54 protein-coding genes and 4 riboswitches (2 of these 58 only partly in view) are annotated in these 56,582 nt (G+C 64.5%); of the genes, 20 read left to right on the forward strand and 34 right to left on the reverse strand.

Annotated features, from left to right (window positions below; all coding sequences use genetic code 11):
* The 10 genes from D6Z43_RS16525 to nrdR all read right to left on the reverse strand — a co-directional run.
* Positions 1-72, reverse strand: partial view of a TIGR02281 family clan AA aspartic protease gene (locus D6Z43_RS16525; protein ID WP_120653227.1) — the beginning only. 609 nt of this gene lie to the left of the window's left edge; only the first 72 of its 681 coding nucleotides appear in the window; its start codon is at positions 70-72; its stop codon lies beyond the left edge, outside the window.
* Positions 59-814 (reverse strand): ABC transporter substrate-binding protein, encoded by a 756-nt coding sequence (locus D6Z43_RS16530; RefSeq protein WP_120653228.1) that lies wholly within the window; start codon positions 812-814, stop codon positions 59-61. The genes D6Z43_RS16525 and D6Z43_RS16530 overlap by 14 nt, the downstream gene beginning before the upstream one ends.
* 46 nt (positions 815-860) lie before the next feature.
* Positions 861-1,361: a phosphatidylglycerophosphatase A gene (locus D6Z43_RS16535; protein ID WP_120653229.1), complete on the reverse strand. Its 501-nt coding sequence runs from the start codon at positions 1,359-1,361 to the stop codon at positions 861-863.
* Positions 1,354-2,322, reverse strand: a complete 969-nt coding sequence (gene thiL, locus D6Z43_RS16540; RefSeq protein WP_120653230.1) for a thiamine-phosphate kinase — start codon at positions 2,320-2,322, stop codon at positions 1,354-1,356. The genes D6Z43_RS16535 and thiL overlap by 8 nt, the downstream gene beginning before the upstream one ends.
* A 13-nt stretch (positions 2,323-2,335) precedes the next feature.
* A complete protein-coding gene (gene nusB, locus D6Z43_RS16545; protein ID WP_120653231.1) occupies positions 2,336-2,809 on the reverse strand; it encodes a transcription antitermination factor NusB in 474 nt (157 codons plus the stop codon).
* Positions 2,806-3,282, reverse strand: coding sequence for a 6,7-dimethyl-8-ribityllumazine synthase (gene ribE, locus D6Z43_RS16550; RefSeq protein WP_120653232.1), 477 nt, complete (start codon positions 3,280-3,282; stop codon positions 2,806-2,808). The genes nusB and ribE overlap by 4 nt, the downstream gene beginning before the upstream one ends.
* Before the next feature lie 61 nt (positions 3,283-3,343).
* A complete protein-coding gene (ribBA, locus tag D6Z43_RS16555; protein WP_120653233.1) occupies positions 3,344-4,438 on the reverse strand; it encodes a bifunctional 3,4-dihydroxy-2-butanone-4-phosphate synthase/GTP cyclohydrolase II in 1,095 nt (364 codons plus the stop codon).
* Positions 4,439-4,455: 17 nt separating this feature from the next.
* Positions 4,456-5,118 carry a riboflavin synthase gene (locus D6Z43_RS16560; RefSeq protein WP_120653234.1) on the reverse strand — a complete coding sequence of 221 codons (663 nt, stop codon included), beginning with the start codon at positions 5,116-5,118 and terminating at the stop codon, positions 4,456-4,458.
* Between the two features lie 219 nt (positions 5,119-5,337).
* A riboswitch (FMN riboswitch) is annotated at positions 5,338-5,484 on the reverse strand.
* 88 nt (positions 5,485-5,572) lie between these two features.
* A complete protein-coding gene (gene ribD, locus D6Z43_RS16565) occupies positions 5,573-6,682 on the reverse strand; it encodes a bifunctional diaminohydroxyphosphoribosylaminopyrimidine deaminase/5-amino-6-(5-phosphoribosylamino)uracil reductase RibD (protein ID WP_120653235.1) in 1,110 nt (369 codons plus the stop codon).
* A complete protein-coding gene (gene nrdR, locus D6Z43_RS16570) occupies positions 6,682-7,146 on the reverse strand; it encodes a transcriptional regulator NrdR (protein WP_120653236.1) in 465 nt (154 codons plus the stop codon). The genes ribD and nrdR overlap by 1 nt, the downstream gene beginning before the upstream one ends.
* Positions 7,147-7,258: 112 nt before the next feature.
* Between nrdR and D6Z43_RS16575 the strand changes: the two genes are divergently transcribed.
* From D6Z43_RS16575 to trxA, 3 genes are all read left to right on the forward strand, one after another.
* Complete coding sequence (locus D6Z43_RS16575; protein ID WP_120653237.1) at positions 7,259-7,684, forward strand: YbaY family lipoprotein; 426 nt, start codon at positions 7,259-7,261, stop codon at positions 7,682-7,684.
* Positions 7,681-8,334, forward strand: coding sequence for a methyltransferase (locus tag D6Z43_RS16580; RefSeq protein WP_120653238.1), 654 nt, complete (start codon positions 7,681-7,683; stop codon positions 8,332-8,334). Before D6Z43_RS16575 ends, D6Z43_RS16580 begins: the two co-directional genes overlap by 4 nt.
* A gap of 251 nt (positions 8,335-8,585) precedes the next feature.
* Positions 8,586-9,455, forward strand: coding sequence for a thioredoxin (gene trxA, locus D6Z43_RS16585; RefSeq protein ID WP_120653239.1), 870 nt, complete (start codon positions 8,586-8,588; stop codon positions 9,453-9,455).
* A 69-nt stretch (positions 9,456-9,524) separates the two neighbouring features.
* Here the strand turns inward: trxA and D6Z43_RS16590 are convergent, their stop codons facing one another.
* Positions 9,525-9,872: a hypothetical protein gene (locus D6Z43_RS16590; RefSeq protein ID WP_120653240.1), complete on the reverse strand. Its 348-nt coding sequence runs from the start codon at positions 9,870-9,872 to the stop codon at positions 9,525-9,527.
* 106 nt (positions 9,873-9,978) lie between these two features.
* Between D6Z43_RS16590 and D6Z43_RS16595 the strand changes: the two genes are divergently transcribed.
* The 5 genes from D6Z43_RS16595 to D6Z43_RS16615 all read left to right on the forward strand — a co-directional run bounded on the left by D6Z43_RS16595 (position 9,979) and on the right by D6Z43_RS16615 (position 13,897).
* Complete coding sequence (locus D6Z43_RS16595) at positions 9,979-10,545, forward strand: DUF2796 domain-containing protein (protein WP_120653241.1); 567 nt, start codon at positions 9,979-9,981, stop codon at positions 10,543-10,545.
* Positions 10,546-10,585: 40 nt separating this feature from the next.
* Positions 10,586-11,293 carry an ABC transporter ATP-binding protein gene (locus D6Z43_RS16600; protein WP_120653242.1) on the forward strand — a complete coding sequence of 236 codons (708 nt, stop codon included), beginning with the start codon at positions 10,586-10,588 and terminating at the stop codon, positions 11,291-11,293.
* Between the two features lies 1 nt (position 11,294).
* Positions 11,295-12,557, forward strand: a complete 1,263-nt coding sequence (locus tag D6Z43_RS16605) for an ABC transporter permease (RefSeq protein WP_120653243.1) — start codon at positions 11,295-11,297, stop codon at positions 12,555-12,557.
* 7 nt (positions 12,558-12,564) lie between these two features.
* Complete coding sequence (locus D6Z43_RS16610) at positions 12,565-13,083, forward strand: DUF3299 domain-containing protein (protein ID WP_120653244.1); 519 nt, start codon at positions 12,565-12,567, stop codon at positions 13,081-13,083.
* Positions 13,084-13,222: 139 nt separating this feature from the next.
* Complete coding sequence (locus D6Z43_RS16615) at positions 13,223-13,897, forward strand: OmpW family protein (protein ID WP_120653245.1); 675 nt, start codon at positions 13,223-13,225, stop codon at positions 13,895-13,897.
* Between the two features lie 118 nt (positions 13,898-14,015).
* On the opposite strand, the gene D6Z43_RS16620 is transcribed toward D6Z43_RS16615, so the two are convergent.
* From D6Z43_RS16620 to D6Z43_RS16645, 6 genes are all read right to left on the reverse strand, one after another.
* Entirely contained in the window at positions 14,016-14,945 is a 930-nt protein-coding gene (locus D6Z43_RS16620) for an NAD-dependent epimerase/dehydratase family protein (RefSeq protein WP_120653246.1), read from the reverse strand.
* Positions 14,938-15,822, reverse strand: a complete 885-nt coding sequence (locus tag D6Z43_RS16625; protein WP_120653247.1) for a sugar nucleotide-binding protein — start codon at positions 15,820-15,822, stop codon at positions 14,938-14,940. The genes D6Z43_RS16620 and D6Z43_RS16625 overlap by 8 nt, the downstream gene beginning before the upstream one ends.
* A 97-nt stretch (positions 15,823-15,919) precedes the next feature.
* Positions 15,920-16,690, reverse strand: a complete 771-nt coding sequence (cobM, locus tag D6Z43_RS16630; RefSeq protein ID WP_120653248.1) for a precorrin-4 C(11)-methyltransferase — start codon at positions 16,688-16,690, stop codon at positions 15,920-15,922.
* The gene (locus D6Z43_RS16635; RefSeq protein WP_120653249.1) at positions 16,687-17,097 is read right to left on the reverse strand and encodes a cobalamin biosynthesis protein; all 411 of its coding nucleotides are present in this window, start codon (positions 17,095-17,097) and stop codon (positions 16,687-16,689) included. The genes cobM and D6Z43_RS16635 overlap by 4 nt, the downstream gene beginning before the upstream one ends.
* Positions 17,094-17,810, reverse strand: a complete 717-nt coding sequence (locus D6Z43_RS16640) for a CbtA family protein (RefSeq protein WP_120653250.1) — start codon at positions 17,808-17,810, stop codon at positions 17,094-17,096. The genes D6Z43_RS16635 and D6Z43_RS16640 overlap by 4 nt, the downstream gene beginning before the upstream one ends.
* A gap of 11 nt (positions 17,811-17,821) precedes the next feature.
* On the reverse strand, positions 17,822-18,007 hold the full coding sequence (locus tag D6Z43_RS16645) for a CbtB-domain containing protein (RefSeq protein ID WP_120653251.1): 186 nt from the start codon (positions 18,005-18,007) through the stop codon (positions 17,822-17,824).
* A 102-nt stretch (positions 18,008-18,109) separates the two neighbouring features.
* Positions 18,110-18,327: riboswitch (cobalamin riboswitch) on the reverse strand.
* A gap of 58 nt (positions 18,328-18,385) precedes the next feature.
* Positions 18,386-18,599, forward strand: a riboswitch (cobalamin riboswitch).
* Positions 18,600-18,690: 91 nt separating this feature from the next.
* On the opposite strand from D6Z43_RS16645, the gene cobW reads away from it, so the two are divergent.
* Positions 18,691-19,743 (forward strand): cobalamin biosynthesis protein CobW, encoded by a 1,053-nt coding sequence (cobW, locus tag D6Z43_RS16650; protein ID WP_120653252.1) that lies wholly within the window; start codon positions 18,691-18,693, stop codon positions 19,741-19,743.
* A gap of 110 nt (positions 19,744-19,853) precedes the next feature.
* Positions 19,854-23,588 (forward strand): cobaltochelatase subunit CobN, encoded by a 3,735-nt coding sequence (gene cobN / locus D6Z43_RS16655; RefSeq protein WP_120653253.1) that lies wholly within the window; start codon positions 19,854-19,856, stop codon positions 23,586-23,588.
* A gap of 70 nt (positions 23,589-23,658) precedes the next feature.
* On the opposite strand, the gene D6Z43_RS16660 is transcribed toward cobN, so the two are convergent.
* Entirely contained in the window at positions 23,659-24,750 is a 1,092-nt protein-coding gene (locus D6Z43_RS16660) for a 3-deoxy-7-phosphoheptulonate synthase (RefSeq protein ID WP_174235586.1), read from the reverse strand.
* 514 nt (positions 24,751-25,264) lie between these two features.
* Here D6Z43_RS16660 and D6Z43_RS16670 point away from each other — a divergent pair.
* Both D6Z43_RS16670 and D6Z43_RS16675 read left to right on the forward strand, forming a co-directional pair.
* On the forward strand, positions 25,265-26,266 hold the full coding sequence (locus tag D6Z43_RS16670) for an ATP-binding protein (protein WP_120653254.1): 1,002 nt from the start codon (positions 25,265-25,267) through the stop codon (positions 26,264-26,266).
* Positions 26,191-26,922 carry a VWA domain-containing protein gene (locus D6Z43_RS16675; protein WP_120653255.1) on the forward strand — a complete coding sequence of 244 codons (732 nt, stop codon included), beginning with the start codon at positions 26,191-26,193 and terminating at the stop codon, positions 26,920-26,922. The genes D6Z43_RS16670 and D6Z43_RS16675 overlap by 76 nt, the downstream gene beginning before the upstream one ends.
* Before the next feature lie 68 nt (positions 26,923-26,990).
* Here D6Z43_RS16675 and D6Z43_RS16680 read toward each other — a convergent pair whose 3' ends face one another.
* Genes D6Z43_RS16680 through cbiE form a run of 3 tightly spaced genes read right to left on the reverse strand, consistent with a single transcriptional unit; the run spans position 26,991 to position 29,651 of the window.
* Positions 26,991-27,698: a ferredoxin gene (locus D6Z43_RS16680; protein ID WP_120653256.1), complete on the reverse strand. Its 708-nt coding sequence runs from the start codon at positions 27,696-27,698 to the stop codon at positions 26,991-26,993.
* The gene (locus D6Z43_RS16685; protein ID WP_120653257.1) at positions 27,695-28,426 is read right to left on the reverse strand and encodes a cobalt-precorrin-6A reductase; all 732 of its coding nucleotides are present in this window, start codon (positions 28,424-28,426) and stop codon (positions 27,695-27,697) included. Before D6Z43_RS16685 ends, D6Z43_RS16680 begins: the two co-directional genes overlap by 4 nt.
* A 22-nt stretch (positions 28,427-28,448) precedes the next feature.
* Positions 28,449-29,651, reverse strand: a complete 1,203-nt coding sequence (gene cbiE, locus D6Z43_RS16690; protein WP_120653258.1) for a precorrin-6y C5,15-methyltransferase (decarboxylating) subunit CbiE — start codon at positions 29,649-29,651, stop codon at positions 28,449-28,451.
* 79 nt (positions 29,652-29,730) lie between these two features.
* Positions 29,731-29,924, forward strand: a riboswitch (cobalamin riboswitch).
* Positions 29,925-30,010: 86 nt separating this feature from the next.
* Between cbiE and cobG the strand changes: the two genes are divergently transcribed.
* The 7 genes from cobG (at position 30,011) to D6Z43_RS16725 (ending at position 38,660) form a co-directional block, all read left to right on the forward strand.
* Complete coding sequence (cobG, locus tag D6Z43_RS16695) at positions 30,011-31,327, forward strand: precorrin-3B synthase (RefSeq protein ID WP_120653259.1); 1,317 nt, start codon at positions 30,011-30,013, stop codon at positions 31,325-31,327.
* Positions 31,324-31,950 (forward strand): precorrin-8X methylmutase, encoded by a 627-nt coding sequence (locus D6Z43_RS16700; protein ID WP_120653260.1) that lies wholly within the window; start codon positions 31,324-31,326, stop codon positions 31,948-31,950. The genes cobG and D6Z43_RS16700 overlap by 4 nt, the downstream gene beginning before the upstream one ends.
* Positions 31,947-32,696: a precorrin-2 C(20)-methyltransferase gene (locus D6Z43_RS16705; RefSeq protein ID WP_120653261.1), complete on the forward strand. Its 750-nt coding sequence runs from the start codon at positions 31,947-31,949 to the stop codon at positions 32,694-32,696. Before D6Z43_RS16700 ends, D6Z43_RS16705 begins: the two co-directional genes overlap by 4 nt.
* An 89-nt stretch (positions 32,697-32,785) precedes the next feature.
* A complete protein-coding gene (gene cobJ / locus D6Z43_RS16710) occupies positions 32,786-34,435 on the forward strand; it encodes a precorrin-3B C(17)-methyltransferase (protein ID WP_120653262.1) in 1,650 nt (549 codons plus the stop codon).
* Between the two features lie 106 nt (positions 34,436-34,541).
* Positions 34,542-35,039 (forward strand): sigma-70 family RNA polymerase sigma factor, encoded by a 498-nt coding sequence (locus D6Z43_RS16715; protein ID WP_120653263.1) that lies wholly within the window; start codon positions 34,542-34,544, stop codon positions 35,037-35,039.
* Positions 35,039-35,995, forward strand: coding sequence for a FecR domain-containing protein (locus D6Z43_RS16720; RefSeq protein WP_120653264.1), 957 nt, complete (start codon positions 35,039-35,041; stop codon positions 35,993-35,995). Before D6Z43_RS16715 ends, D6Z43_RS16720 begins: the two co-directional genes overlap by 1 nt.
* 232 nt (positions 35,996-36,227) lie before the next feature.
* The gene (locus tag D6Z43_RS16725) at positions 36,228-38,660 is read left to right on the forward strand and encodes a TonB-dependent siderophore receptor (protein WP_120653265.1); all 2,433 of its coding nucleotides are present in this window, start codon (positions 36,228-36,230) and stop codon (positions 38,658-38,660) included.
* 248 nt (positions 38,661-38,908) lie between these two features.
* Here D6Z43_RS16725 and D6Z43_RS16730 read toward each other — a convergent pair whose 3' ends face one another.
* From D6Z43_RS16730 to D6Z43_RS16775, 10 genes are all read right to left on the reverse strand, one after another.
* Positions 38,909-39,847 carry a 2-hydroxyacid dehydrogenase gene (locus D6Z43_RS16730; protein WP_120653266.1) on the reverse strand — a complete coding sequence of 313 codons (939 nt, stop codon included), beginning with the start codon at positions 39,845-39,847 and terminating at the stop codon, positions 38,909-38,911.
* Positions 39,848-39,935: 88 nt separating this feature from the next.
* Entirely contained in the window at positions 39,936-41,492 is a 1,557-nt protein-coding gene (gene garD / locus D6Z43_RS16735; protein WP_120653267.1) for a galactarate dehydratase, read from the reverse strand.
* 107 nt (positions 41,493-41,599) lie between these two features.
* A complete protein-coding gene (gudD, locus tag D6Z43_RS16740; protein ID WP_120653268.1) occupies positions 41,600-42,946 on the reverse strand; it encodes a glucarate dehydratase in 1,347 nt (448 codons plus the stop codon).
* 19 nt (positions 42,947-42,965) lie between these two features.
* Positions 42,966-44,342 carry an MFS transporter gene (locus D6Z43_RS16745; protein ID WP_120653269.1) on the reverse strand — a complete coding sequence of 459 codons (1,377 nt, stop codon included), beginning with the start codon at positions 44,340-44,342 and terminating at the stop codon, positions 42,966-42,968.
* A gap of 88 nt (positions 44,343-44,430) precedes the next feature.
* Positions 44,431-45,702 (reverse strand): glucarate dehydratase family protein, encoded by a 1,272-nt coding sequence (locus D6Z43_RS16750; RefSeq protein ID WP_120655292.1) that lies wholly within the window; start codon positions 45,700-45,702, stop codon positions 44,431-44,433.
* A gap of 91 nt (positions 45,703-45,793) precedes the next feature.
* A complete protein-coding gene (locus tag D6Z43_RS16755) occupies positions 45,794-47,236 on the reverse strand; it encodes an aldehyde dehydrogenase family protein (RefSeq protein WP_120653270.1) in 1,443 nt (480 codons plus the stop codon).
* Positions 47,237-47,257: 21 nt separating this feature from the next.
* The gene (gene kdgD / locus D6Z43_RS16760; protein WP_120653271.1) at positions 47,258-48,169 is read right to left on the reverse strand and encodes a 5-dehydro-4-deoxyglucarate dehydratase; all 912 of its coding nucleotides are present in this window, start codon (positions 48,167-48,169) and stop codon (positions 47,258-47,260) included.
* 405 nt (positions 48,170-48,574) lie between these two features.
* On the reverse strand, positions 48,575-49,324 hold the full coding sequence (locus D6Z43_RS16765) for a FadR/GntR family transcriptional regulator (protein ID WP_120653272.1): 750 nt from the start codon (positions 49,322-49,324) through the stop codon (positions 48,575-48,577).
* Between the two features lie 150 nt (positions 49,325-49,474).
* The gene (locus D6Z43_RS16770) at positions 49,475-49,960 is read right to left on the reverse strand and encodes a single-stranded DNA-binding protein (protein ID WP_044872677.1); all 486 of its coding nucleotides are present in this window, start codon (positions 49,958-49,960) and stop codon (positions 49,475-49,477) included.
* A 9-nt stretch (positions 49,961-49,969) separates the two neighbouring features.
* On the reverse strand, positions 49,970-51,364 hold the full coding sequence (locus D6Z43_RS16775; protein WP_120653273.1) for an MFS transporter: 1,395 nt from the start codon (positions 51,362-51,364) through the stop codon (positions 49,970-49,972).
* Between the two features lie 208 nt (positions 51,365-51,572).
* Between D6Z43_RS16775 and uvrA the strand changes: the two genes are divergently transcribed.
* Positions 51,573-54,407, forward strand: a complete 2,835-nt coding sequence (gene uvrA, locus D6Z43_RS16780) for an excinuclease ABC subunit UvrA (RefSeq protein ID WP_120653274.1) — start codon at positions 51,573-51,575, stop codon at positions 54,405-54,407.
* Positions 54,408-54,832: 425 nt separating this feature from the next.
* On the opposite strand, the gene rplQ is transcribed toward uvrA, so the two are convergent.
* The 3 genes in view from rplQ to rpsD are tightly spaced (at most 44 nt apart) and all read right to left on the reverse strand, a layout consistent with a single transcriptional unit that may run on beyond the window.
* The gene (rplQ, locus tag D6Z43_RS16785) at positions 54,833-55,222 is read right to left on the reverse strand and encodes a 50S ribosomal protein L17 (RefSeq protein WP_077525974.1); all 390 of its coding nucleotides are present in this window, start codon (positions 55,220-55,222) and stop codon (positions 54,833-54,835) included.
* Between the two features lie 44 nt (positions 55,223-55,266).
* Entirely contained in the window at positions 55,267-56,268 is a 1,002-nt protein-coding gene (gene rpoA / locus D6Z43_RS16790; protein WP_028629274.1) for a DNA-directed RNA polymerase subunit alpha, read from the reverse strand.
* A gap of 22 nt (positions 56,269-56,290) precedes the next feature.
* Positions 56,291-56,582 carry the 3' end of a 30S ribosomal protein S4 gene (gene rpsD, locus D6Z43_RS16795; RefSeq protein WP_069081980.1) on the reverse strand. Its footprint extends 329 nt past the window's final position, so 292 of the gene's 621 nt are visible here — the last part of the coding sequence; its start codon lies beyond the right edge, outside the window; its stop codon occupies positions 56,291-56,293.

Consider the following 56,582-nt stretch of genomic DNA (forward strand, 5'->3'; position numbering starts at 1 on the left):
CTGGGTGGCGTCGGCAAGCAGCGGAACGAGCGCCAGCAGGAAGGCGGCGATACGCAGATCAGGGCGCGACATGGGGTTTCTCCAGCTCCTTGTCGAAGGCATAGGGTTGTTTCCAGCGGACGAACAGCGGACGAAGCTCGCCACTGGCGACCAATGCGTCCATGCGACGGTCGAACATGTCCGCCAGGCGACGGCCACGCGGCGTGTCGGCGAAGCCCAGGTACAACGGCAGGCGCGCCAGTGGGGTTACACGGTACTTGCCGGGCTCGGCCGCGCTCTCCAGCACGTCGTCGACTTCGGTTCGGGCGTCGATGTAGAAGTCCACGTGCCCCAGTTCGAGCATCGAGAGTATGCCGCTGCGCCGCTGGATTTCCTTGAAGTGCTTCAGATTCGGCAGGTAGTCCTGGTAGTCGTAACCACGAATCCAGGCCAGGCGGTACTGGCCGAGGGTGGCCAGGGTGGGAACCGGGGTTGAACGCAGCGAGAGTGCGCTGACCTGGTCGGCGTCGTAGTGCCAGCGCGGGTAGTACGCGCTCTGGACCTCATTGCGATAGGAGCCGACCCAGGCATCTGCCTCGCCGCGCTGCACCAGGCCAATGGAGCGGGTATAGGGTACGGAGTGAATCTTGAGCTGGATGCCTTCGGGTTCGTAGACCTTGCGCAGGATGTCCCAGCCGAGCCCTTTGCCGTTTGCCTCGGTGTGCTCGGGCCAGACCTCGCTGGCGAGGTGGATTTCATTGGACGGGAACTCGTCGGCCCACGCTGCGGGGAGCAGCAGGCAACCGATCAGAACCGCCAGAATCCAGCTCCGCATTGCGCCTCCGTCTACCAGCTCATCGTGGCCGCTGGTCCTGACAAGACTAGGCTACGCCCCAGACGATGAGTTGCATTGCCAGCCAGGCGAAGACACCGGCCAGCACATCGTCGAGCATGATGCCCACGCCGCCGTGGACGTGGCGGTCGATCCAGCGGATCGGCCAAGGCTTGAGGATGTCCATTACGCGGAAGACCAGGAAGCCCAGCAAAAGCCAGTGCCAACCTTCCGGCACCAACCAGAGGGTGATCCACATGCCGACCATCTCATCCCACACGATGCCTTCATGGTCGTGGACACGCAGGTCATCGGCGACCCTGCCGCACAGCCAGAAGCCAAACAGCATGGTGAGGCCCAGCATCAGCCAGTAGCCCCAGTCCGGCAGCATCTGCCAGAGCGGGATGAATGGCAGCGCCACCAGCGACCCCCAGGTACCCGGGGCCTTGGGCAAGGTTCCCGAGCCAAAGCCGAAGGCGATGAAGTGCCAGGGGTTGCTCCACACCGAATGGGGGATGGGTTGCGGCGTGGCCGATTCGCGATCAGTCACCTTGACTCCCGAAATGTTGATAGCCCAGTGCCGGCGGCTGAAGTATTGCGCCGGCATCGTCCAGCAGATGAACACCCTGCCCGGCTGCGACGCGGCCGATCACTGCCACTTCCGGCCAGTCCGCCCGGATGGCGGCCAGCTCACTGGCGGGCAGGGTAAAGGCCAGGCGGTAGTCGTCGCCACCGGACAGCGCACAATTGAGCGCGAATTCCCTGGAAAAGAGGCTTTCGAGTGCCGAAGACAGCGGCAGCTTGGTGGCTTCCACCAGCAGTGCCACGCCGGAGGTTGCGGCGATATGACCGCAATCGGCAAGTAGTCCGTCGGAAATGTCCAGGGCTGCTGTGGCCCGTCCACGCAGCGCCTGGCCGAGGGCCAGCTGAGGCTGTGGCGCCCAGTAACGTTGCAGCAGGTAATCCACCTCTGGCCCGCGTTCCTGGCGCTCGCCAAGCACCAGTGGCAATGCCCCACCGCCATCGCCCAGGCTACCGCCCACGCAGAGCAGGTCACCCGGACGCGCCCCGGCACGGGTCAGCGCCTGGCCGGCCGGGACGCGGCCGAACACGGTGAGGGTCAGGCTTAGCGGTCCACGCGTGGTATCACCACCGACCAGTCCGATTCCGCAATCGCTCGCCATTGCACAGAGTCCGCGGGCGAAGCCTTCGAGCCAGTCGGCGCGGGCGTCGGGCAGGGTCAGGGCAAGGGTGAAGGCGATGGGCTTGGCGCCCATGGCTGCCAGATCACTGGCGGAAACCGCCAGAGCACGCTGGCCAAGGAGGAAGGGGTCGGCGTCATCGGGGAAATGCACGCCAGCCACCAGTGTGTCGGTGGAGATCGCCAGCTGCTCGCCAGCCGGTAGCTGAAGCAGGGCGCAGTCGTCGCCAATGCCAAGGGCAATGCCTTCGCCCCCGGCCGCGCATGCGGCGGAGGCGAAGAAACGGCGGATCAGCTCGAACTCACCCACGCGCGAGCTGCAATCAGCGCTTGCCGCCGCGGACTTCGGCGGCCCGCAAGCGCGGTGCCAGCTTGTCCAGCACGCCGTTGACGAACTTGTGCCCGTCGGTGGCGCCAAACACCTTGGCCAGTTCGATGCCTTCGTTGATAACCACGCGATACGGCACGTCCTGGCGGTTCATCAGCTCAAAGGTCGACAGGCGCAGGATCGCCAACTCTACCGGGTCCACTTCTTCAAGGGCACGATCCAGGCAAGGCAGGAAGGCCGCATCGATCTCAGTCTTCTGGCGCGGCACGCCGTGCAGGATCTCGTGGAAGTAGGCACCGTCTACCGTGCTGAAATCGTTGTCGACGCGGAACTGCGCCTCGATTTCGTTGAGCGGCTGACCAGCAATGTGCCAGGAGTAGAGTGCCTGCATCGCCAGGCTGCGGGCCTGGCGACGGGCTGCAATCTTGCCTTTCGGTGCCTTGGGCGCCGAACCGTCTGCGTTGCTCACTTGGCCTCCAGGGCAGCCAGCAGGCTAACCATCTCCAGGGCGGACAGGGCAGCTTCTGCGCCCTTGTTGCCGGCTTTGGTGCCGGAACGCTCGATGGCTTGCTCAATGGAGTCGACGGTCAGCACGCCGAAGGCGACCGGAACGCCGAACTCCATGGAAACCTGGGCCAGGCCCTTGGTGCACTCACCGGCAACGTATTCGAAATGCGGGGTGCCGCCACGAATGACCGCGCCGAGGGCGATGATGGCGGAGTACTCGCCTTGCTGGGCGACCTTCTGGGCTACCAGCGGGATCTCAAACGCGCCGGGAGCGCGGATGATGGTGATGTCGTTTTCGCTGACACCGTGGCGAACCAGAGCGTCTACGGCGCCGCTTACCAGGCTTTCCACGACGAAACTGTTGAAACGGCCGACCACCAGGGCATAGCGGCCTTTGGGGGCGATGAAGGTACCTTCGATGGTCTTCAGGGACATGGGCGAGTTCTCGTCAATTAAAGAGCGAGGGCCCCGGCCTTGACGGTCGGAGCCCTGCGGGTCATTCAGCGGGCAGGTATTCTACAACTTCCAGGTCGAAACCGGATATCGCGTTGAACTTCATCGGCGAACTCATCAGGCGCATCTTGCGCACCCCGAGGTCGCGGAGAATCTGCGATCCGGCACCGACGGTGCTGTAGGTGGTCGGATTGGTGACCTTGGTTTCCGCTCCCAGCTGACGCTCCAGGTGCGCCAGCAGCTGCGGGCCGGTCAGCGGGTTGCCCAGCAGCAGCACTACGCCGCTACCGGCCTTGGCCACCGCGCTCATGGCAGCCCGCAGGCTCCAGCGGCCTTCCTGGTTGACCATGAACAGGTCGCGCAGCGGGTCCATGTTGTGGACCCGCACCAGGGTCGGTTCTTCCGGGCAGATCTTGCCCAGGGTCAGCGCCATGTGCACATCGCCTTCCACGGAATCACGATAGGTCACCAGGTTGAAGTGGCCCAGTTCGCTATCCAGCGGCTGCTCGGCGATGCGCTCGACGGTGCGTTCATGGATCAGGCGATAGTGGATGAGGTCGGCGATGGTGCCGATCTTGATCCCGTGCTCGGCGGCGAAGGCCTCTAGCTCGGGGCGACGGGACATGGTGCCGTCGTCGTTCATGATCTCGCAGATCACGCCGCTGGCCTCGAAGCCAGCCATGCGCGACAGGTCGCAAGCCGCCTCGGTGTGACCGGCGCGGGCCAGCACACCGCCTGGCTGAGCCATCAACGGGAAGATGTGACCGGGGCTGACGATGTCTTCGGCCTTGGCACCTTTGGCCGCGGCCACCTGTACGGTGCGTGCGCGGTCGGCGGCGGAGATACCGGTGGTCACACCTTCGGCCGCCTCGATGGAGACGGTGAACTTGGTGCCGAAGCCGGAACCGTTGCGCGGCGCCATCAGCGGCAGCTTCAGGAGTTCGCAACGCTCGCGGGTCATCGGCATGCAGATCAGGCCACGGGCGAAGCGGGCCATGAAGTTGATGTGCTCGGCCTGCACGCACTCGGAGGCCATGATCAGGTCGCCTTCGTTCTCGCGATCCTCGTCATCCATGAGGATGACCATCTTGCCCTGGCGGATGTCTTCGATCAGTTCGTCGATGCTGTTGAGAGCCATGGGCCCTCCTTCTGAATTCAGTGTTTGAGGTAGCCGTGTTCGGCGAGGAAGCTTTCGGTCAGGCCGGAGGACTGGGGCTCAGCCGCCTTGTCGCCCAGCAGCAGGCGTTCCAGGTAGCGGGCCAGCAGGTCGACCTCCAGGTTGACGCGGCGCCCCGGTCGGTAGTCGACCATGATGGTCTCGGCCAGGGTGTGCGGGACGATGGTCAGCTCGAACTCCGCGCCGTTTACCGAATTCACCGTCAGGCTGGTGCCGTCGACGGTGATCGAACCCTTCAGGGCAATGTACTTGGCCAGCTCGCGCGGTGCGCGGATGCGGAATTGCACGGCGCGGGCGTTGTCTTCCCGCGCCACGACTTCGCCGATACCGTCGACATGGCCGCTGACCAGGTGGCCGCCAAGACGGCTGGTGGGAGTCAGGGCCTTTTCCAGGTTGACCGGACTACCGGCCTTGAGGTCGTCAAAGGCAGTGCGAGCCAGGGTTTCGCGGCTGACGTCGGCCCAGAAGCCGTTACCGGGCAGTTCCACTGCGGTGAGGCAGACGCCATTGACCGCGATGCTGTCGCCGAGCTTGACGTCACCGAGGTCCAGCTTGCCGGTTTCCACCAGGACACGAACGTCGCCCCCCTTGGGGGTGATCGCACGGATGGTGCCGATGGCTTCGATTATGCCGGTGAACATGGGACCTCCAGAGCTTGCAGCGAACCGACAGAAGCCGGTGAAAGACGCATTATAGGCGCCCACCCCTCGCCCGCGCGCAGGCAAGCCGCCGGCGCCGGAAGGATCTGGGTTGTTGCATATGACATCGATGTAACTCCTGTTTCGTGAAAAACAGGGCGTATCGGATCGAAAGGGATCTGACGGGCACTGGCACGGACGTACGCTGGCCCAGGCAGGCAATCCCGTTCTCTCTTCATCCGGACTATTACCGTCGGCCCCGGAATCTAACCGGGTCTGCTGACCTCGCCATGGACGAGCGCTCGCGGGCTATGCGCTTGGCACGCAATTACCGCCGGTGGGGACTTGCACCCCGCCCTGAGAACGTTTCAGCCAGCATCGAACTGGCTGGCAGGCGTTTTATCACAGTCGTAACGAACTTGCATCGGCCTGTTCGGCCATATTGGCGGCGGGGAAATCAGGCAGTAGAGCGAGGCACCGCGATGACTCGCCAGTCGTCGCCTACGGCGCGCATTTCCACGATCTTCAATTCCTGGGCCTCGGCCATACGTGCCAGCGGCCAGTCAAGCAGCGGGCGGGCGCTGGAACCCAGGAACTTGGCGGCGATGAAAATCTGGTACTCATCCACCAGTCCGGCACGGGCAAAGGCCCCTGCAAGGCTAGGGCCGGCTTCCACCAGGACCTCGTTGACACCCCGGTTGGCCAGCTCCTGCAACAGTCGGCGCAGATCGACATGGCCATCGCCACCCGGCAACACCAGCAGCTCGTGGCCCGGGTAACCATCCTGGGCGCCCGCGCGGGCGGTCGCCACCAGTGTCGGGCCGGCCTGGAAGAAAGATACTGACAGCGGCACCCGCAGGCGCCCGTCCACCAGCACCCGCAGCGGCGGGCGACTGACGGCCAGCGCAGTGAGCTCAGCGTCCAGACCCAATTCGTCGGCACGTACGGTCAGGCGTGCAGCATCGGTAAGCACGGTGTCAGCGCCGGTCAACACGACGCTGGCGCGGGCACGCAAGCGCTGCACCGCCGAGCGGGCCGCCGGACCGGTAATCCACTGGCTTTCGCCACTGGCCATGGCGGTGCGGCCATCAAGGCTCATGGCGAGCTTGACCCTGACGAAGGGCAACCCCTGTTCCATCCGCTTGATGAAGCCGGCATTCAGTGCACGCGCTTCAGCCTCCAGCACGCCGCTCTCCACGGCGATGCCCGCATCTGCCAGACGTTGCAGGCCGCGGCCGGCGACCTGGGGATTTGGGTCCTGCATGGCGGCAACCACGCGCCCGACTCCGGCTGCCACCAGCGCATCGGCGCACGGCGGCGTGCGGCCGTGATGGCTGCAAGGTTCGAGAGTGACGTAGGCAGTGGCGCCACGGGCCAGATCGCCGGCCTGGCGCAGGGCATGGACTTCGGCATGGGGCTCACCGGCGCGGACGTGCCAGCCTTCACCGACGACCTCGCCATCACGAACGATGACGCAACCGACGCGCGGATTGGGATGGGTTGAGTAGATGCCCTTGCGCGCCAGCTCCAGGGCGCGGGCCATGTAGGCCTGATCGCTGGTGGCCATCAGTCTTTCGAGGGCTCGCGGGCCAGGCGCTCGATTTCTTCGCGGAACTCGTTGAGATCCTGGAAGCGGCGATAGACCGAAGCGAAACGGATGTAGGCGACTTCATCGAGCTTCTGCAACTCGACCATCACCAGTTCGCCCAGTACCCGAGATTTCACCTCGCGCTCGCCGGTGGCGCGCAACTTGTGCTTGATATGGGCGATGGCCGCCTCGAGACGTTCGATGCTCACCGGACGCTTCTCCAGTGCCCGCTGCATGCCGGCGCGCAGCTTCTCTTCGTCGAAGGGCTGGCGACTGCCGTCCTGCTTGATCAGGCGGGGCATGACCAGCTCGGCGGTCTCGAAGGTAGTGAAGCGTTCTTCGCAAGCCAGGCACTCGCGACGACGACGCACCTGATCGCCTTCTGCGACCAGCCGCGAATCGATGACCTTGGTGTCGTGGGCGCCGCAGAAAGGACAATGCATGGCGTTCGAGGAGCATCTGCAGAAAAGGGGGACCATGGTAGCGCATCCCCGGGGCAAGACAAGCCGACGGCTTTGCGCTATAAGGCCCGCGCATACAGATCAGGAATTCCAGATGCGCCCACTCCTTCCCCTGCTCCTGGCCGCGCTGCTAGCGGCGTGTGCCAGCGAAGAGCCCGCCCCGGAATTACCCACTCCGGCACAGCAACCCAAGGTTGAGGCCACGCCTGCACACATGCGTGAACTCAGCGGCGTGCTGCAGGCGCCGCCCGCGGGCAGCGAGGTGGAGCTGGCGCTGATATCGATCGATTCGCGCGACCGCCCGCAACGCCTGCTCGGCAACCTGGTGCTGAACGGCAATGGCGGCCCGCTGCCCTTCCGCCTGCTGTTCAACCCGGAATACTTTCCCCGAGGTGAGCGCGTGGAGCTGCGTGGGCGCGCGAGCCTGTCGGGACAACTGATCCTGAAACTGCAACCTCGCCTGATCCTGCAGCCTGAAAGCCAGTCCCTCGGACCGTTGCAGATGGTTCCAGCACCATGAGCGCCCCGGCAGCACTGCAACAGGCACTGGTCCAACTGCTGGGCGACGCCAGCCTCAGCGCGGAAACCCTGCCGGGAACCGATATCAGGCTCTGGCTGATCGATGCCAACAACATGGACCGCGCCTTCAGCCCCGAAGAAACCCGACGCATCCTCGAAGAGCCACCCTACTGGTGCTTCTGCTGGGCCAGCGGCCTCGCTCTGGCGCGCTGGCTGGCCGAGAAGCCGGAATGGGTCGCCGGCAAACGCGTGCTGGACTTCGGCGCTGGCTCGGGCGTGGCCGCCATTGCCGCGGCCAAGGCCGGCGCTGCTGAAGTGGTGGCCTGTGATCTCGACCCACTGGCGTTGGAAGCCTGTCGCGCCAATGCCGAGCTCAACGGTGTGCAGCTGAGCTATTCGGCGGACTTTTTCCAGGAACAAGACCGCTTCGACCTGATCATCGTCGCCGACGTGCTCTACGACCGCGCCAACCTGCCACTACTCGACCACTTCCTTACCCGCGGTCGCCAAGCCCTGGTGGCCGACTCGCGGGTACGCGATTTCCAGCACCCGCTCTATACCCGCCTTGCCGTGCTGGACGCCTGCACTTGGCCGGACCTGGCCGAGCCGGCGGAATTTCGCAATGTGAGCCTGTATCACGCGATTCGCTGAGACAGGGCACCTTGGCGAGGGAGACATGTTGTGGGGGGGCGCTAGGGGTCCCTCATGATGCTGCGGCCGGGCAAGGAATCGTCCCGGTACAGCTCGGAGTTGGGGCGCCCCTGCGGGGCGCTTGGCGAATGAATTCGCCCCTACAGGCAGCAGACCGACCGGCGGGAGAACACCTCGCTCGTACGGGGCATATTCATCCCCCGTCGGCGGCCTTATGATTCGCCCATTCCTTCGTGCCTTCGAGTGCCCAGATGAGCGACATTCCCTACATCTTCGATACCACCGGTGCCGATTTCGACCAGGCGGTGATCCAGAACTCCTTCCACAAGCCCGTGCTGGTGGATTTCTGGGCTGACTGGTGCGCGCCCTGCAAGGCGCTGATGCCACTACTGGCACAGATCGCCGAGTCCTACCAGGGTGAACTGCTGCTGGCCAAAGTGAACTGCGATATCGAGCAGGACATCGTGATGCGCTTCGGCATCCGCAGCCTGCCCACCGTGGTGCTGTTCAAGGACGGCCAGCCGGTGGACGGCTTTGCCGGCGCCCAGCCGGAATCGGCTATCCGCGCCATGCTCGAACCCCACGTACAGATCCCGGCCACGCCGCAGGGCAACCTGCTGGACGCTGCCCAGGCCTCGTTCAGCGAAGGCCGCATCAGCGAAGCCGAGAATCTGCTCAAGCAACTGCTCACCGAAGACAACACCAATGCCGCCGGCCTGATCCTCTATGCCCGCTGCCTGGCCGAACGCGGTGAACTGGGTGAAGCGGAAACCGTGCTCAATGCCGTGAAGAGCGACGAGCACAAGCAATCACTCGCGGGCGCCCGCGCCCAACTGACATTCCTGCGCCAGGCAGCCGACCTGCCTGAAGTGGCCGACCTGAAGTCGCGCCTCGCGCAGGATGCCGGTGATGACGAAGCGGTGTACCAGCTGGCGGTCCAGCAACTCTCCCGCCAGCAATACGAGCCGGCGCTGGACAGCCTGCTCAAGCTGTTCGTGCGTAACCGTGGCTTCGAGAACGGCCTGCCCCACAAGACCCTGCTGCAAGTGTTCGACCTGCTGGGTAACGACCATCCGCTGGTCACCACCTATCGCCGCAAGCTGTACAACGCGATCTACTGACAGGGTTCCGGGCCAGCCCTTTTCTGTGGGAGCGAATTCATTCGCGGTTGAAATCGCTCCCACAGTTCCTCAGCCCCTCCAGATATAAAGGGGCGCGTCCTCTCCCGCTTCCATATGCACCTGCTCGCAATGGCGCAGGCGCACCAGCAGGCGCTTGCCCGCGGCAGTACCGCCGGCCAGGGCTTCCAGTTCCGCCAACAGGCGAGGACCTTCCATTTGCCCGGCATCGCGCAGCAATTGCTGGGCGGTATCCCAAAGTGCATCACTGCGCGGTGTGTTCGGAGCCTTGGGCGCAGCCGGAGCCTGGACCGCGACCTCGGGCGTCAGGCGACTGGCCAGTTGGTCCCAGTCCTCAGCGTCCATTTCAATCGTCAGATCTACCGGCCAATCACCGATCTGTCCGCGAATTCGCAGCATGTCCAACTCCTCCAGAAACGAATGCGCAATGCTCCCATGGTGTTGGCGGGCTGCCTACATTTGTTATAACGTAACGCAAATTTTCGTCCCGCCCCGGAGATCCTTCATGCGCAGCCTGCTGCTTGCCCTGCCCTTCGCCCTGTTGCCTTTGGCCGTCGTCCAGGGCCACGAGCACGACCATGATCACGAACACGGCAGCCTCGGCGCCCACGAACACGGTGTGGCGCAGCTGAATGCTGTGCTGGACGGCAAGACCCTGGAACTGGAACTGGAAAGCCCGGCCATGAACCTGGTGGGCTTCGAGCATGAAGCGAAGAGCGATGCCGACAAGGCCAAGGTGGCTGCCGCCCGTGCAGAACTGGAAAAACCCCTGACACTCTTCGCCCTCCCCGCAACGGCAGGCTGCAAGGTCAAATCCCAGGAACTGGAAAGTCCACTCTTCGGCGCTGACGAGCACCATGACGAACATGCCGAAGGCCATGACCACGAACACAGTGAAGTTCACGCCCATTACCAGTTCGAATGCGCAAAGCCCGACGAATTGAAGGCCCTGGATCTGGCCGGGCTGTTCAAGCGCTTTCCCGCCACCCTGAAAATTCAGGTACAACTGATCGGCCCCAACGGCCAGCAAGGCGCGGAACTCAGCGCCAGCAACGCCAGCCTGAGCTTCTAACCCTTCGCAGAAACAGCCGGGGCAACCCGGCTGGATTCCCATGAGCCAGACACTGATCGAACTCCATGGGCTGGGCTTTGCCTGGCCCGGCCACCCGGAATTGCTGGACATCCCCGAATTCCATCTGAAACGCGGTGAGAGTCTCTTCCTCAAAGGTCCCAGCGGCAGCGGCAAGACCACCTTACTGGGTCTGCTCGGCGGCGTGCAGAAGCCCGGCCGTGGCAGCATTCGCCTGCTCGGTCAGGATCTGGCCTCGCTCTCCGCCAGCGCTCGCGATCACTTCCGCGTGGATCACACCGGTTACATCTTTCAGCAATTCAACCTGCTGCCCTTCCTGTCAGTGCGGGAAAACGTCGAATTGCCCTGCCGCTTCTCACGCTTGCGTTCCGAACGAGCCCGCCAGCGACACGGAAGCGTCGATGCGGCGGCAGCAACCCTGCTGCGCCATCTCGGCCTGAAGGAAGAACTGCTGCAACGCCGTGCCGACGCGCTGTCAATCGGCCAGCAACAACGGGTAGCGGCCGCTCGCGCGCTGATCGGCCAGCCGGAATTGGTGATCGCCGACGAGCCGACCTCGGCCCTGGACGCCGACGCCCGCGAGGCCTTCCTGCAGCTGCTGTTCGCCGAATGCCGTGAAGCCGGCTCCAGCCTGCTGTTCGTCAGTCACGACCAGAGCCTGGCTGCACTGTTCGACCGTAGCCTGTCGCTGGCGGATCTGAACCATGCCGCGCGCATCGAGGAGGATTGAGATGTATCTGCTGCGCCTGGCCCTGGCCAGCCTCGCCAACCGCCGATTCACCGCGCTGCTGACGGTCTTCGCCATCGCCCTCTCGGTCTGTCTGTTGCTGGCGGTCGAGCGCGTGCGCACGGAGGCACGCGCCAGTTTCGCCAGCACCATCAGCGGCACCGACCTGATCGTCGGTGCCCGATCCGGTTCGGTGAACCTGCTGCTCTATTCCGTCTTCCGTATCGGCAATGCTACCAACAACATCCGCTGGGAAAGCTTCGAAGCCATCAGCCAGGACAAACGGGTGAAGTGGGCCATCCCCATTTCCCTCGGTGATTCGCATCGCGGATTCCGCGTGATGGGCACCAGCGCTGCCTACTTCGATCACTATCGCTACGGCCGCGGACAGCCCTTGCAACTGGCCGAGGGCAAGCCCTTCGCCGACATGTTCGAGGTGGTATTGGGCGCCGAAGTGGCCGAAGCCCTGCACTACAAGCTAGGTGACAAACTGGTGCTGGCCCACGGCGTCAGCACCGTCAGCCTGGTGCAGCATGATGACAAGCCCTTTACCGTGATTGGTATCCTCGCTCGCACCGGCACTCCTGTTGACCGCACGTTGCACATTTCCCTGGCCGGCATGGAGGCACTGCACGTCGACTGGCAGAACGGTGTACCCGCACGCGGCGCGGGCAAGGTCAGCGCTGATCAGGCGCGCGCCATGGACCTGCAACCGAAGGCCATAACCGCCTTCCTCCTTGGTCTCAACAGCAAGATTGCCACCTTCGCGTTGCAACGGCAGATCAATGAGTACCGGGGCGAACCGTTGCTGGCGATTCTTCCGGGCGTCGCCCTGCAGGAGCTCTGGAGCCTGATGGGGACGGCGGAGAAGGCGCTTTTCGTAGTCTCGCTGTTCGTCGTGCTGACCGGGCTGATCGGCATGCTCACGGCCATCCTCACCAGCCTCAACGAGCGTCGCCGGGAAATGGCCATTCTCCGTTCGGTAGGCGCGCGGCCCTGGCACATCGCTAGCCTGCTGGTGCTGGAAGCCTTCGCCCTGGCCATGGCGGGTGCGGTGCTGGGGGTGGGCCTGCTCTATCTGGGCATAGCGCTCAGCCAAGGCTACGTCCAGGCCACCTACGGCCTCTTCCTGCCTCTCGCCTTGCCCAGCCCCTATGAGTGGACGCTGCTCGGCGCTATTCTGGCCGCTGCCCTACTGATGGGTGTAGTGCCAGCCTGGCGTGCCTATCGGCAGTCGCTGGCCGACGGTCTATCCATTCGCCTGTGAGACTTTCATGACGCGCATCCTGCTGGCCCTGTTGTTGACGCTTTCTTCCCCGCTCTGGGCCAGCGAGGCACGCGAACTCACCTGGGCCGAAATGATTCCGGAAGGCGCGCCGCCACCTGCACCTCCGGCGCCCATCCACGATCTTTCGCAGCTCTCGGATGCACTCCAGGCGGAGGCCGGTCCGGCAGCCTCGCAACAGTCACCGGCAGCTCCGGTGGTCCAGGCGCTGGACGGCCAGGAAGTGAAATTGCCGGGTTACATCGTGCCGCTGGATGTCACGGAAGAAGGCCGCGTTACGGAGTTCCTCCTGGTGCCCTACTTCGGTGCCTGCATCCATGTTCCTCCGCCGCCGTCGAACCAGATCGTCCATGTGAAGAGCGAGCTCGGCGTATTGATGGATGCCCTCTACCAACCCTTCTGGATCGAGGGTCCGCTGCAGGTGAAAGCCAGCAGCAGCGACCTGGCCGAGGCGGGTTACCAGATGGACGCGAGCAAGATCTATCCCTACGAGTCCCCCAGCAACTGACGTTCCAAACACGAAGGCTTGGCGTGACCGGGCCTTTGACGTCCAACCTGAGAGACATTGCTCTGGATCAAGATACGAAGCGTCCTAATTAAAGAAACTGGCTCCAGCCCAACACTTGTAGAATTCATTGGAGCCTTTAATGCGCAAGCTGCTACTCACCGCCTCCCTGCTCGCCCTTGCCGTCGCATCGCCCCTGGCCCTGGCCCACAAGGCCGGCGATGTGATCATCCGTGCCGGCGCCGCCACCGTCGACCCGAACGAAGACAGCTCCAATCTGTCGCTCGCCGGCACCAAGGTAGGCGGTACAAAAGCCACCCTGGACAGCGATACCCAGTTGGGCCTGACCGGCACTTACATGCTCACCGACCACGTAGGCCTCGAACTGTTGGCCGCCACTCCTTTTCAGCATGAAGTCGGCGTGAAAGGTCTTGGCGGTGCTCTGGACGGCAAACTGGCTGATATCAAGCACCTGCCGCCGACCCTGAGCCTCCAGTACTACCCGCTGGATCCCAACTCGGCGTTCCAACCCTATGTCGGGGCTGGCCTCAACTACACCTTGTTCTTCGACGAAAGCCTGACTAGCCAGCGCAAGAGCCAGGGCTTCAGCAACCTGGACCTGGACAACTCCTGGGGTCTGGCTGCGCAGGTGGGCATGGACTACATGCTGACCGACAACATCCTGCTCAACGCTGCAGTCTGGTACATCGATATCGACACTCAAGCCAGCACCGATCTGGCCGGTGTGGGCAAGGTCAAGGTCGATGTGGACGTGGACCCGTGGGTCTACATGGTTGGTGTCGGCTACAAGTTCTGAGCGGGAAAATCCTGGGGGACGGACACTACCGCTATAGGCGCCTTCGGGCGCCTTTTTTATACCCGTGGTTTAGTTCGGTCACACGAACCTCCCCACGGGCACCGCATAGAGCAGTCGCTCAGCGCCCCAGCAGGCGCGCAACGCCCTCGCGCAACGGAGTCGAGACCGGAAAGTCATAGCGCAGCAGCAGGCGGGCATTGTTCGCCCGCGAGTGACGGATATCCCCGGCGCGCGCATCGGCATGAGTCACTGGCGGCAGATCACCCAGCACTTCGCCGATAGCGGCGAGCAACTCGTTGAGGCTGGTCGCCCGATTCAGGCCCACGTTCACCGGTCCGACCTCCAGCCACTCTGCTTCCAGCGCCTGCACCAGCACTTGCACCAGGTCGCCGACATAGACGAAGTCGCGAGTCTGCTCGCCATCTCCGAACACGGTGATCGGCAATCCAGCCAGAGCGCGCTCGGTGAAGATACTGATCACACCCGAATAAGGCGACGATGGGTCCTGGCGCGGGCCGAAGATATTGAAGAAGCGAAACACCCCAGGCTCCAGCCCATGCTGCCGGCGGTAGAAGTCCAGGTAATGCTCGCTCGCCAGCTTGTCAGCCGCATAAGGTGTCAGCGGCGACTTCGGCGTGTCTTCGTCGATGGCCGTGCCTTCGCCGTTCTGGCCGTAGACAGCCGCGCTGGAGGCGAAGATCACCCGTTTCACGCCACTCGCACGCATGGCTTCGCAGACGTTCAGGGTGCCGATCAGATTGCTCTGGTGCGTTGCCACCGGATCATCCACCGAGGCCTGGACCGAAGCGACCGCCGCCAGATGCGCGACCGCCTTGCAGCCCGACATTGCCTTCGCCACCAGCGCGGCGTCGGCAACGTCGCCTTCGATCAGTTCCAGTCGCGGGTTGTCCAGCGCCAGATTGGCCCGTTTGCCGGTGGACAGATTGTCCAGCACGCGCACGGCGTGCCCCCTGGCGAGCAGCGCATCTGCCAGGTGCGAGCCGATGAAGCCAGCGCCGCCGGTAATGAGGATGGGGGATTCAGACATGGCGATAGTAGCGGTCCAGCAGGTTTGGCAGGGCAGCACGCCAGGCGCGCGGCTTGATGCCGAAGGTATGGAGGATTTTCTTGCAGGCCAGCACTGCGTTCTGCGGCTCGTCCCCTGCATCGGGGCGAGCGGCGTGGGCCTGCGGCGTGATGTCCTGCACCTTCAGCGGATGCAGGCTGCGAGCCTCACTGAGCAGCGCCTGGCCCAGCGCCAGCGGAGTGGTGGCCTCGTGCCCCCCATAGTGATAGGTCCCCCAGAGCGGCGCCTGGCAGTCCAGTTGCTTGATCACTGCAAGCAGCACACGGGCTGCATCATCCACAGGGGTCGGATTGCCGCGACGGTCGTCGGCCAGGCAAATTTCGTCGGCCTGCTCCGCACGACTGAGGAAACGGCCCAATGAACCATCGCGGCTGTCGTCCAGCAACCAGCCAAAACGCAGCAGCACGTGCTTGGGGCAGGCGGCACGGACACTCTGCTCCATCCGCCAGATGGCCTTACCGCGTTCACTGAGCGGCACGGTCTCGTCCTTTTCGCTGTAAGCGGTCGCGCGCGAACCGTCGAACACCCGATAGCTGGAAGGCTGCAGCAGAATGATTCCGTGATGCTGGGAGAGTTCGGCAAGGCGCTCCACGCCGCGCTCCTGGGCGGCCAGGCGCACGTCGCTGACTTCGTCGGCCTGGAACCAATCGAAGTAGTAGGCGAGGTTGATCACGGCGTCGGGCCGGGTGTCATCGAGCAGCTGGGTCAGGCTGGCGGCATCCCAACCCTGTTCGGGCGGACGCGGAGCGAGAAAACCTATGTCTTCCTCGGCTCCCAGGCGAATCAGCGCCTGTCCGAGTGAATTGCCGCCACCCAACAGCATCAAGCGCATTCGCATAGAGAAAGAGGTCGCTTAAAGCCGGTTATAGGGAGTGGGCGGGCATATTCCCCGCCGCATAAGAGCCGCATTCTGCGGGTTTCACTGGCGTACGTCACTAGCCGCGTGGCGGTTGCGCCTTGCCTGGGCGGTAGAGATGAGCGTGGTCGGCCCGATACAGGGAAGAGTCGGCGAAGCCTTCGGCGGCCAACACCTCGCCCACCAGGATCAATGCGGTGCGACGGAAATCCCGTGCCGCCACCTTGGGCACTATGTCACCCAGGGTACCGGTGACCTGCTCCTGATCCGGCCAGCTGGCGCGATGGATCACCGCGATCGGGCAGGCGACGCCGTAGTGCGGCAGCAATTCTTCGACAATCTTCGCCAACTGGCTCACCCCGAGGTGAATGGCCATGGTGGCGCGATGCCGGGCCAGGTCTGCCAGCGCTTCACCCTCCGGCATCCGCGTCTTGCTGGCGTAGCGGGTGAGAATCAGCGTCTGGGACACCTCCGGCAAGGTCAGCTCGCACCCCAGCAGCGCTGCGCAAGCAGCGGTGGCTGTCACGCCCGGCACCACCTCAAAGGGAATGCCACGCTCGCGCAGATGACGAATCTGCTCGCCAATGGCCCCATACAACGATGGATCACCGGAATGCACCCGCGCCACATCCCGGCCCTGGGCATGGGCTTGCGCCAGCAGGGCGACAATTTCATCCAGATGCAGTTCGGCGGTGTTCACCACCAGATCCGCGCTGTGGCCTGCCAGCACCGCTTCGGGCACCAGCGACCCTGCGTAGAGAATTACCGGACAGGAGCGGATCAGCCGCTGTCCCTTGACCGTGATGAGCTCCGGATCGCCGGGGCCGGCGCCGATGAAGTAGACCGTCATGGCCGTCCGGCCTCCTGATGGATACAGGCCAACGCACAGGTAGCGCTGGCGCTGCGGCGTTTGTCGATGAGCAGGGTGACGCGGCGGCCAAAGAGGATTTCAGCCTGGGCCAGCGCCGCGGCTTCGGCCACTCCGGGGCTGCCGACGGCGTCTCGAACCCGCTCTGATGGCTGGTTCAGCCGACCTTCAAAGGCGGCAAGAACATCCATCGGCAGGCCATGCAGCGGCAGCCCCAGTCGCTCGGCCAGGGCGACCAGCCCCGGCTCTGCGGATTTTGCCTCGCTGGTAGCCAGGGCGACCACCTGATCGAGAGAGACACTGGCCTCGGCAAGGCACTGCATCAGCAGGCCCTGCAACTCACCCGGCGGACAGCCGCGCCGGCAGCCCAGTCCGGCGACCAGTTTCAAGCGGAGGGCGATGCGTGACGCTGGTACAGCCACGCGGCAGCCCAGCCGAGCACCGCCCAGAATGCGGCATTGGTGATCAGCGACGCAGCGATGAACTCCTGCTCCAGCGCTTCAGGTGCCAGGCTGGCATGCACTTCGGGCTGCGGCGCACCGACAACATGCGGGATCACGAGAAACACGATACCTGCCACGCGCAACGCCCAGTGACGGCCAAAGGCGATCAGGGCGAGGCCAGCGGCAGTGGAGGCAGCGGTACCAATCCACCAGGCCTGACGGTGGGCCAGATCGGCAGCGGCGGTACCCGGCAATTCCGGCGGCAGGCCGAGGGACGGTGCGAGCGCAAAGGTGGCGAACCCGCCAAGCCCCCAGAGCAGGCCATGCCAGGCACGACTCGGCCCGCGCAGACTGAACAATCCGGCAAGGATCAGGGCGAAGCCCACAGCCACCACCAGGTTGCTGCCACCGGTCGACAGGGTCCGTTGCCAGCCATCTTCCGGGGCCCAGGCCTCGTCGCTGTGCTCGTGGGTGTGAGCGACAGCCGCGCCGCCGTGCTCATGGTCGTGCGCCTGCTCCACCTGGGTGGCGGGTTCGGCGTTTTCATAGGTTTCCGCCTGGAGAATCAGCGGAGTGACCCACAGGCTCTGTAGCAGGGTCAGCACCAGGGCGGCGATCAGGCCGGCGAAACCGGCCGTCTGGGCAATGCGCTTGATCATCCGTGAATCACTCAATGGCAGGGGAAGGCGGCACTGTGGCGGGTGTCGTGAGCGGCGTTGTGCACAGCTTCGATATGCGAGAAGCCGGCGAAATACACCAGGGACAGGCCGACCAGACTGGCGCCGATGGCCAGTACAAGACGTTGGGTCAGGGTCGAGGAGGAAGCGGCGGAATGAGACAGGGTACGGCTGGACATGGAGGTTCCCTCTGCGTTGCTAACGATACCGGCAGAGGAACGCGCGCGAGGGAAGCGGGCGCAGGCGCACCCAGGTTTCCGGCTTGCGCCCGCCCACCGCGGGTTGCCAAAACGTGATCAGGCCGGTCTCCGGGCTCACGACGCCTGCCAGGGGCAGGATGGGCATGCCTTCCCATGCCTTGTCGGCACAGTGGCGTACTTAACCCTACGGTCGCTTACCGTTGCGGGGGCAGCGTCGGACTAGTCCGAAAATGGACGCACCGACTTCCCGTTTCACCTCGCGTACGGCGACGCAAGGCACCTGAAAAAACCGTGCTAGGACATCACGAGTCCGACCAAGCGTCAACTGCCGCAATTGACCGCTGCTCGGGCGCTGCGTAGCCTTCGCCCTTTCGAGGTTCTCCGGCCGAGGCGCCGGAGCTAAGAGGGAACGTGGTCAAGGCCACGGCTGCCCCCGCAACTGTGAACGTCCCAAGGCCCTTCGAAACGCCACTGCGCAAGCGGGAAGGCGAAGGTGCCGCCCAGCAGCTTTCAACAGCCCGCTGGCGCAGGGTCGTAAGCCAGGAGACCTGCCTCGACGAAATTTCAGACAACCGGGCGGGGTGATCCGGTGGCGAATCCGTTGCGCGGGACGAGTCCCGCTGCGTTCGTCATGCCCGCCGACCGACCACGTAGAGGCGCGCATGAAAACCCTGGCCAAGCTCCCCGTCACCATCGTTACCGGCTTCCTCGGCGCTGGTAAGACCACCCTCCTGCGCCACATGCTGGACAACGCGGAAGGTCGCCGAATCGCGGTGATCGTCAATGAGTTCGGCGAGCTGGGCATCGACGGCGAAATCCTCAAGCAGTGCTCCATCGGCTGCACCGAGGAAGAGGCCGCAGGCCGCGTCTTCGAACTGGCCAACGGCTGCCTCTGCTGCACCGTGCAGGAAGAGTTCTTCCCGGTGATGCGCGAACTGGTGGCACGCCGTGGCGACCTCGACCAGATCCTCATCGAAACCTCCGGCCTGGCGCTGCCCAAGCCGTTGGTCCAGGCCTTCCAGTGGCCGGAAATCCGCAACGCCTGCACCGTCGACGCAGTAATCACCGTGGTCGACAGCCCGGCCGTGGCCGCCGGCACTTTCGCCGCGCACCCCGAGCAGGTAGACGAACAACGCAAGCAGGACCCCAACCTCGACCACGAATCTCCCTTGCATGAGCTGTTCGAAGACCAGCTCGCCAGCGCCGACCTGGTGGTGCTGAACAAGGCCGACCTGCTCGACGCTGAGGCCTTGGCCGCCGTGCGTGCTGAAGTGGCCGAGGAGCTGCCGCCGGCGGTGAAGATCGTCGAAGCCAACTCCGGCAAGCTGCCCCTCGATGTTCTGCTGGGGCTGAACGCCGAGGCTGAGTTGCACATCGACAGCCGCCCCACCCACCACGACCACGAAGGTCATGAAGACCACGACCATGACGAGTTCGACTCCTTCCACGTCGACCTCCCGGAAGTCGAGGAAACGGCTCTGATCGCCGCCCTCGGCCAACTGGTGGAGCGCCATTCCGTCCTGCGTATCAAGGGCTTCGCCGCCATCCCCGGCAAACCGATGCGCCTGCTGGTCCAGGGCGTTGGCAAACGCTTCGACAAGCACTTCGACCGCAAATGGCTGACCGACGAAACCCGTGGCACGCGCCTGGTGGTGATCGGACAGGAGCTGGATCAGGCGGTGATCGCCAACGAGCTACGCACGGCGCTCGCGTGAAGCACGTCCTGCCCCCTCTCCCACTGGGAGAGGGCTGGGGTGAGGGAAGCCCCCAGCGCTCGGAGACAGCCCTCACCCCCGCCCCCTCTCCCAGAGAGAGAGGGGAGTAAATGCACCTCCTGCGCACCCAACCCGGCGGCTTCGTCCCTGACGATGGCATCGCCCACCTGGCCCAGACGCCCGCCGAACTGGTGATCCTCTGCAGCGGCGACTCGCACCTGGCGCTTTTGGCCGAAGCCACCCGCGAATTGCCCGACGACTACCCGAGCCTGCGCCTGGCCAACCCCATGCAGCTGCAGAACCACGCCTCGGTGGACCTCTATGTCGACGAGGTGCTGCAGCACGCCAAGGTCATCCTCATCTCGGTGCATGGCGGCGTGGGTTACTGGCGCTACGGCATCGAGCAACTCGTGGCGCTGGCCGAACGCGGTGCCAAGCTGATACTGGTGCCCGGCGATGACCGTCCCGATCCGGAGCTGGCCAGCCTGTGCACGGTCCCGTCGAAAGATGCCGAACGCCTCTGGCAGTACCTGCGCCAGGGCGGCCTGGACAACGCCCGGCAGTTGTTCAATTGCCTGGCCGACAATTGGCTGGGGCGCGACTACCCCTGGACCGAGCCACAGGTTCTTCCACGCGTCGCCCTCTACCACCCGCGCGTTCGCCCGGCGCAACTGGCGGATTGGCAGGCCGAATGGCAACCAGACCAGCCCGTGGCCGCCCTGCTTTTCTATCGCACCCACTTGCAGGCCGCGAATACCGCCTTCATCGACGCCTTCTGTGAGCGCCTGGCTGCCCGTGGCCTGAATCCCCTTCCCATCGCTGTCGCCAGCCTCAAGGAAACCGAGTGCCTGGAGGCTGTGGAAAACTGGCTGGACGCCGCAGCTGCCGGGCTGATCATCAACACCACGGGGTTCGCCCAATCCAACCCGGACGCCCCCAGCCTGCGTCCCTTCCGCCGAGACATCCCGGTGCTGCAGGCCATCTGCTCGCTGGACAACGAACCCCTCTGGCGGGAAAACCCGCAAGGCCTCGGCCCGCGCGACCTGGCCATGCACATCGCCCTGCCGGAGCTGGACGGCCGCATCATCACCCGGCCCATCAGTTTCAAGGGCATGGCCTGGCGCAGCGAGCGCAGCCAGAGCGACGTGGTCTGCTACCTGCCGCACACCGAGCGCATGGACTTCGTAGCCGAGCTGGGAAGACGCTGGTGCGCGCTTTCGCGCAAGGTCAATGCCGACAAGCGTGTGGCGCTGATCCTCGCCAACTACCCCACCCGCGATGGCCGTATTGGCAACGGTGTGGGTCTGGATACGCCCGCTGCCGCGCTTAACATCCTTCGTGCGCTGGAGTCCGAAGGCTATCCGCTGGCTGGGCTGCCGGAGAGCGGTACTGCGCTTATCCACAGCCTGCTCGGCGGCGTCAGCAACGACCTGGACAGCCTCGATGCGCGCCCCTGCGCCCAGAGCCTGGCCCTCTCCGACTACCTCGACTGCTTCGCACGGCTACCCGAAGCCAATCAACGCGCAGTCATTGAACGCTGGGGCGAGCCGCAGCAGGACCCGATGTTCCGCAGCGGCCGCATGATGATCGCCGGCCTGCGCTTCGGCCTCGCCTTCGTCGGTATCCAGCCGGCGCGCGGTTACCAACTCGACCCCGCGGCCATTTACCACGACGCCGACCTGGTACCGCCTCACGGTTATCTCGCCTTCTACTTCTGGTTGCGCGAAGTATTCACCGCCGATGCGCTGATCCACGTCGGCAAGCATGGAAACCTGGAATGGCTGCCGGGCAAGGGAGTCGGCCTGTCCGCCGAGTGCTGGCCTGACGCGGTGATGGGGCCGCTGCCGAACATCTACCCGTTCATCGTCAACGATCCGGGCGAAGGTGCCCAGGCCAAGCGCCGCGCCCAGGCGGTGATCATCGATCACCTGGTGCCGCCCCTGACCCGCGCCGAAAACTACGGTCCCCTGCGCGACCTGGAACGTCTGGCCGACGAGTACTACGACGCCTCGCTGCTGGACCCGCGCCGGGCCGTGCAGCTGCGTGGGGAGATTCTCGAACTGGTGAAGGCCACCGCCCTGGACCGCGAGCTGAACCTGATCATCAACGACGACCCGGAAAGCTGGTTGCCGCAACTGGACGCCTACCTCTGCGACCTCAAGGAATCGCAGATTCGCGACGGCCTCCACGTCTTCGGCGAATCCCCGACCGGGCGCCTGCGCAACGACACGCTGCTGTCCCTGGTGCGCATTCCGCGCGGTGACGGCAGGGGCACCAACGCCAGCCTGCTTCGCGCCCTCGCCAACGACCTGCAACTGGGCCACGACCCGCTCGACCTCAACTGGGCGGAACCCTGGGAAGGCCCGCGCCCAGCGGTGCTGGACGCCGTCAGCGATGAGCCCTGGCGCAGCAATGGCGATACGCGCGAACGCTTGGAACTGCTGGCGCTGCGGTTGATCGAGACCACGGACTTCGGCTCCATCGGCGCCACCAGCGATGCGGTTATCTACAACCTGCACGCTGAGATCGCCCCCACCCTGGATGCCTGCGGGAGTGCCGAGATCGGCGGTGTGCTTTCCGCCCTGGCAGGTCGTTTTGTCCCGCCCGGCCCAAGTGGCGCGCCCAGTCGCGGACGCCTCGACGTGCTGCCCACGGGACGCAATTTCTTCACGGTGGACGTGCGCAATCTGCCCACGCCCACTGCCTGGCGCCTGGGCTTCCAGTCCGCCAACCTGCTGCTGGAACGCCACCTGCAGGACCACGGCGATCACCTACGCCAGCTTGGCATTTCCGTCTGGGGAACCGCGACCATGCGCACCGGGGGGGATGACATCGCCCAGGCGCTGGCGTTGATGGGTGTGCGTCCGGTATGGCAGTCCGGCAGCCAGCGGGTGGAAGACTTCGAAATCCTGCCGCTGTCCCTGCTCGACCGCCCACGGGTGGATGTGACGCTGCGGGTGTCGGGCTTCTTCCGTGATGCCTTCGCCAACCTCATCCGCCTGTTCGACGCTGCCGTGCAGGCGGTGGCCGGACTCGACGAACCCGAAGAGATGAACCCCCTCGCCGCCCGAGTCAAACAGGAAAGCGAGCGCCTCGCTTCCGAAGGCATCAGCGCCGAGAGCGCACGCCTGCAGGCCGGCTGGCGTGTATTCGGCGCCCAGCCCGGCGCCTACGGTGCCGGCGTGCAGGGCGCCATAGAAGAACGCCAGTGGCAGGACCGCGCCGAACTGGCCGAGGTCTACCTCAATTGGGGTGGTTACGCCTACGGCGCCCAGGATGCCGGCACTCCGGCGCGGGAACGCTTCGCCCAGCGGCTGCAAGGGTTGCAGGCCGTGCTGCAGAACCAGGACAACCGCGAGCACGACATCCTCGACTCCAACGACTACTACCAGTTCCAGGGCGGCATGCTTGCCGCCGCCGAAACCCTGCGTGGCGACAAGGTCGCCAGCTACCACGGCGACCACAGCCAGCCAGATCTGCCGCGCATCCGCTCGCTCAAGGAAGAACTGGCGCGCGTGGTCCGCTCCCGCGCGGCCAATCCAAAGTGGATCGCAGGCATGAAACGCCACGGCTACAAGGGCGCCTTCGAACTGGCGGCGACCGTGGATTACCTCTTCGCCTTCGACGCCACCAGCGAACTGGTGGACGACCATCAGTACCAACTGCTGGCCGACGCCTACCTGCTGGACGAGGAGACCCGCGAGTTCATTCGCCAGCACAACCCTGAAGCCCTGCGCGACATCGCCGAACGCCTGGTGGAAGCGCAGCAGCGAGGATTGTGGGAACAGCCTGGGGAGTACCGCGAGGTAATCGAGAATCTGCTGCTGGATATCGAGGAGCAGTGATTAGCGCAGGGCCGAGGTCCTGTGGGAGCGGATTCAATCGCGAATGAATTCGCTCCCACAGCGAATGCCATCACCCGCGCAACCGCGCCGCCGCCTCTCGCAGGATCGCTTCCGTCCCCGCCCAGCCCAGGCAGCCATCGGTGATCGAAACCCCATAGCGCAAATCGCAGGACAGCGACTGCGCGCCATCGAACAGGTGGCTCTCGATCATCACCCCACGCAGGGCGTCCTGGCCGGCCAGGCGTTGGCTGATCACATCTTCCAGAACCGCCGGCTGACGCAGTGGGTCCTTGCCACTGTTGGCATGGCTGCAGTCGACCAGGATACGCGGGGCGATACCGAGTTTCTCAAGCCCGTCGCGCGCCGCTTGCACACTGGCCGCATCATGATTCGGTCCACGGTTGCCGCCACGCAGCACCAGGTGGGTATCCGCGTTGCCGGCGGTCTGCACCAGCGCCGGACGGCCCTGGACGTCAATACCGAAATGCTGGTGAGCATGGGCGGCCGAGCGCATGGCGTCGGTGGCGACGCCGAGGCTGCCATCGGTTCCGTTCTTGAAGCCCACGGGCAGGTCCAGGCCGCTGACCATCTCGCGGTGGATCTGCGACTCACTGGTGCGCGCGCCAATGGCGGCCCAGCTCAGCAGGTCGTCCAGATAGCCAGCGACCAGCGGCTGCAGCAGCTCAGTCGCGATCGGCAGGCCCAGCTCGGCTACATCCAGCATCAGCCGGCGACTCAACGCCAGGCCCTCGGCCATGTCGCCACTGCCGTCCAGATGCGGGTCATAGACCAGGCCCTTCCAGCCCACGGTGGTGCGCGGTTTCTCGACATAGGCACGCATCACCAGCAGCAACTGGTCACTCACCTCCGGCGCCAGTGCAGCGAGACGCCGAGCATAGTCGAGGGCGGAATCCGCGTCGTGGATGGAGCAAGGGCCGACCACCACCAGCAGGCGCGAATCCTCGCCATCCAGCACGGCGCGAACAGCTTCGCGCTGGGCATCGATCTGACGGGCAATGGCATGACTCAGCGGTAAGCGCTGGCGCAATTCGGCGGGAGTGGGCAGCGGGTGGGTGCTGCGCGATGGGGAAAGGGCAGCTTCCAGTGCAATAGCATGGAGCGGCTGTACAGCGGCGGGCAGAACGGATTGGTGCGAATTCATGACTGGCATCCTCAGCCGGCGCGGCTCGATCCGCGCACGGCGCTATCTGGGTGTTCGATTCAACGGTGTCTGTGCGGAGCCTGCGCGGCTAAATCGCCAGTCGGAGTTGCGGTAATAGGTCTGGTAGGTGCGATAGCTGATCATGGTGCGATCCTGTATGTCGGTTGTTGGCCTTGTGGGCCGGAAAACAAAAACCCCCGGTCGGGTTGCCGACCGGGGGTTTCGTGGAGCTTTGGCGGCGACCCTGCTGGAGTGGGCCGCCTGATTGGGTATCAGGTCAGCCCGTGGCTAAACCAATACCCATAGAAATAGCTGGCCGCAGCAGCCACACGCACACACGCCTGGGCCTTGGCCGGGCGAGCGATGAGCGAAGTGGAAGCGAAGTGCGGCATGACAATCTCCAAAGCGAATGCTGGCTAACCTACTGCATCGCCGTGCCGCGTTCAATCACTGATTTCTATCGGCCGCCCCAGGCTTTCGCTACCATGCCCGCCAGGCACCGCAGGACACAGCCATGACCGATATTCCCCACTTTCCCCTGAGCGCAGTGGTCGGTTCCGACCAACTGAAACTGGCGCTCTACCTGGCCGCCATCGACCCCGCCATCGGCGGCGTGTTGATCGAAGGCCCGCGCGGCATGGCCAAGTCCACCCTGGCGCGGGGCATTGCCGACCTGCTGCCGGAAGCTCTCTTCGTCACCCTGCCCCTGGGCGCCAGCGAAGAACGCATCGTCGGCACCCTGGACCTGGACGCCGCCCTCGGAGAAGGCTGTGCGCGCTTCTCCCCCGGCGTACTGGCCAAGGCCCACGGCGGCGTGCTCTATGTGGATGAAGTCAACCTGCTGCCCGACCACCTGGTGGACCTGCTCCTGGATGTGGCCGCCAGCGGCGTGAACCAGGTGGAACGCGACGGTATCTCCCACCGCCATCCCGCACGCTTCGTGCTGATCGGCACCATGAACCCCGAAGAAGGCGAACTGCGCCCGCAACTGCTGGACCGCTTCGGCCTCAAGGTCCTGCAGAACGGTCAGCCGCAGCCCGCCGAGCGCGCCGAGATCGTCCGCCGCCGACTCGCCTTCGATGCCGATCCTCAAGCCTTCACCGTCCACTGGAGTGGCGAGCAACAGACCCTGGCCCAGCGCTGCCAGGACGCCCGCGTGCGTCTGCCCGGCATTCCGCTGGACGATGCTGCCCTGGATGAGATCGCCCGGCGCTGCTTCGCCGCCGGCGTCGACGGCATGCGCGCAGACCTGGTCTGGTTGCGCGCCGCACGGGCCCATGCCGCCTGGCGCGGTGCCGACCGGATCGACGCCGAGGACATCGACGCCGTCGAACACTTTGCCCTCGCCCACCGCCGTACGCACGCCCCGACAACGGCCGAGCAGCCACCGCAATCTTCACCGGTCAGCTCCCAGCCCCAAACCTCCAGTGGCGAAGGCCAATGGGGCGAGTTGCCCGCCCAGGCGGTGCCGATGGGAGAACGGCGCGACCTGCCGCGCTGGCCAAAAAAGCCCTGAGCATCCGCCCGCGTACGGTCACAGGGGCGGGTGCCCGGCCCAGACCCGGCACTCTCGGCAACGGTCGCAGCGGCGCTCGCCGCACGGGATTGGTGGGGGCCATCCAGTGGCTACCGACGCTGCTGCGCGGCCGCCCGCGCCAAGCCACCGACCTGATCCGCGCGCCGCGTAGCCAGCGCCCCGAGCAACTCTGGCTGGTGGTAGTGGATGCTTCCGCCTCTACCCGCCGCCACGGCGCCCTGACACAGGCCAAAGGGTTGCTGACGAGCCTGTTCGAAGCGGCTTACCGCCAACGTGCGCGCCTCGCTGTGCTGCACGCCACTGGCCGTCAGCCCAAGTGGCTCTGGCAAGGTCAAAAAGCGTCCCCCGCCCTGCATCACTGGCTCGCCGAACTCGGCGCTGGCGGCGGCACGCCACTGATTGATGCCCTGCAGCAATCGGCCACCTGGCTGGCGCGTCGACAACGACAGAAACCAGCCGAGGAGCAGCGTCTGCTGGTGCTTACCGATGGGCGCTTGAAGGACTGGCCTGCGCTGGTGCCGTTGGGCTGCCCGACGCTGCTGGTGGATATCGAAGGTGGGCCGATCAGGCTAGGTCGGGCGAAGAAACTGGCGCAAGAGTTGGAAGCGGAGTACCGAGTCATTTCCGAGCTCTAGGCCAGCCCCCTCTCCCTCCGGGAGAGGGTTGGGGTGAGGGTGCCTTGGTATGCGGCTCCAGGTACCGATCAGACCTTCATCAACATGTCCGGCACCGACCGCCCTTCCACAATCCTTTCCTGCACCCAGCGCAGGACCTCTTCCTCATCGCGAATCCGGTACCACTCCCCTTCCGGGTAAAGGCTGGCGGTCGGGCCGAGGTCGCACGGGAACTGGCATTGGGTGCGGGTAATGTGTACACCGCCGTCGCATTCCAGTTTGCCGGCGGCCTTGAGGGTTTCCCGCAGTTTCTTCCACAGCGGCAGGGCGCCGCGGCGGGTGCAGCGCGGGCCGTTGCACAGCAGGAGGCGGCGAGCATGGGGTGGGATGCAGGACCAGGCGTGTTGCTCTGGCAGCGCGGGTACGTTCACGCAGTCCAGGTGCAGTTCGCGGCGCTCGGCCAGCGCACAGGCAGCGCCGGCCGGGTCGCTGTCGAACTGGCCGAGCAGGCTGACGACGAAGACGTGTTCAGGGGCCTCCAAAACAGCCAGCTCACTGCGCAACCAGTCCAGGTGTTGGGCGGAGGATTGCGGTTCGAGATCGATCACCAGCAGCGGGCGCGGGCTTTCTTCAACGCGCTGCCACAGTGGCTCGTAGCCGGAGCTCGTATCGACGATATCGGCCAGGGCCTCGTCGCCATGCAGGGCGCCAAGTTGGCGGCGGAAAAGTTCGGCGAAGGCGCCTTCAGAGAGGTCCGGCCCGGCGAACAGCACGCGGGCGTAGGGTGTTGCGGTCATGGTGTTTCCAGGTAGGTAGCGAGGGACTGCCAGAGACCCTCGACGGAATCAAATTCTCGGGCCACGGCGGGAAGCTCCGGGCGCTTGAGGATCAGTACCGGCAACCCGAGCTCGCGCGCCACCTGCAGCTTGGGTTCGGTGGACTGGCTGCCACTGTTCTTGCTGATCAGCACATCGCTTGCCAATCGGGCGAACAACTCGCGCTCACCGTCGAGGTTGAACGGACCACGCGCACCGATCACCTCGTAGCGCGGGCCGGCAGGCTGGCCTTGCAGGCAGCGCACCGTCCAGTGCTGCTGCGCTGGAATCTCATGCAGATGCTCCAACGGCTCGCGGCCGAGGGTGAAGAAGGGGCGGCGAAAATCCTTCAGGACGGCAATCAGTTCGGCCCAGTCGGCCACATCACGCCAGTCATCTTCAGGGCCTGCCTGCCAGCCGGAGCGCCGCAGCGCCCAACAGGCAATGCCGGCCAGCTCGGCAGCTGCCGCGGCGTTGTGGCTGATCTGAGCGGCATAGGGATGAGTCGCATCGACCAGCAGGCTGATGCCTTCTTCCTCGATGAAACGGGCCATCCCTTCCGCTCCGCCAAAACCGCCGACACGAACCTGGCAGGCAAGGTCGTCCGGCACCTTACCGAGGCCAGCGAGGCTGTAGACATGATCGGGACCGAGACGCCGCGACAGCGCCAGCGCTTCGGTGATGCCGCCCAGCAGCAGGATGCGTTTCATCGTTGTTCCACACTGGTCGGAGTCAAGGCTTCACCACGTCCAGCAGCGTGATCGGCAGGGCCGAGCGCCAGGTATCGAAGCCGCCCAATGGTTGGGCCTGGGCGACGGCGATACGGGTGAGCTCGCCACCATGGCTTTCACGGAAGGCCACCAGCATCGCTTCGCTCTGCAGCGTCACGGCATTGGCAACCAGGCGGCCGCCCGGTTTGAGCTGGTTCCAGCAGCGATCCAGAACGCCCGGTTCGGTGACGCCACCGCCGATGAAAATGGCATCCGGCTCTGGCAGCCCCTCCAGCGCTAGCGGGGCCTGGCCCGCGACCAGCTGCAACGCAGGTACGCCAAGCGCATCGCGGTTATGGCGGATGTGCGCCTGGCGGCCTTCGTTGGCTTCGATGGCAATGGCCCGGCAGCTCGGATGCGCGCGCATCCACTCGATACCGATGGAGCCGCATCCGGCACCGACATCCCAGAGCAGTTCGCCGGGACGCGGCGCCAGACGCGCCAGGGTAATGGCACGGACGTCACGTTTGGTGAGCTGCCCGTCGTGGCGATAGGCGTCGTCCGGCAGACCGGTGGTCGATGGCAGTGAGCGCGCGCCTTCGCCGGACTGGATTTCAATGGCGACCAAATTGAGTGCGGCAACCTCGTCGAGGGACCAGTCGCGGGCGATGCCATCGATACGACGCTCACGCTCACCGCCAAGATGCTCCAGCACGACAAGGCGGCTGGGGCCATAACCCGCCTCGGCCAGCAGGCCGGCAATGGACGCCGGACTGCAACCATCGTTGCTCAGCACCAGCAGGCGGGCACCGTCGTGCAGATGGGCATTGAGCGTCGCCAGGGGACGAGCGACGACGGAGAGCAGGGTCACGTCCTGCAATGGCCAACCCAGGCGGGCGGCCGCCAGCGAGTAGGACGAGGGCGCGGGAATCACCTGCATCTCGGCCACCGCAACCTGCCGCGCCAGACTGGCGCCGACGCCGAACAGCATGGGGTCGCCGCTGGCCAGCACGCAGACTGGTGTGCCACGTTTTTCCAGCACCGGGGCCAGCGAGAAGGGGCTTGGCCAGGGGTTGCGGCGGGCCCGGATGCAATGCGGCAGCAGGTCGAGCTGGCGCGGGCTTCCGACCACTTCGACGGCAGCCAGCAAGGCACGGCGCGCGGCCTTGCCCAGACCCGCATAGCCGTCTTCACCTATTCCCACCACTGTCAGCCAGGGCTGCATTCGCTGTCCTCGATTCCAGAAAAGCACGACCATTCGGCTCCCGACAGGCAGCCTTTTCATAGGTCCGGGCAAAGCGGGCATAATAGCGCCCTTCATCGGTTGCCGGCGCGGCACACAATCGCTCCGGCTTAAAGGGAACACGGATAAACCGTGGCTGCCCCCGCAACTGTAAGCAGCGAGTCCATGCATTCTGGTCACTGGAAACACTCCGGGAAGGCCGCACGGGACGACGACCTGCCAGCCAGGAGACCTGCCGATGGAACCAGTCGCGTGTGTACGCATCGAGCGGGGTGTATCGATGCAACGTTGTCCCTGTATCAGGGAACCGGGTCGCCGCGACGCCAACCATGGTGACCTGAGTGAAACACGCCCAGCCCACAGCGCCATCCGTCCGCCCCTCGGCATGCCCGGGGCTGCTGCGTATCGTCCAGGCGAAGGACGGCGGCATCTGCCGGATCAAACTGCCCTGCGGCCGCCTGGATTCGCATCAGGCCCGCGCCATTGCGGCAGCCGCAACCCAGCATGCCAGCGGCGTGATCGAAGCCACCAATCGCTCCAACCTGCAGATTCGTGGCGTGAAGGCCGACGCCGAACAGGCGTTGATCGACGCCTTGCTCGCCGCGCGCCTGGGTGCGGACTCCCCCGGCGCCGACGATGTACGCAACCTGATGGTCAGTCCGCTCGCCGGACTCGACCCGTCCGCCCTTGTGGATATCTCGCCCCTGGCCGCGCGGATTCTTGCGCTGCTGCAGGACAAGGCGCACTTCCACGCCTTGTCGCCAAAGTTCGCCCTGCTGTTGGACGGCGGCGAGTCGATGGCAATGCTGGAACACCCCCACGATCTCTGGGTCTCGGCCATGGGCACCGGCGACCATGCGCAGTTCGCCTTCGGCCTGGCGGGCTGCCCACCGCAATCGACGGGTGACGTCCCTGCCCTGGCCGCCGTACCGCGCGCCCAGGTACCCGCACTGGTAGAGGCCCTGCTGGACCTGTTCCTCGAACTGGCGACGCCCGAGCAGACGCGCATGCGCCACCTGCTCGCGGAACACCCGGAGGGCGACCTGCTGCTGCGTCTGCAACAGCGGCTGGACGTCCCGCTGCTGCCCGTCGGCGACTGGCACAGACCCGCCCCGCAACCCTTTGCCCATCTCGGCATTCACGATGGCCGCCATGTCGGTGGCGCGCCCGCCCTCGGCCGGCTGGATGCCACGCAACTCAAGGCACTGGCCGATCTCGCCGACAGCCTGGGCGACGGCAACCTGCGTCTGACGCCCTGGCAATCGGTGCTGCTGCCCAATGCCCGTGATCCCGAAGCGGTCCAGCAAGCAATGCATGACCTCGGTCTGGCAACCAATGCGAACGCCCCGTTGGCGCGACTGGTTGCCTGTACCGGTTCGGCTGGCTGCGCCAGGGGGCTGGCGGATACCAAGTCCGATGCCCTGGCCCTGGCGGCGCTGCTGCCGCCAGGCGCGGTGGTTCACCTCAGCGGCTGCCCGCGCTCCTGCGCCTCGGCCCATGTGGCGCCCTTTACCCTTCTGGCCACGGGCCCCGGCCAATATGACCTATACCAGCGCGGCGGCGTCGGCTTTGGCCGATTGCTAGCGCGCGACATCAGCCTCAAGGAAGCCGGCGAACGCCTGGCCTCCCCTCCTGACACCTGGAGTTCCACCCAATGATCGAGTACATCCGCGATGGTCAGGAGATCTATCGCAACTCCTTTTCCATCATTCGCGCCGAGGCCAAACTGGCCGGCATTCCCGCGGACCTGGAAAAACTCGCAGTGCGAGTGATCCACGCCTGCGGCATGGTCGATGTGGTGGAAGACCTGCGCTTCTCACCCGGCGCCGGTGCCGCCGGCCGCACCGCCCTGGCCACCGGCGCACCGATTCTCTGTGATGCACGCATGGTGGCCGAGGGCATTACCCGCGCACGCCTGCCGGCAGACAACAAAGTCATCTGCACCCTCAATGATCCCGGCGTTCCGGAGCTGGCCCGCGAGTTGGGCAACACCCGCTCGGCGGTGGCGCTGGAGCACTGGCGCGAACACCTTGAAGGCAGCGTGGTGGTGATCGGCAATGCTCCCACCGCGCTCTTTTACCTGCTGGAAATGCTCGATGCCGGCGCACCGAAACCGGCGCTGATCCTTGGCTTCCCGGTGGGCTTCGTCGGCGCGGCGGAATCCAAGGACATGCTCGCCGCCGACAGCCGCGGCGTGCCCTATGTGATCGTGCGGGGCCGTCGCGGCGGCAGCGCCATGGCCGCAGCAGCGGTCAACGCACTGGCCACGGAGGTGGAATGATGAACGGCAAAGGACGGCTGATCGGCCTCGGCGTGGGCCCCGGCGACCCGGAACTGATCACACTCAAGGCACTGCGCCTGCTGCAATCGGCACCTGTAGTGGGCTACTTCGTGGCCAAGGCGAAGGCCAGCCAGGGTCAGGGCGGCAACGCGTTCGGCATCATCGAACAGCACCTCACCGACGCCCAGCAGCGCATGCCGCTGGTGTACCCCGTGACCACCGAAAAGCTGGAGCCGCCGCTGTCCTACGAGACGGTGATCAGCGACTTCTACGATACCGCCGCCGAACAGGTCGCCCAGCATCTGGAAGCCGGCCGTGACGTTGCCGTGATCTGCGAGGGCGATCCCTTCTTCTACGGTTCCTACATGTACCTGCACGACCGCCTGGCCGCGCGTTACGACGTGGAAGTGGTGCCCGGCGTCTGCTCCATGCTGGGCAGCGCGGCGGTGCTCGGCGTGCCGCTGGTGTACCGCAACCAGAGTCTTTCAGTGCTCTCCGGCGTGCTGCCGGAGGAAGAACTCAAGGCGCGCCTGGCGGACGCAGAAGCGGCCGTGGTGATGAAGCTCGGGCGCAACTTCGACAAGGTGCGCCGGGTTCTGCAGGACCTCGGCATCGCCAGCCGTGCCCATTACGTCGAGCGCGCGACCATGACCAACCAGCGCATCGTGCCGCTGGATGAGGTGGACCCCATGGCCTCGCCCTACTTCTCGATGATCGTCATCCCCGGCCAGAAGTGGAGAGGCTGATGCCGTTCGGGATGTCCGTGCCCGTAGGGTGCGCCAGCGCGCCAACGACTTCCGGTGCGCACGGCGCACGCTACCTGTGGAACTCTGCCATGCATAACCCTCCGGCCATCGTCCTCCTCGGCAACGGCGGCGTGCCCATCGCCAAGCGCATCCAGGCGCTTTATCCACAGGCACGCATCCTCGGCCTGTCCGGGCGCGTCGAAGGTGCCGACGACAGCTACGCCGAGTTCGGCGAAACCCTGCGCGAGCTCTACCGCACCGACACGCCGATCATCGCCCTGTGCGCCGCCGGCATCGTCATTCGCACCCTGGCTCCGCTACTGGCGAATAAAGGCGCCGAACCGCCGGTGCTGGCGGTGGCCGAGGACGGAAGCGCCGTGGTGCCCCTGCTTGGCGGCATCGGCGGCGTGAATCGCATGGCGCGGGAAATCGCCACGATCCTGGAGGTGGCGCCGGCCATCACCACCAGCGGCGAACTGCGCTTCGGTACCTGCCTGCTGGATCCGCCAAAGGGTTATGTGCTGGCTGACATCGAACAGGGCAAGCGCTTCGTGTCCGACCTTCTGGGTGGTGAATCCGTGCGCGTGCAGGGTGCAGCACCTTGGCTGGAAGAGGCTCACCTGCCACTGGCGGATGAAGCACAACGGGTCATCCACATCACCGCCAACGCGCGCGCAGCCGAACGTCATGAACTGCTGATCCACCCCCGCGTGGCTATCGCCCGCATCGACGGCGCGGCAGACGCGGAGGCTGTTCGTCTGGTGCTCACCGATGCCGGTTTGGCAGAGCGGTCCCTGGCGTGCCTGGTGGCGGACCATTCACGGATGGTGGATGCCGACCTGGCCACGACTGCCGCCGCACTCGATGTCCCCCTGCGCTTCATCACCGATGAAACCGCCCTGCCGCCCCTGCACCAGCAAGCGCATGGCATTCGCCTCTACCTCGCGACCGAGCCGGTGGACTCGGCGCTGCTCGGCCAGCCCCGTGGCCGCCTCACGGTGGTCGGCCTCGGTCCCGGCGCCGCCGAGTTCATGGTGCCGGCGGTACGCCAGGCACTGGACGAGGCCGAGGACCTGCTCGGTTACGAGACCTATATCCGCATGGCCGGCCCACTGCGCCCCGACCAGGTGGCGCACTGCACCGACAATCGCGAAGAGCTCCAGCGCGCCCGCCATGCCTTCGAGCTCGCGGCAAACGGTCGCCGCGTGGTGGTGGTGTCGTCCGGCGACCCGGGCGTATTCGCCATGGCCGCCGCCGTGCTGGAAGCCCTGGATGAATCCCGCGATCCACGCTGGTTGCAGGTCGAGTTGCAGGTGTTCCCTGGCGTTTCCGCGGCGCTGGCCACTGCCGCCAAGGCCGGCGCGCCCCTGGGTCATGACTTCTGCCTGATTTCTCTGTCAGACAACCTCAAGCCCTGGGAAGTGATCGAGGACCGCCTCGACCACGCCGCGGCTGCCGACCTGGCCATGGCCTTCTACAACCCCATTTCCCGCGCCCGCCCATGGCAACTGGGCCGCGCCCTGGAAATCGTCGCCCGCCACCGTCGCCCGGAAACGGTGGTGGTGCTGGGCCGCGACATCGGCCGCCCGGCGGAGAAACTCATCCTCACCAGCCTCGGCGAGCTGACGCCGGAGCAGGTGGACATGCGCACCCTGGTGATCATCGGCTCGTCGTTGACCCGCCGGGTGCCAAAGGGCAATGGCGAGGATTGGGTGTACACGCCGCGCTGGTATCGCTAGCGGAGCGTGCGTATCAGGCAAGACCTAAGGTCGCTGTTGCAAAAGCCCAGGCGCACAATGAAAATGCGATTAATTTTCATTTGTATCGCATGTCGCGGTGGCCTCAATGTCCTCTCCCCATGTCACCCTCCAGGCGCTGTACAGCGAGCATCACGGCTGGCTAAAGAACTGGCTGCGCAGCAAGCTGGGCAATGCCGCCGATGCCGCGGACCTGGCCCAGGACACGTTCCTGCGCCTACTGGGTAAGGGCGAGCACCTCGAACTGCGTACCCCCCGCGCATTCCTGCGCACCGTGGCGCGGGGGCTGGTGATCGACCACTGGCGCCGCGAGGAGTTGGAACGCGCCTACCTGGAAGCCCTGGCACAGCTGCCTGAGGCCGAGGCGCCCTCCCCCGAGGAGCGCGAACTGATCCTCGAACTGCTGGAGCGCATCGCGCGGATGCTCGACCGTCTCAAGCCGAAGGCGCGCACCGCCTTCCTGCTGGCACAGTGCGAAGGCCTGCCCCACAAGGAAGTCGCCGCGCAGATGGGCATTTCCCTGCGCTCCGTGGAGCGCTACGTGGCGGACGCCCTGTACCACTGCTACCTGCTGAGGTTCGAATAATGAGCGCCCAGAGCCAGGTCGCCGCCCCGAGCGAGCAGGTCGTGCGTCAGGCCATCCACTGGATGATGCGTCTGCGCGGCAGCGGCGATGTCGACCTGCAAAAGGCTTGCGAGCACTGGCGCGGGCAGGAGGTCGAGCACGAACTGGCCTGGCAACGGGTGCAGCAACTCGACCGTGAACTCGGGCTGGCCATGCCCGGAGCCGGCCTGGTGCTGGACAACGCCCGCGCTGGACTGCGTCGACGCCAGGCACTCAAGCTGCTCTCCGGCGCTGCCGTCGGGGGCGCGGCCTTCTGGCTGACCCGCGACATCACCCCCTGGGAGCGATTGACCGCCGACCTCGCCACCGCCACAGGCGAGCGTCGAGGCCTGGCGCTGGCCGACGGCAGTCAGCTGCAACTGAACACCGATTCGGCTGTGGATATCCGCTTCGACTCCCGGCAACGGCTGATCGAGTTGCGCCGCGGCGAGATCCTCGTCAGCAGCGCCATCCAGCCCACACCGATGCGAGTACGCACCGCCCACGCCCAGGTGGAAGCCCAGGCCGCGCGTTTCGTGCTGCGGCAGGGCAAGGCGGCATCGCGACTCAGCGTATTGCAGGGCAGCGTGACGCTGGCCCCGTCCAGCGGCCTGTCGAAACAGGTCATCGAAGCAGGCCAGAGTTTCGACGTCACCCACGAAATCATCCGACAGGTGCAGCGCCCGAACATGGAAGCGGGTGCCTGGGTCGAAGGCCTGATCGTCACCCGTGACATGCGTCTGGCGGATTTTCTCGCGGAGGTGGGGCGCTATCGTCACGGTCGTCTGGCCTGCGCCGAGGCTATTGCCAACCGGCGCCTGTCCGGTGTGTTCCGCCTGGACGACACCGACAAGCTGTTGGCGCTGCTGCCGCGCACCCTGCCCGTGGAACTGCACTACCGCACCCGCTGGTGGGTGACGGTGGAGGAGAGGGTTTAATCCCGAATGTTCGCGATTGAGATCGCTCCCACAGGCGCACGACCCAGGCTCTTGTAGGAGCAAATTGATTCGCGAAACAGGCCGCTCCCGTGGGGCAGCTGCGCCGCCCTTGGCGATTGAAATCGCCCCTGCAAGTACTGCCGCGCCCTGGTCTCCCGAACAATCTTCATTTTTTCTGGCGGGTTTTCCCGCCTGCGCCGGCAAAGGGAATGAATCCCATTAACCTTTGCCGATGCCCACGGATGCTTTCATGACCCCACCCCGCGCTTCCCGCCTTGCCCTTTCCATTCGTGGCGCCCTGCTGTCCGCCGCCCTTGCCGCACCGTTGCTGCCCTGCTCAGCCATTGCCGACGAGGCTGCCGCAGTGGCCAGCCGCAGCTACGCCATTCCCGCCGGGGCCCTCGACGAAGCGCTGAACCGCTTCGCTCGCGAGGCGGGCATCAACCTCTCTGCCACTCCGGAGCAGACCCGCGGCCTGAGCACCAGCGGTCTGGATGGCTCCTGGTCGGTGCAAGCCGGTCTGGCGCGGCTGCTCGAAGGGACCTCGCTGCAAGCCGAAAACCTTGGCGGCGGTAGCTTCGTGCTGCGTGAGATACCGGCCGGCAGCGCGCTGGAAGTGCCCAGCACCCAGGTGTTCGCCCTGGGCAACGCACTGGGCAGCGAGGACGGCTACCTGGCCACCCACAGCCAGATCGCCACCAAGACCAGCAAGTCGTTGATGGAAACGTCGCAGACCGTGTCGGTGATCACTCGCGAGCAGATCGACGACCAGGGATCCAGGACCGTCCAGCAATCCATGCGCTACACGCCCGGCATCTTCACCGGCCAGGTGGGTGCTTCGAACCGCTACGACTACATCGTCATGCGCGGCTTCGCCGACAACAGCGTCGACAACGTCTACCTCGACGGCCTGAAAACCATGGGCGACAGCGGCACCTTCAGCTCGATGCAGGTGGACCCGTATTTCCTCGAGCGCATCGACGTGCTCAAGGGCCCTTCCTCGGTGCTCTATGGCCGCAGCTTGCCGGGCGGTCTGGTGGCACTGACCAGCAAGAAGCCGCTGTACGAGGACTACCACCAGGTGCAGGCCACCGTGGGCAACATGAACCAGAAAGGCGTGGGCTTCGACTTCAGCGGCCCGCTGGATGAGGAGAAGCGCATCGCCTACCGCCTGGTGGGCCTGGGCAAGGGTGGTGACACGCAGTTCGACCATACCAAGGACGAGCGCTACGCGATCGCTCCGACCCTGGCCATCGACTTCAGCGAAGACACCACCCTGACCCTGCAGGGCTACCTGCAGCATGACCCCAATGGCGGCTACCACAGCGGTGTACCGGCCGACGGCAGCCTGTTCCAGCACAACGGCCGGCGTATCAGCCGCGAGTTCTTCGACGGTGAACCTGGACTGGACGACTTCGACCGCACCCAGCGCATGTTCGGCTACCAGCTGGAGCACCGCTTCAACGACGTCTGGAGCGCCCGGCAGAACTTCCGCTACCTGAGTTCGGACGTCGACCTGTCGCAGGTCTATGGCTATCAGTGGACCGCCCCCGACAGCAACGAACTGAACCGCTACTTCTCCGGTGCCAGCGAAGCGCTGGATGCCTACATCATCGATAACATGGTGCAGGCCGAATTCGACTGGGGCAGCACCCGCCACACCTTGCTCACCGGCCTCGACTACCAGCGCCGCAAGACCCGTGTGGACTGGACCTCTGGCGTTTCCACGCCGCTCAACGCCTTCGACCCGGTATATGGCAACGAGAGCCTGAGTTTCCTCTCCGAAGACAACCACACCCGCCGTCTGGAGCAGACCGGCCTGTACCTTCAGGACCTGATAGACGTCGACCAGTGGCGCTTCTCCCTCGGCATGCGCCAGGACTGGGTAGACGTCTCCGACGAGAACCGCACCGCGCAAACCAAGAGCGACGAGCAATGGAGCAAGTTCACCGGCCGCGCCGGCGTGCTCTATCTCTTCGAGAACGGCATCGCGCCCTACATCAGCTACTCCGAGTCGTTCAACCCGAACGCTTACTCCGATGCATCCGGCAAGGCTCTGGCCCCCACCGAAGGCAAGCAGTGGGAAGCCGGGCTGAAGTTCCAGCCCGAAGGCAGCAACAGCATGTACACCGCCTCGGTGTTCCATATCACCCAGGAGAACGTCGCCTCCAAGCTGCCGCAGGACAACTTCTATACGTCGGTAGGCAAGGTGCGCTCCAAGGGTATCGAACTGGAGGCTCACACCCAGGTCACCGACAACTTCAAGGTCCTGGCCAGCTACACCTACACCGACATCACCTACGCCAAATCGCTCGACGGCAACCAGGGCAATACCCCAAACCAGGCGCCCAAGCACATGGCGTCCATCTGGGGTGACTACAACTTCAACGCTGGCGCTCTCGACGGCCTGCGCACCGGCCTCGGCGTGCGCTACGTCGGCAAGACCTGGGCGGACAAGGAAAACACCCTGCACGTGCCCTCCTACACCCTGGTCGACGCCCTTATCGGCTACGACCTCGGCAAGCTCGGCATGCAGGGCCTGGACCTCAGCCTGAACGCCAACAACCTGCTGGACGAGGATTATGTGGCGTCCTGCTACAGCCTCGACTTCTGCTACTTCGGCGAGAAACGCAACGTCTCGGCAACCCTGAGCTATCAGTTCTGATTGCCGCAAGCCTGACCACCAGCGCCAGCCAGCTTCCCTCACCCCAACCCTCTACCGAAGGGAGAGGGTTGGGGTGAGGGATGGTGGGCCTTGCTGGGTCTCACTCCACAAAAAAAACGGCGCACTCGTGGCGCGCCGGCACTGCGAATCTGCAGCTCAATTTCGCGGGAGGAAACGGCGCCCGGCTTGTGGCGGGGGGCCGCATAGTGGGGCCGCCCGATGCGGCCGCCGCTATAGGGTGGGGCGTGTCAGACCACGGGGGTCAGCATCTCGCCCTTGTCGAGGAACGACTGCAGGTTGGCGAACACCAGTTCTTCCATCTGCAAACGGGTTTCTTCAGTGCCGCTTCCGATGTGCGGCGCCAGCACCACGTTGTCCAAGCCGAACAGGACTTCGGGAACACGCGGCTCGGCTTCGAAAACATCCAACCCCGCACCGCCCAGGCGCCCTTCGCTCAAGGCGACTACCAGTGCCTGTTCATCCACCACTGAGCCACGGGCTACGTTGACCAGGATGCCTTCCGGCCCCAGGGCTTCGAGCACCTGCGCCGAGATCAGGTGATGGGTTGCCGCGCCGCCGGGACAGGTCAGCACCAGGAAATCTGCCCAGCGGGCCAGCGCCAGCAGGTCCGGCTCGAAACCGAAGGGGCTGTCTGCGTCCGGGCGGCGATTGTGGTAGCGCACCTGCATGTCGAAACCGCCGGCGCGACGCGCGACGTCCTTGCCGATGCGGCCAAGACCGACAATACCGAGGCGCTTGCCGCTGACCTTGCGTGCCAATGGGAAATTACCGGCCGGCCAGCTTCCGGCGCGAACGAAGCGATCCGACGCGCTGATGCGCCGCGAGCAGTCGATGAGCAGCCCCATGGCCAGATCGGCGACGCAGTCGTTGAGCACATCCGGCGTGGAACTGACCTGGATGCCACGCTGGCGCGCCACGTCGACGGCAATGGCGTCGTAGCCGACGCCGAAGCTGCAGATGGCGCGCACATTGGGCAGGCGCTCGAGCATGGCGACCGAGCAACCGAAGCGGGCCGAGGTGACCACGATGTCGAACTCGGCGCCGTGTCCCTCGAGAAAGGCCAGCGCGTCACCTTGCTGCCAGAGCTGCGTGACCCGCTGTTCGCTGACCAGGCGTTGGTTGAAGCGCTCGGTCAGCGGGCCGACGTGGAGGATCTTGGGTTCCATTCTGGGTCTCTCATTCCAAACAAACAGCGCCTGTCCACGGTCTCGCAAGCTAGAGAAGAACAAGGCGAGACTGGCTGAGGGCGGACGCTCACGTTACAGGAGCTGGATTGAACAGGGTCAGATCGTTGTGCAGCCGATGCTTCTCCGCCCAGGTGCGTTCCTTGCCGCTGGCCACGTCGAGGTAGTAGCGGAACAGTTCCCAGCCCATCTCTTCCAGGGTGACGCGTCCGGAGGTGATGCGACCTGCATCGACATCAATCAGATCGGGCCAGCGCTCGGCCAGTTGGGTACGGGTGGAGACCTTGATCACCGGCACCATGGACAGGCCATAGGGCGTGCCGCGGCCGGTGGTGAACACGTGCAGGTTCATGCCCGCAGCCAGTTGCAGGGTGCCGCAGACGAAGTCGCTGGCCGGCGTCGCGCAATACTGCAGGCCCTTGCCGCGCACGCGCTCGCCCGGAGCGACGACGCCAGCGATGGCGCTGTTGCCGGATTTGGCGATGGAGCCCATGGCTTTCTCGACGATGTTGTTCAGGCCGCCTTTCTTGTTGCCCGGCGTTGTGTTGGCGCTGCGATCAGCCATGCCACGGGCCAGATAGCGGTCGTACCACTCCATTTCGCGCACCAGCGCCTGGGCCACTTCGGGGGTTGCCGCACGCGGGGTGAGCAGGTGGATGCCATCCCGCACTTCGGTGTTCTCCGAAAACATCACAGTAGCCCCGGCACGCACCAGCAGGTCGGCGGCCACGCCCAGAGCCGGGTTGGCGGTAACGCCGGAGAAGGCATCGCTGCCACCGCACTGCATGCCCAGCACCAGCTCGGACGCCGGGCAGGTTTCCCGGCGGCGCAGGTCGAGGACTTTCAGCCGGTCCTCGATCATGCCCATGATCTGCTCGACCATTCCGGCAAAGCTAGTGGCGGAATCCTGCAGGCGGAACAGCCAGGCTTCCTCGTCCTGCCCGGCGGTGAGCTCGTCGCCCGGCATCAGTTGTTCGGCCTGCAGCTTCTCGCAGCCCAGGCCGATCACCAGCGCCTGGCCACCGAGGTTGGGATTGCGCGCAATGTTGTGCAGGGTGCGAATCGGGATCACCGCGTCCGGCGCGTTGATCGCCACGCCGCAGCCGTAACTGTGGGTCAGGGCGACCACATCATCGACATTGGGGTACTTCGGCAGGACTTCCTTGCGCACACGGTCGACGCAGTGATCCAGCACGCCAGTGACGCACTGCACTGTGGTGGTCACGCCGAGGATATTGCGGGTACCGACTCTGCCGTCCGGATTGCGGAACCCTTCGAAGGTGTAGCCGTCCAGCGGCGCCATCGTCGGCGGCACGGCGGTGGCCATGGGCAGGTTGTCCAGACCCGGGGCTTCGGGAATGCTCAGCAGTTCCTCGCGCACCCAGCTGCCACGCGGAATGGGCTTCAAGGCATGGCCGATCACGGTGCCGTAGCGCAGCACGGCACCGCCGGCAGGGATGTCCACCAACGTGACCTTGTGGCTCTGGGGAATGGCTTCACGGGTGACCAGGCCGTCGGGGAACTGACCGCCCTCCGCCACGCCCTGCTCGTTGATAACGATGGCGACGTTGTCGTCGGGGTGCAGGCGCACATGGCGGGGAGAGTCCTGGTGTTGGATCAACTGCATGGCTGACTCCGTTGTTGTTCTCTGTATCAGGCTTGGTATGGCCCTGTGGGAGCGAATTCATCCGCGATTGAAATCACTCCCACAGGAACCAGGTGCCGCTGGTTGCCTCAGCGCACCAGGCAGGGGCGCTTGTGGTTGAAGGTCCAGTTCGGCACCAGGTACTGCATGGCGATGGCGTCGTCTCGAGCGCCCAGGCCCTTGGACTTGTACAGAGCATTGGCCTTGGCCAGTTCGTCCATATCCAGTTCGACACCCAGACCCGGTTTCTGCGGCACCGCCACCTTGCCGCCCTTGATACGCAGCGGCTCCTTGGTCAGGCGCTGGCCGTCCTGCCAGATCCAATGGGTGTCGATGGCGGTGATCTTGCCCGGCGCCGCCGCGGCGACGTGGGTGAACATCGCCAGAGAGATATCGAAATGGTTATTGGAGTGAGAGCCCCAGGTCAGGCCCCAGTCGTTACACATCTGCGCCACCCGTACCGAGCCCTGCATCGTCCAGAAGTGCGGATCGGCCAAGGGGATATCCACAGACTGCAGTGAGATGGCGTGGCCCATCTGGCGCCAGTCGGTGGCGATCATGTTAGTGGCGGTCGGCAGGCCGGTGGCACGACGGAACTCGGCCATCACCTCGCGACCGGAGTACCCGTTCTCGGCGCCGCAAGGGTCCTCGGCGTACGCCAACACATGGTGCTGATCGCGGCACAGGGCAACTGCCTGCTTGAGCGACCAGGCACCGTTCGGATCGAGGGTGATGCGTGCCTCGGGGAAGCGTTCGGCCAGTGCGGTGACCGCTTCGATTTCCTCTTCGCCGCGCAGGACGCCGCCCTTGAGTTTGAAGTCATTGAAGCCGTAGCGGGCATGGGCCGCCTCGGCCAGACGCACGACCGTTTCCGGAGTCAGCGCCTCTTCGTTGCGCAGGCGGAACCAGGCGTCGTCGGCGTCGGCTTCGCTGCGATAATCGAGCTCGGTCTTGTTGCGGTCGCCGACGTAGAACAGGTAGCCGAGCATCTCCACCTCGTCGCGCTGCTGGCCTTCACCGAGCAGGGCCGCCACCGGCACCTCCAGGTGCTGGCCGAGCAGGTCGAGCAGTGCGGACTCAAGCGCGGTGACCGCGTGGATGGCGATACGCAGGTCAAAAGTCTGCAGGCCGCGACCGCCGGAATCGCGGTCGGCAAACGCCTGCCGCACCTGGTTGAGCAGGCTCTGGTAGTTGCCGATGGACTGCCCTACCAGCAAGGCACGGGCATCCTCCAGCGTCTGGCGGATGGCTTCGCCGCCAGGTACCTCGCCAACGCCGACGTGACCGGCGTTGTCCTTGAGGATCACCACGTTGCGGGTGAAGTACGGACCGTGGGCGCCGCTGAGGTTGAGCAGCATGCTGTCCTGGCCGGCCACCGGCACCACTTGCAGTTCGGTGATACGCGGTGCGCCCTGATGAAGATTCTGTTGAGTCATTGCCTTGTCCTTCTGCGAATTAACGGGCTGGACTCGCGGCAGGCGCTTCGCTAGCGGCTGCCGGAACCTCAGCGTCAGTCTTTGCACCCTTGAGCTCTACGCGCTTGATCTCGCCGACGATGAACAGGTAGCTGAACGCGGCCATGAAGGCGTTTACGCCAACGAACACCAGGGCCCACTTGAAGGAACCGGTGGCGGCGATGATGTAGCCGATGACGATGGGGGTGGTGATCGAAGACAGGTTGCCGCAGGTGTTGAAGATGCCACCTGACAGGCCGGCGATCTGCTTGGGCGACGTGTCCGACATCACCGCCCAGCCGAGAGCACCGATACCTTTGCCGAAGAAGGCCAGGGCCATGAAGCCCACCACCATCCAGTCGGCGTCCACGTAGTTGCAGAGGATCATGCTCATCGACAGCAGCATGCCGCAGACGATCGGGGTCTTGCGCGCCACGCTGAGGGAATGGCCGCGGCGCAGCATCCAGTCGGACAGCACGCCACCCAGTACACCACCGATGAAGCCGCAGATGGCCGGCAAGGAGGCGATGATGCCGGCCTTGAGGATGGTCATGCCGCGCTCCTGCACCAGGTACACCGGGAACCAGGTGAGGAAGAAGTAGGTGATGGCGTTGATGCAGAACTGGCCCAGGTAGATGCCGGCCATCATGCGGCTGCCCACCAGTTGCTTGATGTGCTCCCACTTCGGCCCATTGCCAGGCAGCTTGCGGTTCTGGTCCATGTCGACGAGCGCGCCGTTGGCGGCGATGTGGTCGATTTCGGCCTTGTTGGCCAGCGGGTGATCTTTCGGGTTGAAGATGAACTTCAGCCAGACCGCGGAGAACAGGATGCCGATCACGCCCATGACGATGAACACGTGTTCCCAGCCAAAGCTGTGGACGATCCAGCCCATCAGCGGGGCGAAGAGCACGGTGGCGAAGTACTGGGCGGAGTTGAACACGGCGGACGCCGTGCCGCGCTCGGCCGTGGGGAACCAGGCCGCGACGATGCGTGCGTTACCGGGGAAGGACGGCGCTTCGGCAAAGCCCACCAGGAAGCGCAACAAGAACAGCGTGACGACGGTCCAGGCCACCGGCAGGGTATCCACGAAGCCCTGCATCAGGGTGAACAGCGACCAGGTGAAGATGCTCACGGCGTAGACGCGCTTGGAGCCGAAGCGGTCGAGCAGCCAGCCGCCCGGAATCTGGCCGAGCACGTAGGCCCAGCCGAAGGCGGAGAAGATATAGCCGAGCATGACGGCGTCGATGCCGAGCTCCTTCTGCATGGTGGAGCCGGCGATGGAGATGGTGGCGCGGTCGGCGTAGTTGATCGTGGTCACCAGGAACAGCATGAGCAGGATCAGGTAACGCACACGGGTTTGTTTCAGTACTTCGCCCATGGTTCTTCTCTCTGAATTGTTCTTGTCGAAGAGCCCACGCGGGATGACCGCGCGGTGTCGTATTGCATTCCGCAGGCAGCGGACGGGGTCAGAACCTCGGCTTGCGTATTTTCCAAGCCGGGTCGTATTTGCGCATCTGCCGCGCGTCGTCGCGACTTCGTATATCGATGGAAAGGTACTGTTCGTGGAGCTTGGCCAGCTGATCCTGATCCAGTTCCACGCCCAGGCCCGGCGCACGGGTGATGCGTACGCAACCGTCCTGGATCGGCAACTTGCCGCCCTTGATGACCTCCTCGTCCTCCTCCTGCCACGGGTAGTGCGTATCACAGGCATAGGTGAGGTTGGGGACGGACGCCGCGACGTGGGTCATGGCCATCAGGCTGATGCCCAGGTGCGAGTTGGAATGCATCGACAGGCCGAGACCAAAGGTGTCGCACATCCGCGCCAGCACCTGGGTATCGCGCAGGCCACCCCAGTAGTGGTGGTCGGCCAGAACGATCTGCACGCTGTTCAAGGCGACGCTGCGACGGAACTCCTCGAAGTCGGTGACCACCATGTTGGTGGCTAGTTGCATGCCGGTCCGTTCGTGCAGCTCGGCCATGCCATCGAGGCCGGGGGTCGGGTCTTCGTAGTACTGCAGGTCATCGCCCAGCAGTTCGGCCATGCGCAGCGCCGTTTCCAGCGACCAGTTGCCGTTGGGATCGATGCGCAGCGGGTGGTCGGGGAAGGCCTTCTTCAGTGCCTTGATGCACGCCACTTCGTGCTCGGGCTGCAAGGCACCGGCCTTCAGTTTGATGCTCTGGAAGCCGTGGGCCTCGATCATCCGAGCGGCCTGGGCGACGATCTGCTCCTCGCTGAGGGCTTCGCCCCAGGAATCCGGCGCATAGGGGGCGTCGATGTGCTTTGCGTACTTGAAGAAGAGGTATGCGCTGAAGGGCACTTCAGTGCGAATGGCGCCCCCCAACAGATCTACCAGGGGCATGTTCAGCGAGCGCGCCTGCAGATCGAGGAAGGCGACCTCGAAGGCTGAATAGGCGTTGGCCACCTGCTTGCTGGGGTGGGAGCCGGGCGCCAGTTCGGCGCCGGCTTCGGCCGGACCGAGGCGGGCCACCGTCTGAATGACGCGAGCACGCAGACCGTTGAGGTCGAAGGCGTCCAGCCCGGCCAGGCTGTCCTGCATGGCCTGCAGTACCGCCAGGACCGGCGCGTCGCCATAGCTCTCGCCGAGGCCGATGTAGCCGTTGTCGCTCTCCACTTCGATGATCGAGCGCAGCGCGAAGGGTTCGTGGATGCCGCTGGCATTGAGCAGCGGCGCATCGCGGAAGGCGATGGGGGTGACTCTGACTCGTTTGATCTTCACGAGCATTTCCTACCTGTGCTTGTTGTTGTACCGGTAGTCCCTGATGGAGCACGGGGGCAAGCCATGCCCCCGCGGGTGCCTGATGCGTTGATCAGCCTCCGATGTAGCTGGTTTTCACCGTGGTGTAGAACTCCTGGGCGTAGCGGCCCTGCTCGCGCGGGCCGTAGGACGAACCTTTGCGGCCACCGAATGGCACGTGGTAATCCACCCCGGCAGTGGGCAGGTTGACCATGACCATCCCGGCCTGGGCGTGGCGCTTGAAGTGATTGGCGTACTTGAGCGAAGTAGTGGCGATACCGGCAGACAGGCCGAACTCGGTGTCGTTGGCCAGCGCCAGCGCCTCTTCATAACTGGCCACGCGGATCACGTTGGCCACCGGGCCAAAGATTTCCTCGCGGCTGATGCGCATGCCCGCCTCACTGTCGGCGAACAGCGCCGGAGCCATGAAGTAGCCCTCGGTCTCGCAGCGCACCCGCTCGCCACCAGCCACCAGGCGGGCACCTTCGGCGCGGCCGATGTCGATGTAGCTCAGGTCTTGTTCCAGCTGCGCCTGGGACACAACCGGACCGACATCGATGCCACTGTGCAGGGCATGGCCGACCCGGATGGCACGCATGCGTTCGGCCATCGCCTCGACGAAGCGGTCGTGGATGCCGGCGGTGACAATCAGGCGGCTGCTGGCGGTGCAGCGCTGGCCAGTGGAGTAGAAAGCGCTCTGCACGGCGAGTTCGACGGCGAGTTTGAGATCGGCGTCGTCGAGGATCACCTGCGGGTTCTTGCCGCCCATCTCCAGCTGCACCTTGGCACCACGTGCAACGCAGGCAGCGGCGATGCTGCGACCGACACCTACCGAGCCGGTGAAGCTGATGCCATCGACGCGCTTGTCGTTGACCATGGCTTCGCCGACCACGCGACCGCTGCCCATCACCAGGTTGAACACGCCGGCGGGGAAGCCCGCGCGGGAAATGATCTCGGCCAGGGCCCAGGCACTGCCCGGCACCAGGTCAGCCGGTTTGAACACCACGCAGTTCCCGTAGGCCAGCGCAGGCGCGATCTTCCAGGCCGGGATGGCGATGGGGAAGTTCCAGGGGGTGATCAGGCCGATCACCCCCAGCGGTTCGCGGGTAACTTCCACTGCCACGCCAGGGCGTACCGACGGGACGATTTCACCGGCCAGGCGCAGGCATTCACCCGCGAAGAACTTGAAGATATTGCCGGCGCGAGTCACCTCGCCGATGGCCTCGGGCAGGGTCTTGCCCTCTTCCCGCGCCAGCAGGGTGCCCAGCTCCTCGCGGCGGGCGAGGATCTCGCTGCCCACCTTGTCGAGTGCATCGGAACGAGCCTGGATGCCGGATACCGACCAGGACGGGAAGGCAACGCGGGCCGCCTCGATGGCCTGGGCCACCTGGGCGGCATCGGCCTTGGCGTACTCGCCCAGGCAGTCGGCAAGGTCGGAGGGGTTGATGTTGCGCGAGTAGCCGCTGCCGGCCACCCACTCCCCGCCTATGTAGTTGTCGAAGCGTTTCTCAGTCACGAGACTTCTCCTGGTTACAGGTCACTGCGCGCCCTGGGCGTCGATCAGCGCGGCAAGGCGCTCGTACTCGTCGGGCAACAGGTCGGTCAGCGGAGCGCGGACCGGGCCTGCGTCATAGCCAGCGATACGCGCGCCAGCCTTGACGATGCTGACGGCATAGCCAGCGCGGCGATTGCGGATTTCCAGGTAGGGCAGGAAGAAGTCGTCGATCAGCTTGCCCACGGTTTCGTGGTCGTCGCGAGCGATGGCGTTATAGAAGTCCATTGCGGTCTTCGGGATGAAGTTGAACACGGCGGAGGAGTAGACCGGCACGCCCAGCGCCTTGTAGGCGGCGGCGTAGACCTCGGCGGTAGGCAGGCCTCCCAGGTAGCTGAAGCGATCCCCGAGACGGCGGCGAATGGCGACCATCAGCTCGATATCGCCCAGGCCGTCCTTGTAGCCGATCAGATTCGGGCAGCGCTCGGCCAGCTGCTCCAGCAGCGCCGGGGTCAGGCGGCAGACATTGCGGTTGTAGACCACCACGCCGATGTTCACCGATTTGCAGACCTGCTCGACATGGGCGGCCACGCCTTCCTGGCTTGCTTCGGTCAGGTAGTGAGGCAGAAGCAGCAGACCCTTGGCGCCAAGACGCTCGGCCTCCTGGGCGTACTGGATAGCCAGGCGAGTCGGGCCGCCAACACCTGCGAGAATCGGCACGCTGCCGGCGCAGGTATCGACGGCAGTCTTGATGACAGCGGAGTACTCGTCCGGCGCCAGGGAGAAGAATTCACCAGTACCGCCCGCGGCGAAGAGCGCCGAGGCGCCGTAGGGAGCCAGCCATTCCAGGCGACGGACATAGCTTGCAGCGTTGAAGTTACCGGCGGCATCGAAGTCGGTGACGGGGAAGGACAGCAGCCCGGAGGAGAGGATGGACTTGAGTTCTTGTGGATTCATTATTCGAGCACCCTGCGAAGCGGTTTGAGTTAAGCCGGTGATTCGGCTTATGAGATACGTTATCGTACAACTAAAATTGCTATCAATTGCCGTTCATCCTTCCGTGCGTTCATCGCCCGTTTTCCCGGCACCGGCCTACCCTGCCCGCAAAAAATCCATTTAAGGCTTTAGACAGCACAATACAGCTTGACCCTGGATAGACCGGAAATGGCACGAGCAGCTATCGATCGACCTTGTTTGCGACCAGGTCAGGTCGACCTTGTTGGCCGCCAGGCAATCATGTTGTACGACAACATACAACAGCAGATCTTGTAGGACAACTCCCAAAGAGAGAATTTTTCACCCCCTCACGCCGGAAACAAAAAGGGCCGCACATAGCGGCCCTGTTTCCATGCGGCTAGCCCCTCAGGCCTCCCTCCCCTTCTCGGCTTCTTCGTGGGCCTGACGCAGCCGCTCACGGCTGTTGGTCAGGTGCAGGCGCATGGCCGCGCGAGCGGCATCGCTGTCCTGGCGGGCAATTGCCTCGTAGATGTCTTCGTGCTCGCGGCTCAGGCGCGCAAGGTAGTGCTCGCGATCGTCATGCGCGATGCGTGCGGAGTTGAGGCGCGTCCGAGGAATGATGCTTGTCCCCAGGTGGGTCATGATGTCGGTGAAGTATCGGTTGCCCGTAGCCTGGGCGATCTGCAGGTGGAACTGGAAGTCGGAGGCCACCGCGTCGGTGCCGTGGGCAGCTTTGAGGAAGCTGTCCAGCGCCTCGCGCATGGCCACCAGTTGCTCCGGACTACGACGCTGCGCGGCAAGGCCGGCGGACTCCACCTCAAGGCTGATACGCAGTTCGAGTATGGCCATGACGTCGCGCAGAGTGACGATGGTCGCCGGATCAATGCGGAAGCCGCTGGGGCTCGGGGTATCCAGCACGAAGGTACCGATGCCGTGACGGGTTTCTACCAGCCCGGCGGCCTGCAGGCGCGAGATGGCCTCGCGAACCACGGTACGACTAACGCCCTGTGCCTCCATGATGGCCGACTCGGTGGGCAGCTTTTCACCCCGTTTGATCACGCCATCCTGGATTTGCTGGGAGAGCTCGCTCACCAACTCCTGGGCCAGGCTGCGATGCTTGCGGCGAGGACGTTGCTGGGCGCTTGGGTTGTCCATATCGAAATACGATCTCGGCGAAAACTGAGCGACCATCATATCCCAGCGAGTTGTACGATGACACTCATCCGCCCTTCCCGTATCGACGCCAGAAACGACAAAGGCGCAGCCCGAGGGCTGCGCCTTTGTTTGTTCGCTTGCGCGATTCGACTAGAACGGGATGTCGTCGTCGAAGCTGTCGTAGTCCGGAGCCGGTTGGGCGGCTGGCTGCGGAGCCGGACGCTGCTGCGGAGCAGACTGCTGCGGCTCGCGCTGCGGGCGCGGAGCACGCGGTGCGTCGCCTTCGCTGCCAGGACGGCCGCCGAGCAGCTGCATCTGGCCGTTGATGTCGACCACGATTTCGGTGGTGTAACGCTTCACGCCGTCTTTTTCCCACTCGCGGGTACGCAGGGAACCTTCGACGTAGACTTGTGAACCCTTGCGCAGGTACTCGCCGGCGATCTCGGCGAGACGGCCGAAGAACACCACGCGGTGCCACTCGGTACGTTCCTGCTGCTGGCCGGTTTGCTTGTCCTTCCAGGACTCGCTGGTGGCCAGGGTGACGTTGGTCACCGCGTTGCCGTTGGGCAGGTAGCGGGTCTCCGGATCACCACCGACGTTACCAACCAGAATGACTTTGTTAACCCCACGGGCCATGACGTTCTCCTAGGCTTCAGCACGTTCCGGGGCCGACTCGATCAGGCGCTCCAGGGACGTGCGGTCCAGTTTTTCAGTATCCACTTTTATGTAGATGGCCGCCTCATCGGCCACCACGACGGCATCTGCCACTCCGGGCAGAGCCAGCAAACGCGCAACCAGCCCGGTATCGGCAACAGCCGCTGCACTGAGCGGCATGCGCAGGCTGGTTACGTACGGAGGTTCACGCATAGTAACAGCAATGGCCAACCAAATCGCACAGACCACCGCACAGCCGACGAATACCGTAGACAGCCCGCCATGCTGGAACAGCCAGCCACCGAGGATGCCGCCTACGGCTGCGCCGAGGAACTGGCTGGTGGAGTAGACGCCCATTGCCGTGCCCTTGCCGCCGGCCGGGGCGACCTTGCTGATTAGCGAGGGCAGCGAGGCTTCCAGCAAGTTGAAGGCGGTGAAGAATACGATGGTGCCAAATACCAGCGCACGAAGGCTCTCGCCGAACTGCCAGAAGAACAGTTCGCAGACACACAGCACCGCAACGGCCCCCACCAGCACACGTTTCATCTGACGCTTTTTCTCGCCGTAGATGATGAAGGGGACCATGCCGAAGAAGCCCACCAATAGCGCGGTGAGGTAGACCCACCAGTGTTCTTCCCTGGGCAGTCCGGCCTTTTCCACCAATGCCAGCGGCAGGGCGACGAAGCTGGCCATGAGGACGGCGTGCAGGGCCAGAATGCCGAAGTCCAGGCGAAGCAGGTCTGGGTGTTTCAAGGTCGGAAGCAGCGCCTGGCGCGCTACACCGGACTCACGATGCTGCAGCGGGTGGGCCGCGCGCGGCACCATGGTGGCGATGATCACGATTCCGAGCAGTGCCATGATAGCGGTTGCCCAGAACAGCCCGGAGAGGCCAAAAGCACGGGTCAGCAGCGGGCCGACCACCATCGCCACGGCGAAGGACACGCCGATGCTCATGCCGATCATGGCCATGGCCTTGGTGCGGTGCTGCTCGCGGGTGAGGTCGGACAGCAACGCCATGACAGCCGCGGAAATGGCCCCGGCGCCCTGCAAAACACGCCCTGCAATCACGCCCCAGATGGAGTCGGCGTTGGCCGCCAGAACGGCGCCGGCGGCGAATATCAGCAGGCCGATGTAGATCACCGGCAGGCGGCCAATGCGGTCGGAAACGATGCCGAAGGGTATCTGCAGAATGGCCTGGGTCAGGCCATAGGCGCCAATTGCAAGGCCGATCAGGGCCGGGGTGGCGCCGGCGAGGTCCTGGCCGTAGGTGGCCAGCACTGGCAATACCATGAACATGCCGAGCATACGGAAAGCGAACACCAGGGCCAGGCTGCTGGCCGCGCGCGTTTCGCTGCCGCTCATGCGTTCAGAGTGGGAATCGTGCATAGGTGCCTCAAGGGAGAACGATCGGGGCCTGCGTCATGCGCCCCTGTCTGGCTGGTCACCCATTCCTGGGTGCCCGGCTGTTGCCGGAGCCCGAAAAATGCCGCGCATTCTAGCAGTCCCGGCCGTTTCCGTGACAGCCGTGACGCTTTGCCGCGTCGCCTTGGCGGGCCGTATAATCGGCGGTTTCCGACCGCCAAGTGAGGCCGTTGTGGACAAGATCCTGATCCGTGGGGCACGTACCCATAACCTGAAGAACGTCGACCTCACCCTGCCCCGCGACAAGCTGATCGTGATTACCGGCCTGTCCGGCTCCGGCAAATCGTCGCTGGCTTTCGACACTCTCTATGCAGAGGGCCAGCGCCGCTATGTAGAGTCTCTGTCGGCATACGCCCGGCAGTTCCTGTCGATGATGGAAAAGCCCGATGTAGACACCATCGAAGGCCTTTCGCCGGCAATTTCCATCGAGCAGAAGTCCACCTCCCACAACCCGCGGTCCACCGTCGGCACCATCACCGAGATCTACGACTACCTGCGCCTGCTATACGCCCGCGTAGGTATGCCGCGGTGTCCGGATCACGATGTGCCACTGGAAGCCCAGACTGTCAGCCAGATGGTCGACCAGGTGCTGGCCCTGCCCGAGGGCCGCAAGCTGATGCTGCTGGCGCCGGTGATCCGCGAACGCAAGGGTGAGCACCTGGCGGTGTTTGAGGAATTGCGCGCCCAGGGCTTCGTCCGTGCACGCGTGGACGGCAAGCTCTACGAGCTTGACGAGCTGCCCAAGCTGGACAAGCAGAAGAAGCACTCTGTCGACGTGGTAGTGGACCGTTTCAAGGTCCGCGGCGATCTGCAGCAACGTCTCGCCGAATCGTTCGAGACCGCAATCAACCTCGCCGACGGCATCGCCCTGGTGGCACCAATGGACGACGAAGAAGGAGACGAGATCATCTTCTCGGCCCGCTTCGCCTGCCCCCATTGCGGCCACTCCATCAGCGAGCTGGAACCCAAGCTGTTTTCCTTCAACAACCCGGCCGGCGCCTGCCCCACCTGTGATGGCCTTGGGGTCAAGCAGTTCTTCGACGCCAAGCGCCTGGTCAACGGCGAGCTGACCCTCGCCGAAGGCGCGATTCGCGGATGGGACAGGCGTAACGTCTACTACTTCCAGATGCTTGGCTCGCTGGCCTCGCACTACGGTTTCAGCCTGGAGAAACCCTTCGACGAGCTGTCCGCCGAACACCAGAAGGTGATCCTGTTCGGCAGCGGCCGCGAGGATGTGGACTTCCGCTACCTCAACGATCGCGGCGACATCGTCAAGCGCTCGCACCCCTTCGAGGGGATCATCCCCAACCTTGAACGCCGCTACCGCGAGACCGAATCGGCAACCGTGCGCGAAGAGCTGGCAAAGTTCCTCAGCACCCAGCCCTGCCCCGACTGCCGAGGTACCCGTCTGCGCCGTGAAGCGCGCCATGTATGGGTCGGTGACAAGACACTGCCTGCGGTAACCGGCCTGCCGGTGGGCGATGCAGCGGACTACTTCGGCGGGCTCAGCCTCACCGGCAGGCGCGGCGAGATCGCCGAGAAGATCCTCAAGGAGATCCGCGAGCGCCTGCAGTTCCTCGTCAACGTCGGCCTCGACTACCTGACCCTGGACCGTAGCGCCGATACCCTGTCCGGGGGCGAAGCGCAGCGCATTCGCCTGGCCAGCCAGATCGGGGCCGGCCTGGTGGGGGTGATGTACATCCTCGACGAGCCCTCCATCGGTCTGCACCAGCGCGACAACGAACGCCTGCTGGCGACCCTCACCCATCTGCGCAACCTGGGCAACACGGTAATAGTGGTCGAGCACGATGAGGATGCTATCCGCCTCGCCGACTATGTCGTGGACATCGGCCCGGGTGCCGGCGTGCATGGCGGCCAGATCGTCGCCGAAGGAACACCGGACGAGGTCATGGCTCATCCGAACTCGCTTACAGGCAAGTACCTGTCCGGCCGCGTGAAGATCCAAGTGCCGGCCGAGCGTACCCCGCGCGACAAGAAAAAGTCCCTCAAGCTCAAGGGTGCCAGCGGCAACAACCTGCAGCAGGTGAACTTGGAGATTCCAGTGGGCTTGCTGACCTGCGTTACCGGCGTATCCGGCTCGGGCAAGTCGACCCTGATCAACAACACGCTGTTCCCGATCACCGCCACTGCACTCAACGGCGCCACCTCCCTTGAGGCATCCGCCCACGAGAGCTTCGATGGCCTCCAGCACCTGGACAAAGTAGTGGACATCGACCAGAGCCCAATCGGTCGTACTCCCCGTTCCAACCCGGCGACCTACACCGGCCTGTTCACGCCAATCCGTGAACTGTTTTCCGGCGTGCCGGAGTCCCGCTCCCGTGGCTACGGCCCGGGGCGTTTCTCCTTCAACGTCAAAGGTGGCCGCTGCGAGGCCTGCCAGGGCGATGGCGTGATCAAGGTGGAAATGCACTTCCTGCCGGACATCTACGTGCCCTGCGATGTGTGCAAAGGCAAGCGCTACAACCGCGAGACCCTGGAAATCCGCTACAAGGGCAAGAGCATCCATGAAGTGCTGGAGATGACCATCGAAGAGGCCCGCGAGTTCTTCGATGCGGTACCGGCCATTGCCCGCAAGCTACAAACCCTGATGGACGTCGGCCTGTCGTACATCCGCCTGGGTCAATCAGCGACCACACTTTCCGGCGGGGAGGCGCAGCGGGTGAAGCTGTCTCGCGAGCTCTCCAAGCGCGACACAGGGAAGACGTTGTACATCCTCGACGAACCTACCACCGGCCTGCACTTTGCCGACATCCAGCAATTACTTGACGTGCTGCATCGCCTGCGCGATCACGGCAATACGGTGGTAGTGATCGAGCACAACCTCGACGTGATCAAGACCGCTGACTGGCTCGTGGACCTCGGACCCGAAGGCGGCTCCAAGGGTGGCCAGATCATCGCCACCGGCACCCCGGAAGAGGTCGCAGACATGGCGCAGTCCCACACCGGGCGGTTCCTCAAGCCCTTGCTGGAGCGTGATCGCGCCTGATCCAACGGTCTGTAAAGAAAAGGGCCGGGCAGCGATGTCCGGCCTTTTTTGTGGGGGGCAATGTACCTGCGCGAATCCAGCCCGGAGCGAACGGCATTGCCGAAATGCGGAAGCACTGATCGAAGTGCGCCCAGTGCAGGTCAGCAATGAACCGCGGAACACACGTCATAACCCCGGTGATGTCGAAAATGCCCTGTGTATCTGCCCTACTCGCACAAGTGGAACAGCGCACAAGGCTGGTTTCCTGGCTCTTTAAGCCTCACCCACATGATCTGTTTCATTTCCTTCGCTGGGCGAAAAAGGAGTGTCGATCTACCCGTCACACCGCAGTCGAATTGTTAAAAGAACCGAATCGGTAGACACAGGTTAAATTTCAGACATAAAAAAACCGGGCACTAGGCCCGGTTTTTCATGCAACGACCGACTTACTCGGCAGCAGCTTCGACTTCACCAGCGACCGGACGGTCAACCAGCTCGACGTAAGCCATGGGAGCATTGTCGCCAGCGCGGAAACCGCACTTCAGGATACGCAGGTAGCCGCCCTGACGGTTGGCGTAGCGCTTGCCCAGATCGTTGAACAGTTTGCCTACAGCGGACTTCGAACGGGTACGGTCGAAAGCCAGACGACGGTTGGCAACGCTGTCTTCCTTGGCCAGGGTGATCAGCGGCTCGGCAACGCGGCGCAGTTCCTTGGCTTTAGGCAGGGTGGTTTTGATCAGTTCGTGCTCGAACAGCGACACCGCCATGTTCTGGAACATGGCCTTGCGGTGTGCGCTGGTGCGGCTGAGGTGACGGCCACTTTTACGATGACGCATGGTTCAATTCCTTACCAAACTTCTACGTTCGGTGATTACGACGATCAGGCAGTCGCCTTGTCGTCCTTCTTGAGACTTGCCGGCGGCCAGTTGTCGAGGCGCATGCCGAGGGACAGACCACGGGAGGCCAGGACGTCCTTGATCTCGGTCAGGGACTTCTTGCCCAGGTTCGGAGTCTTCAACAGCTCTACTTCGGTGCGCTGAATCAGGTCACCGATGTAGTAGATGTTCTCCGCCTTGAGGCAGTTGGCCGAACGTACGGTCAGCTCGAGGTCATCAACCGGACGAAGGAGGATCGGGTCGATCTCGTCTTCCTGCTCAACTACTACCGGCTCGCTGTCGCCCTTCAGGTCGACGAACGCAGCCAGTTGGTGTTGCAGGATGGTAGCGGCACGACGGATGGCCTCTTCAGGGTCCAGGGTGCCGTTGGTTTCCAGATCGATGACCAGCTTGTCCAGGTTGGTGCGCTGCTCCACACGGGCGTTTTCAACCACGTAGGCAACACGACGGACGGGACTGAACGAGGCGTCGAGCTGCAGACGACCAATGCTGCGGCTCTCGTCTTCGTCGCTCTGGCGCGCATCGGCGGGCTCATAGCCACGACCGCGAGACACCTTGAGCTTCATGTTCAGGACGCCGTTGTCCGCCAGGTTGGCGATCACGTGGTCGCCGTTGACGATTTCGACATCATGATCCAGCTGAATATCGGCAGCAGTGACCACGCCCGAACCTTTCTTCGAGAGGTTCAGCGTTACTTCGTCACGGCCGTGCAGCTTGATAGCCAGGCCTTTGAGGTTCAGGAGGATCTCGATGACATCTTCCTGAACACCCTCGATGGCGCTGTACTCGTGGAGTACGCCATCGATCTCGGCCTCGACTACTGCACAGCCAGGCATGGAGGACAACAGGATGCGACGCAGCGCGTTGCCCAGGGTATGGCCGAAACCACGCTCGAGAGGCTCGAGCGTGATCTTGGCGCGGGTCGGACTAACCACCTGCACATCAATGTGGCGGGGGGTCAGGAACTCATTTACCGAACTCTGCATGGATGCACCTATTTTCTAGCCCTTACTTGGAGTAGAGCTCGACAATCAGGTTTTCGTTGATGTCGGCGGACAGATCGCTGCGAGCCGGCACACTCTTGAACACGCCGGACTTTTTCTCTGCGTCAACTTCAACCCACTCCACACGGCCACGCTGACCGCACAGTTCGAGGGCTTGGGCAATACGCAGTTGGTTCTTCGACTTCTCGCGAACGGCAACCACGTCACCAGCTTTGATCTGGTAGGACGGAACGTTCACAGTCTGACCGTTGACGCTGATGGCCTTGTGGGAAACCAGCTGACGGGACTCGGAGCGA

Source organism: Pseudomonas sp. DY-1, from assembly GCF_003626975.1.
In the GTDB taxonomy this organism is placed as follows: Bacteria; Pseudomonadota; Gammaproteobacteria; order Pseudomonadales; family Pseudomonadaceae; genus Metapseudomonas.

Coding starts and splice junctions, on each gene's coding strand:
- cobM (WP_120653248.1), bottom strand. CDS start 16,690: ATGACGGTCTACTTCATCGGCGCCGGCCCCGGCGATCCGGAGCTCATC.
- D6Z43_RS16610 (WP_120653244.1), top strand. CDS start 12,565: ATGACGCGCATCCTGCTGGCCCTGTTGTTGACGCTTTCTTCCCCGCTC.
- D6Z43_RS16770 (WP_044872677.1), bottom strand. CDS start 49,960: ATGGCCCGTGGGGTTAACAAAGTCATTCTGGTTGGTAACGTCGGTGGT.
- D6Z43_RS16605 (WP_120653243.1), top strand. CDS start 11,295: ATGTATCTGCTGCGCCTGGCCCTGGCCAGCCTCGCCAACCGCCGATTC.
- cbiE (WP_120653258.1), bottom strand. CDS start 29,651: ATGCAGCCCTGGCTGACAGTGGTGGGAATAGGTGAAGACGGCTATGCG.
- D6Z43_RS16530 (WP_120653228.1), bottom strand. CDS start 814: ATGCGGAGCTGGATTCTGGCGGTTCTGATCGGTTGCCTGCTGCTCCCC.
- D6Z43_RS16700 (WP_120653260.1), top strand. CDS start 31,324: ATGATCGAGTACATCCGCGATGGTCAGGAGATCTATCGCAACTCCTTT.
- cobW (WP_120653252.1), top strand. CDS start 18,691: ATGAAAACCCTGGCCAAGCTCCCCGTCACCATCGTTACCGGCTTCCTC.
- D6Z43_RS16580 (WP_120653238.1), top strand. CDS start 7,681: ATGAGCGCCCCGGCAGCACTGCAACAGGCACTGGTCCAACTGCTGGGC.
- D6Z43_RS16615 (WP_120653245.1), top strand. CDS start 13,223: ATGCGCAAGCTGCTACTCACCGCCTCCCTGCTCGCCCTTGCCGTCGCA.
- cobN (WP_120653253.1), top strand. CDS start 19,854: ATGCACCTCCTGCGCACCCAACCCGGCGGCTTCGTCCCTGACGATGGC.
- D6Z43_RS16685 (WP_120653257.1), bottom strand. CDS start 28,426: ATGAAACGCATCCTGCTGCTGGGCGGCATCACCGAAGCGCTGGCGCTG.
- D6Z43_RS16660 (WP_174235586.1), bottom strand. CDS start 24,750: ATGAATTCGCACCAATCCGTTCTGCCCGCCGCTGTACAGCCGCTCCAT.
- D6Z43_RS16720 (WP_120653264.1), top strand. CDS start 35,039: ATGAGCGCCCAGAGCCAGGTCGCCGCCCCGAGCGAGCAGGTCGTGCGT.
- D6Z43_RS16600 (WP_120653242.1), top strand. CDS start 10,586: ATGAGCCAGACACTGATCGAACTCCATGGGCTGGGCTTTGCCTGGCCC.
- D6Z43_RS16705 (WP_120653261.1), top strand. CDS start 31,947: ATGATGAACGGCAAAGGACGGCTGATCGGCCTCGGCGTGGGCCCCGGC.
- D6Z43_RS16595 (WP_120653241.1), top strand. CDS start 9,979: ATGCGCAGCCTGCTGCTTGCCCTGCCCTTCGCCCTGTTGCCTTTGGCC.
- gudD (WP_120653268.1), bottom strand. CDS start 42,946: ATGACTCAACAGAATCTTCATCAGGGCGCACCGCGTATCACCGAACTG.
- ribE (WP_120653232.1), bottom strand. CDS start 3,282: ATGTCCCTGAAGACCATCGAAGGTACCTTCATCGCCCCCAAAGGCCGC.
- D6Z43_RS16775 (WP_120653273.1), bottom strand. CDS start 51,364: ATGCACGATTCCCACTCTGAACGCATGAGCGGCAGCGAAACGCGCGCG.
- D6Z43_RS16590 (WP_120653240.1), bottom strand. CDS start 9,872: ATGCTGCGAATTCGCGGACAGATCGGTGATTGGCCGGTAGATCTGACG.
- D6Z43_RS16730 (WP_120653266.1), bottom strand. CDS start 39,847: ATGGAACCCAAGATCCTCCACGTCGGCCCGCTGACCGAGCGCTTCAAC.
- D6Z43_RS16765 (WP_120653272.1), bottom strand. CDS start 49,324: ATGGACAACCCAAGCGCCCAGCAACGTCCTCGCCGCAAGCATCGCAGC.
- rpoA (WP_028629274.1), bottom strand. CDS start 56,268: ATGCAGAGTTCGGTAAATGAGTTCCTGACCCCCCGCCACATTGATGTG.
- D6Z43_RS16680 (WP_120653256.1), bottom strand. CDS start 27,698: ATGACCGCAACACCCTACGCCCGCGTGCTGTTCGCCGGGCCGGACCTC.
- D6Z43_RS16675 (WP_120653255.1), top strand. CDS start 26,191: ATGGGGCGAGTTGCCCGCCCAGGCGGTGCCGATGGGAGAACGGCGCGA.
- cobJ (WP_120653262.1), top strand. CDS start 32,786: ATGCATAACCCTCCGGCCATCGTCCTCCTCGGCAACGGCGGCGTGCCC.
- garD (WP_120653267.1), bottom strand. CDS start 41,492: ATGCAGTTGATCCAACACCAGGACTCTCCCCGCCATGTGCGCCTGCAC.
- D6Z43_RS16620 (WP_120653246.1), bottom strand. CDS start 14,945: ATGTCTGAATCCCCCATCCTCATTACCGGCGGCGCTGGCTTCATCGGC.
- D6Z43_RS16725 (WP_120653265.1), top strand. CDS start 36,228: ATGCCCACGGATGCTTTCATGACCCCACCCCGCGCTTCCCGCCTTGCC.
- kdgD (WP_120653271.1), bottom strand. CDS start 48,169: ATGAATCCACAAGAACTCAAGTCCATCCTCTCCTCCGGGCTGCTGTCC.
- D6Z43_RS16640 (WP_120653250.1), bottom strand. CDS start 17,810: ATGATCAAGCGCATTGCCCAGACGGCCGGTTTCGCCGGCCTGATCGCC.
- D6Z43_RS16745 (WP_120653269.1), bottom strand. CDS start 44,342: ATGGGCGAAGTACTGAAACAAACCCGTGTGCGTTACCTGATCCTGCTC.
- D6Z43_RS16575 (WP_120653237.1), top strand. CDS start 7,259: ATGCGCCCACTCCTTCCCCTGCTCCTGGCCGCGCTGCTAGCGGCGTGT.
- D6Z43_RS16560 (WP_120653234.1), bottom strand. CDS start 5,118: ATGTTCACCGGCATAATCGAAGCCATCGGCACCATCCGTGCGATCACC.
- D6Z43_RS16625 (WP_120653247.1), bottom strand. CDS start 15,822: ATGCGAATGCGCTTGATGCTGTTGGGTGGCGGCAATTCACTCGGACAG.
- trxA (WP_120653239.1), top strand. CDS start 8,586: ATGAGCGACATTCCCTACATCTTCGATACCACCGGTGCCGATTTCGAC.
- D6Z43_RS16715 (WP_120653263.1), top strand. CDS start 34,542: ATGTCCTCTCCCCATGTCACCCTCCAGGCGCTGTACAGCGAGCATCAC.
- D6Z43_RS16670 (WP_120653254.1), top strand. CDS start 25,265: ATGACCGATATTCCCCACTTTCCCCTGAGCGCAGTGGTCGGTTCCGAC.
- nrdR (WP_120653236.1), bottom strand. CDS start 7,146: ATGCATTGTCCTTTCTGCGGCGCCCACGACACCAAGGTCATCGATTCG.
- D6Z43_RS16645 (WP_120653251.1), bottom strand. CDS start 18,007: ATGTCCAGCCGTACCCTGTCTCATTCCGCCGCTTCCTCCTCGACCCTG.
- rplQ (WP_077525974.1), bottom strand. CDS start 55,222: ATGCGTCATCGTAAAAGTGGCCGTCACCTCAGCCGCACCAGCGCACAC.
- ribBA (WP_120653233.1), bottom strand. CDS start 4,438: ATGGCTCTCAACAGCATCGACGAACTGATCGAAGACATCCGCCAGGGC.
- ribD (WP_120653235.1), bottom strand. CDS start 6,682: ATGGCCACCAGCGATCAGGCCTACATGGCCCGCGCCCTGGAGCTGGCG.